Source organism: Streptomyces sp. NPDC096046 (genome assembly GCF_040303285.1).
Lineage (GTDB): Bacteria > Actinomycetota > Actinomycetes > Streptomycetales > Streptomycetaceae > Streptomyces.
Genome location: NZ_JBEOSZ010000019.1, coordinates 56,790 through 114,460, shown reverse-complemented (window position 1 = coordinate 114,460; position 57,671 = coordinate 56,790). Strand labels below are relative to the sequence as shown.

47 protein-coding genes and 3 pseudogenes (1 of these 50 only partly in view) are annotated in these 57,671 nt (G+C 71.8%); 35 read left to right on the top strand and 15 right to left on the bottom strand.

The genetic code is table 11. The features are described from left to right. A protein-coding gene (locus ABTX62_RS18820) for an NADH-ubiquinone oxidoreductase-F iron-sulfur binding region domain-containing protein (RefSeq protein WP_352117203.1) crosses the window boundary here: on the bottom strand, positions 1-376 show its 5' end (the start). Its footprint begins 1,235 nt before the window's first position; 376 of the gene's 1,611 nt are visible here — the first part of the coding sequence; the start codon lies at positions 374-376; the stop codon falls past the left edge of the window. Beyond that, the gene (locus tag ABTX62_RS18815; RefSeq protein WP_352117202.1) at positions 373-1,638 is read right to left on the bottom strand and encodes a ferric reductase-like transmembrane domain-containing protein; all 1,266 of its coding nucleotides are present in this window, start codon (positions 1,636-1,638) and stop codon (positions 373-375) included. The genes ABTX62_RS18820 and ABTX62_RS18815 overlap by 4 nt, the downstream gene beginning before the upstream one ends. A gap of 469 nt (positions 1,639-2,107) precedes the next feature. Between ABTX62_RS18815 and leuS the strand changes: the two genes are divergently transcribed. From leuS to ABTX62_RS18765, 10 genes are all read left to right on the top strand, one after another. Further along, on the top strand, positions 2,108-4,987 hold the full coding sequence (gene leuS / locus ABTX62_RS18810) for a leucine--tRNA ligase (protein WP_352117201.1): 2,880 nt from the start codon (positions 2,108-2,110) through the stop codon (positions 4,985-4,987). A 136-nt stretch (positions 4,988-5,123) separates the two neighbouring features. Further along, the gene (locus tag ABTX62_RS18805; protein WP_352117200.1) at positions 5,124-5,912 is read left to right on the top strand and encodes a hypothetical protein; all 789 of its coding nucleotides are present in this window, start codon (positions 5,124-5,126) and stop codon (positions 5,910-5,912) included. Positions 5,913-5,984: 72 nt separating this feature from the next. Continuing rightward, positions 5,985-6,830: a DegV family protein gene (locus tag ABTX62_RS18800; protein ID WP_352117199.1), complete on the top strand. Its 846-nt coding sequence runs from the start codon at positions 5,985-5,987 to the stop codon at positions 6,828-6,830. 119 nt (positions 6,831-6,949) lie between these two features. Continuing rightward, positions 6,950-8,101 carry a ComEA family DNA-binding protein gene (locus ABTX62_RS18795; protein WP_352117198.1) on the top strand — a complete coding sequence of 384 codons (1,152 nt, stop codon included), beginning with the start codon at positions 6,950-6,952 and terminating at the stop codon, positions 8,099-8,101. Continuing rightward, positions 8,098-10,668, top strand: coding sequence for a ComEC/Rec2 family competence protein (locus ABTX62_RS18790; protein WP_352117197.1), 2,571 nt, complete (start codon positions 8,098-8,100; stop codon positions 10,666-10,668). The genes ABTX62_RS18795 and ABTX62_RS18790 overlap by 4 nt, the downstream gene beginning before the upstream one ends. Positions 10,669-10,672: 4 nt before the next feature. Further along, complete coding sequence (locus ABTX62_RS18785; RefSeq protein WP_352117196.1) at positions 10,673-11,503, top strand: arylamine N-acetyltransferase family protein; 831 nt, start codon at positions 10,673-10,675, stop codon at positions 11,501-11,503. Positions 11,504-11,675: 172 nt separating this feature from the next. Further along, on the top strand, positions 11,676-12,557 hold the full coding sequence (locus ABTX62_RS18780; RefSeq protein ID WP_352117195.1) for a YceI family protein: 882 nt from the start codon (positions 11,676-11,678) through the stop codon (positions 12,555-12,557). 38 nt (positions 12,558-12,595) lie between these two features. After that, positions 12,596-12,841 (top strand): hypothetical protein, encoded by a 246-nt coding sequence (locus ABTX62_RS18775; protein ID WP_352117194.1) that lies wholly within the window; start codon positions 12,596-12,598, stop codon positions 12,839-12,841. Positions 12,842-12,916: 75 nt separating this feature from the next. After that, positions 12,917-13,906: a DNA polymerase III subunit delta gene (gene holA, locus ABTX62_RS18770; RefSeq protein WP_283971261.1), complete on the top strand. Its 990-nt coding sequence runs from the start codon at positions 12,917-12,919 to the stop codon at positions 13,904-13,906. Positions 13,907-14,306: 400 nt separating this feature from the next. Further along, the gene (locus ABTX62_RS18765) at positions 14,307-14,702 is read left to right on the top strand and encodes a nuclear transport factor 2 family protein (RefSeq protein WP_352117193.1); all 396 of its coding nucleotides are present in this window, start codon (positions 14,307-14,309) and stop codon (positions 14,700-14,702) included. Between the two features lie 176 nt (positions 14,703-14,878). On the opposite strand, the gene rpsT is transcribed toward ABTX62_RS18765, so the two are convergent. Continuing rightward, the gene (rpsT, locus tag ABTX62_RS18760; RefSeq protein WP_053669127.1) at positions 14,879-15,145 is read right to left on the bottom strand and encodes a 30S ribosomal protein S20; all 267 of its coding nucleotides are present in this window, start codon (positions 15,143-15,145) and stop codon (positions 14,879-14,881) included. Between the two features lie 241 nt (positions 15,146-15,386). Here rpsT and lepA point away from each other — a divergent pair, with 241 nt between their 5' ends. Next, on the top strand, positions 15,387-17,255 hold the full coding sequence (lepA, locus tag ABTX62_RS18755) for a translation elongation factor 4 (RefSeq protein ID WP_352117192.1): 1,869 nt from the start codon (positions 15,387-15,389) through the stop codon (positions 17,253-17,255). A gap of 246 nt (positions 17,256-17,501) precedes the next feature. Then, positions 17,502-19,376: an AMP-dependent synthetase/ligase gene (locus ABTX62_RS18750; RefSeq protein WP_352117191.1), complete on the top strand. Its 1,875-nt coding sequence runs from the start codon at positions 17,502-17,504 to the stop codon at positions 19,374-19,376. A gap of 10 nt (positions 19,377-19,386) precedes the next feature. Here ABTX62_RS18750 and ABTX62_RS18745 read toward each other — a convergent pair whose 3' ends face one another. Then, entirely contained in the window at positions 19,387-19,857 is a 471-nt protein-coding gene (locus tag ABTX62_RS18745) for a response regulator (RefSeq protein WP_352117190.1), read from the bottom strand. Beyond that, positions 19,854-23,909, bottom strand: a complete 4,056-nt coding sequence (locus ABTX62_RS18740) for a HAMP domain-containing protein (protein WP_502997975.1) — start codon at positions 23,907-23,909, stop codon at positions 19,854-19,856. Before ABTX62_RS18740 ends, ABTX62_RS18745 begins: the two co-directional genes overlap by 4 nt. A gap of 192 nt (positions 23,910-24,101) precedes the next feature. Here ABTX62_RS18740 and ABTX62_RS18735 point away from each other — a divergent pair, with 192 nt between their 5' ends. Both ABTX62_RS18735 and hemW read left to right on the top strand, forming a co-directional pair. Next, complete coding sequence (locus ABTX62_RS18735; RefSeq protein ID WP_502997974.1) at positions 24,102-26,417, top strand: SpoIIE family protein phosphatase; 2,316 nt, start codon at positions 24,102-24,104, stop codon at positions 26,415-26,417. Between the two features lie 27 nt (positions 26,418-26,444). After that, a complete protein-coding gene (gene hemW, locus ABTX62_RS18730; RefSeq protein ID WP_352117187.1) occupies positions 26,445-27,677 on the top strand; it encodes a radical SAM family heme chaperone HemW in 1,233 nt (410 codons plus the stop codon). Between the two features lie 358 nt (positions 27,678-28,035). On the opposite strand, the gene ABTX62_RS18725 is transcribed toward hemW, so the two are convergent. After that, complete coding sequence (locus tag ABTX62_RS18725) at positions 28,036-28,839, bottom strand: DUF3097 domain-containing protein (protein ID WP_352117186.1); 804 nt, start codon at positions 28,837-28,839, stop codon at positions 28,036-28,038. A 31-nt stretch (positions 28,840-28,870) separates the two neighbouring features. Continuing rightward, positions 28,871-29,602: an MBL fold metallo-hydrolase gene (locus ABTX62_RS18720; RefSeq protein ID WP_352117185.1), complete on the bottom strand. Its 732-nt coding sequence runs from the start codon at positions 29,600-29,602 to the stop codon at positions 28,871-28,873. Positions 29,603-29,772: 170 nt separating this feature from the next. Between ABTX62_RS18720 and hrcA the strand changes: the two genes are divergently transcribed. Together hrcA and dnaJ are read left to right on the top strand one after the other, a co-directional pair. Next, positions 29,773-30,789 (top strand): heat-inducible transcriptional repressor HrcA, encoded by a 1,017-nt coding sequence (gene hrcA, locus ABTX62_RS18715; protein WP_031103805.1) that lies wholly within the window; start codon positions 29,773-29,775, stop codon positions 30,787-30,789. Then, a complete protein-coding gene (dnaJ, locus tag ABTX62_RS18710) occupies positions 30,789-31,922 on the top strand; it encodes a molecular chaperone DnaJ (protein ID WP_352117184.1) in 1,134 nt (377 codons plus the stop codon). Before hrcA ends, dnaJ begins: the two co-directional genes overlap by 1 nt. A 56-nt stretch (positions 31,923-31,978) precedes the next feature. Here the strand turns inward: dnaJ and ABTX62_RS18705 are convergent, their stop codons facing one another. Next, entirely contained in the window at positions 31,979-32,107 is a 129-nt protein-coding gene (locus ABTX62_RS18705; protein ID WP_352117183.1) for a hypothetical protein, read from the bottom strand. A gap of 6 nt (positions 32,108-32,113) precedes the next feature. Here ABTX62_RS18705 and ABTX62_RS18700 point away from each other — a divergent pair, with 6 nt between their 5' ends. The 8 genes from ABTX62_RS18700 to ABTX62_RS18665 all read left to right on the top strand — a co-directional run bounded on the left by ABTX62_RS18700 (position 32,114) and on the right by ABTX62_RS18665 (position 40,567). Then, the gene (locus tag ABTX62_RS18700; protein WP_352117182.1) at positions 32,114-33,187 is read left to right on the top strand and encodes a nitronate monooxygenase; all 1,074 of its coding nucleotides are present in this window, start codon (positions 32,114-32,116) and stop codon (positions 33,185-33,187) included. Continuing rightward, a complete protein-coding gene (locus ABTX62_RS18695; protein ID WP_352117181.1) occupies positions 33,184-33,924 on the top strand; it encodes a 16S rRNA (uracil(1498)-N(3))-methyltransferase in 741 nt (246 codons plus the stop codon). Before ABTX62_RS18700 ends, ABTX62_RS18695 begins: the two co-directional genes overlap by 4 nt. Before the next feature lie 15 nt (positions 33,925-33,939). Further along, positions 33,940-34,332, top strand: a complete 393-nt coding sequence (locus ABTX62_RS18690; protein WP_352117180.1) for a VOC family protein — start codon at positions 33,940-33,942, stop codon at positions 34,330-34,332. A 49-nt stretch (positions 34,333-34,381) separates the two neighbouring features. Then, on the top strand, positions 34,382-34,927 hold the full coding sequence (locus tag ABTX62_RS18685) for a hypothetical protein (protein ID WP_352117179.1): 546 nt from the start codon (positions 34,382-34,384) through the stop codon (positions 34,925-34,927). A gap of 45 nt (positions 34,928-34,972) precedes the next feature. Continuing rightward, complete coding sequence (locus ABTX62_RS18680) at positions 34,973-38,167, top strand: S41 family peptidase (protein ID WP_352117178.1); 3,195 nt, start codon at positions 34,973-34,975, stop codon at positions 38,165-38,167. 121 nt (positions 38,168-38,288) lie between these two features. Then, the gene (locus ABTX62_RS18675) at positions 38,289-38,642 is read left to right on the top strand and encodes a histidine triad nucleotide-binding protein (RefSeq protein WP_352117177.1); all 354 of its coding nucleotides are present in this window, start codon (positions 38,289-38,291) and stop codon (positions 38,640-38,642) included. 6 nt (positions 38,643-38,648) lie between these two features. Then, entirely contained in the window at positions 38,649-39,554 is a 906-nt protein-coding gene (locus ABTX62_RS18670; RefSeq protein WP_352117176.1) for a ribonuclease Z, read from the top strand. Between the two features lie 20 nt (positions 39,555-39,574). Then, positions 39,575-40,567, top strand: coding sequence for an adenosine deaminase (locus ABTX62_RS18665; protein WP_352117175.1), 993 nt, complete (start codon positions 39,575-39,577; stop codon positions 40,565-40,567). 209 nt (positions 40,568-40,776) lie between these two features. On the opposite strand, the gene ABTX62_RS18660 is transcribed toward ABTX62_RS18665, so the two are convergent. Beyond that, positions 40,777-42,090 (bottom strand): MFS transporter, encoded by a 1,314-nt coding sequence (locus ABTX62_RS18660; RefSeq protein ID WP_352117174.1) that lies wholly within the window; start codon positions 42,088-42,090, stop codon positions 40,777-40,779. A gap of 202 nt (positions 42,091-42,292) precedes the next feature. Continuing rightward, positions 42,293-42,382: pseudogene (locus ABTX62_RS37930) on the bottom strand (IclR family transcriptional regulator); the annotation flags it as partial. Between the two features lie 157 nt (positions 42,383-42,539). Here ABTX62_RS37930 and ABTX62_RS18655 point away from each other — a divergent pair. The 9 genes and pseudogenes from ABTX62_RS18655 to ABTX62_RS18615 all read left to right on the top strand — a co-directional run. Further along, positions 42,540-42,810 (top strand): annotated as a pseudogene (locus ABTX62_RS18655) (5-dehydro-4-deoxyglucarate dehydratase); the annotation flags it as partial. Next, on the top strand, positions 42,807-44,096 hold the full coding sequence (locus ABTX62_RS18650; RefSeq protein WP_352117173.1) for a glucarate dehydratase family protein: 1,290 nt from the start codon (positions 42,807-42,809) through the stop codon (positions 44,094-44,096). The pseudogene ABTX62_RS18655 and the gene ABTX62_RS18650, both read left to right, overlap by 4 nt. Positions 44,097-44,235: 139 nt before the next feature. After that, positions 44,236-45,369, top strand: coding sequence for a carbohydrate kinase family protein (locus ABTX62_RS18645; RefSeq protein WP_352117172.1), 1,134 nt, complete (start codon positions 44,236-44,238; stop codon positions 45,367-45,369). Between the two features lie 179 nt (positions 45,370-45,548). Beyond that, positions 45,549-47,696 (top strand): PhoH family protein, encoded by a 2,148-nt coding sequence (locus tag ABTX62_RS18640; protein WP_352117171.1) that lies wholly within the window; start codon positions 45,549-45,551, stop codon positions 47,694-47,696. Positions 47,697-47,710: 14 nt separating this feature from the next. Next, positions 47,711-48,208: an rRNA maturation RNase YbeY gene (gene ybeY, locus ABTX62_RS18635; protein ID WP_283971240.1), complete on the top strand. Its 498-nt coding sequence runs from the start codon at positions 47,711-47,713 to the stop codon at positions 48,206-48,208. Positions 48,209-48,216: 8 nt separating this feature from the next. Further along, positions 48,217-49,521, top strand: coding sequence for a hemolysin family protein (locus ABTX62_RS18630; RefSeq protein ID WP_352117170.1), 1,305 nt, complete (start codon positions 48,217-48,219; stop codon positions 49,519-49,521). Next, positions 49,518-49,877 (top strand): MmcQ/YjbR family DNA-binding protein, encoded by a 360-nt coding sequence (locus ABTX62_RS18625; protein ID WP_352117169.1) that lies wholly within the window; start codon positions 49,518-49,520, stop codon positions 49,875-49,877. Before ABTX62_RS18630 ends, ABTX62_RS18625 begins: the two co-directional genes overlap by 4 nt. Before the next feature lie 20 nt (positions 49,878-49,897). Further along, positions 49,898-50,251, top strand: coding sequence for a cytidine deaminase-like protein (locus tag ABTX62_RS18620; RefSeq protein WP_352117168.1), 354 nt, complete (start codon positions 49,898-49,900; stop codon positions 50,249-50,251). Positions 50,252-50,532: 281 nt separating this feature from the next. Continuing rightward, complete coding sequence (locus tag ABTX62_RS18615; RefSeq protein WP_352117167.1) at positions 50,533-51,009, top strand: hypothetical protein; 477 nt, start codon at positions 50,533-50,535, stop codon at positions 51,007-51,009. 23 nt (positions 51,010-51,032) lie between these two features. Here the strand turns inward: ABTX62_RS18615 and ABTX62_RS18610 are convergent, their stop codons facing one another. Both ABTX62_RS18610 and ABTX62_RS37925 read right to left on the bottom strand, forming a co-directional pair. Next, positions 51,033-51,371 (bottom strand): P-II family nitrogen regulator, encoded by a 339-nt coding sequence (locus tag ABTX62_RS18610; RefSeq protein ID WP_352117166.1) that lies wholly within the window; start codon positions 51,369-51,371, stop codon positions 51,033-51,035. Beyond that, positions 51,368-51,791: pseudogene (locus tag ABTX62_RS37925) on the bottom strand (ammonium transporter); the annotation flags it as partial. The pseudogene ABTX62_RS37925 and the gene ABTX62_RS18610, both read right to left, overlap by 4 nt. A 44-nt stretch (positions 51,792-51,835) precedes the next feature. Between ABTX62_RS37925 and era the strand changes: the two are divergent. Further along, entirely contained in the window at positions 51,836-52,798 is a 963-nt protein-coding gene (era, locus tag ABTX62_RS18605) for a GTPase Era (protein WP_352117165.1), read from the top strand. 62 nt (positions 52,799-52,860) lie between these two features. On the opposite strand, the gene ABTX62_RS18600 is transcribed toward era, so the two are convergent. The 3 genes from ABTX62_RS18600 to ABTX62_RS18590 are packed head-to-tail and all read right to left on the bottom strand — an operon-like array spanning position 52,861 to position 55,590. Beyond that, positions 52,861-54,183: a GH1 family beta-glucosidase gene (locus tag ABTX62_RS18600; RefSeq protein ID WP_352117164.1), complete on the bottom strand. Its 1,323-nt coding sequence runs from the start codon at positions 54,181-54,183 to the stop codon at positions 52,861-52,863. 58 nt (positions 54,184-54,241) lie between these two features. After that, entirely contained in the window at positions 54,242-54,508 is a 267-nt protein-coding gene (locus ABTX62_RS18595; protein WP_352117163.1) for a protealysin inhibitor emfourin, read from the bottom strand. Positions 54,509-54,528: 20 nt separating this feature from the next. Further along, a complete protein-coding gene (locus ABTX62_RS18590; protein ID WP_352117162.1) occupies positions 54,529-55,590 on the bottom strand; it encodes a M4 family metallopeptidase in 1,062 nt (353 codons plus the stop codon). Between the two features lie 320 nt (positions 55,591-55,910). On the opposite strand from ABTX62_RS18590, the gene leuA reads away from it, so the two are divergent. Then, positions 55,911-57,632: a 2-isopropylmalate synthase gene (gene leuA, locus ABTX62_RS18585; RefSeq protein ID WP_352117161.1), complete on the top strand. Its 1,722-nt coding sequence runs from the start codon at positions 55,911-55,913 to the stop codon at positions 57,630-57,632. Positions 57,633-57,671: the final 39 nt, after the last annotated feature.

Here is a 57,671-nt window from a genome sequence, read left to right as displayed (position 1 = left end):
CACCCAGGGCCTCGGCGCACAGCAGCGCGCCGTCCAGGATCAGATGCGGGGCACGGTTGATCAGCACCGTGTCCTTGCGGCAGGCCGGTTCGTCCTCGCTTCCGTTCACGACGACGACCGGCCGGACGCCGCGTTTGATCGCCGCTTCGGCGACCGAGCGCAGCTTCTTGTGGAAGGGGAACCCCGCGCCGCCGCGGCCCCTCAGGTTGATGCGTTCGGCGAGTTGCGCGAGCTGCTCGCCGCCCATCGGCTCGAGCGGCCCGTGCACCTTGAGGTGCATGGGCAGATCGAGCCGATCGACAAGGTCGAAGCCCGACGTGAGCTGGGGAAGGCCGACCACGCGGACTTCGGGTACGTCGGGCAGGGCCTCGTTCACTTAAAGCCTCCGGAAGGCGTGTTCCAAGGTTCGCCCGATCCCGGTGCGTCGAAGTCATAGGACGCACCGGGCGTTGTTTCAGTGGCGGGACCGCTGTTGTACGTGTCGTTCGGGTAGTACGTGTCATAGACGGCGTTCGTCTCACCCGTGTCGTACACGTCACTCGATCCATAGCCGGCGGCGCCTGGATTGCCATAGGCCGGGATGTTTTGTCCGGTGTCCTGCAGAGGGTCGTAGGGCGGAATGTTGAAGCCCGTGTCCTGCAGGGGGTCATAGGCCGAGGGCGGGGCCTCGCCGACCGGCGGCGGCGACGGGATGGGCCAGTTGCCCGAGGTGCTGGAGGGGCCGTCCACGGTCGGGAAGGTCTCGGTGGGCTGCAGGTCCAGCGGCAGCTGCATGCCGGTGGCCGGCCCGGGCGCGAAGGGCTGCTGGCCCTGGGGAGGGCCCGAGACGGCCCGGTAGGCGGCGGCGAAGCCGTTCGCGGGTTCCTTGGCCGCGAGGCGTTCCGCCTTCTCGTACAGGGGCCCCCGCGCGGAGGCCGATGTCCTCGCGGGTGCCTCTCGGCCGTCGTAGCCGGGCAGCGCGGAGCCGCCGGCCGCCCGGGCCCGGCTCTCCTCCAGATCCCTGCGGCCCTGGCTCTCACCGGGCCCGATCAGTGAGGCGATCCTGTCGGCGACCTTGCGCTTGACCTGGCGCGGAGCCGCGCGCAGGGCGAGGGCTCCGGCCACTCCCGCCAGGGAGAGGCAGTACAGGACGACGAAGATCGGCTTGGCCGAGCGACCCGCGTAGAGGCCGTGGACCAGTGCGGCGCACCAGGCCGGGTAGGCCAGCATGTGCATGGCCCGCCAGCGGGCCGCGACGGGTGCGGGGGACGCGAAGCGGTTGCGCAGCGCGCCGGTGATGCCCACGAAGATCATGAGCATGCTGGCCAGGGTGCCGAGGCCGATGAGGAACGACCGTCCGGTGACGACCTCGTCGTCGCTGAGGAGGAGCCCGAAGGGGATGAAGACCGCGATCCACGAGGTGTGGTCCAGCGCCAGCTTGACCCCGATGTGCACCAGCAGGAAGACGATCGAGGCGACGGCCGTGGTCCGGTGCACGGCCTGCGCCAGGATGCGCCTGCGGGTGTCCAGCAGGACCCGGTCCTGGGCGACCAGCCCCCAGATCACCGAGCAGGTGAGGCACACGAGGGACAGCACGCCCGCACCGAAGTTGAGGAACTCGGCGAACGAGTCGTCGGCCGTGGAGTCGTGGGGGTTCACGACGCGCCTCCCCACGCCCCGGCGGCCGGGAATGGCGAGCTGATACTGCGATGAGGGTTCATGGGGGCAACTCCGAGCGGTTCGGGAAAGCAGCGGTCCCGCGCCGAACTCTAAGCGCAGCCATACCGATGAGTACGAGGTTTGAGTTATTGCGTTGTTATCAAAGGACAATGTGGCTGTTGTGATGTCCCTTAGTGGCTGTTACGCGAAGTAACCATTGACCCTGGTTCAGCTTTTCGGGCGCCGAGGCGGCCCCCGGAAGCGCGTCGCGACGCGCTGGGGGCCTGCGGTACCCTAGCGCCATGCGTGCCGTACGCCTTCTGCTTAGCGGGCCGCGCTGATCAATCCCGGCCACCGGGCGAGTCGAGTGGCCGGAATCGGCGCGGCGTCCCCTCCTGTGCGAGGGGATTTTTCGTTTCTCGAACCACACAGGCCGCAGGCAGAGACGATCGATGGAGCTTTGAGGATCATGAGCGAGACGAACCCCGCTGCCGCCGCAGCGGATGCCGCGCCGCACCGCTACACGGCCGCCGTGGCTGCCGAGATCGAGGCACGCTGGCAGGACTTCTGGGACGCCGACGGCACCTACGCCGCGCCCAACCCCAAGGGTGACCTGGCCGGGGAGCCGGAGACCGCGGCCAAGCCCGAGAAGTTCATCATGGACATGTTCCCCTACCCCTCCGGTGCGGGCCTGCACGTCGGACACCCGCTGGGCTACATCGCCACGGACGTCTTCGCGCGCTTCCAGCGGATGACCGGCCACAACGTCCTGCACACCCTGGGCTTCGACGCCTTCGGCCTGCCCGCCGAGCAGTACGCGGTGCAGACCGGCACGCACCCGCGCGTGTCCACCGAAGCCAACATGGAGAACATGAGGGCCCAGCTGCGCCGGCTGGGCCTGGGCCACGACAAGCGCCGTTCGTTCGCCACGATCGACCCGGACTACTACAAGTGGACCCAGTGGATCTTCCTGCAGATCTTCAACTCCTGGTACGACCACGACGCCCGGCGGGCCCGCCCGATCGCCGAGCTGGTCGCCGCGTTCGAGTCGGGTGAGCGGCCCGTACCGGGGCACACGCGCGCGTGGAGCGAGCTGAGCGCCGCCGAGAAGGCCGACGTCCTGGGCGAGTTCCGGCTGGCCTACGCCTCCGACGCGCCGGTCAACTGGTGCCCCGGGCTGGGCACCGTGCTGGCCAACGAGGAGGTCACCGCCGACGGCCGCTCCGAGCGCGGCAACTTCCCGGTCTTCAAGGCCAAGCTGCGCCAGTGGAACATGCGCATCACCGCCTACGCGGACCGTCTGCTGGACGACCTGAACGAGCTGGACTGGCCCGAGGCCATCAAGCTGCAGCAGCGCAACTGGATCGGCCGCTCCGAGGGCGCCCGCGTCGACTTCCCCGTGGACGGCGAGCGCATCACCGTCTTCACCACCCGCCCGGACACCCTGTTCGGCGCCACCTACATGGTGCTGGCGCCCGAGCACCCGCTGGTCGAGAAGTTCACCCCGGCCGCCTGGCCGGAGGGCACCCACGAGGTGTGGACCGGCGGCCACGCCACCCCCGGTGAGGCCGTCGCCGCCTACCGCGCCCAGGCAGCCTCCAAGTCCGACGTGGAGCGGCAGGCCGAGGCCAAGGACAAGACCGGCGTCTTCATCGGCGCGTACGCGACCAACCCGGCCAGCGGCGAGCAGGTCCCGGTCTTCATCGCCGACTACGTCCTGATGGGCTACGGCACCGGCGCGATCATGGCCGTCCCGGCCGGCGACCAGCGCGACTTCGAGTTCGCACGCGCCTTCGAGCTGCCGATCACCTGCATCGTCGAGCCGACCGACGGCCGCGGCACGGACACCGCGACCTGGGAGAACGCCTTCTCCTCGTACGACGCCAGGATCATCAACTCCTCCAACGACGAGGTCAGCCTGGACGGCCTGGGCGTCGCCGAGGCCAAGGAGCGCATCACCGAGTGGCTGGAGCGGTCCGGCGTCGGCGAGGGCACCGTGAACTTCCGCCTGCGCGACTGGCTGTTCAGCCGCCAGCGCTACTGGGGCGAGCCCTTCCCGATCGTCTACGACGAGGACGGCATCGCCCACCCGCTGCCCGAGTCGATGCTGCCCCTGGAACTGCCCGAGGTCGACGACTACTCGCCGCGCACCTTCGACCCGGACGACGCCGACACCCAGCCCGAGACCCCGCTGTCGCGCAACGAGGACTGGGTGAACGTCACGCTGGACCTGGGCGACGGACGTGGCCCGCGCCGGTACCGGCGCGAGACCAACACCATGCCCAACTGGGCCGGTTCCTGCTGGTACGAGCTGCGCTACCTGGACCCGCACAACTCCGAGAAGCTGGTCGACCCCGAGATCGAGCGCTACTGGATGGGCCCGCGTGAGGGCCGGCCGCACGGCGGTGTCGACCTGTACGTCGGGGGCGCCGAGCACGCCGTCCTGCACCTGCTGTACGCCCGCTTCTGGTCCAAGGTCCTGTACGACCTGGGGCACGTCTCGTCCGCCGAGCCGTTCCACAAGCTGTTCAACCAGGGCATGATCCAGGCCTACGTCTACCGCGACAGCCGTGGCATCGCGGTGCCGGCCGCCGAGGTGGAGGAGCGCGACGGCGCGTACTACTACCAGGGCGAGAAGGTCTCCCGGCTGCTGGGCAAGATGGGCAAGTCCCTGAAGAACGCGGTCACTCCGGACGAGATCTGCGCCGAGTACGGGGCCGACACCCTGCGCCTGTACGAGATGGCCATGGGCCCGCTGGACGTCTCCCGGCCGTGGGACACGCGCGCGGTGGTCGGCCAGTTCCGGCTGCTGCAGCGGCTGTGGCGCAACATCGTCGACGAGGCGACCGGCGAGGTGACCGTCGTCGACGCCGAGCCCGAGGAAGAGACGCTGCGCGCCCTGCACAAGGCGATCGACGGGGTCCGCGGTGACCTGGAGGGCCTGCGGTTCAACACGGCCATCGCCAAGGTCACCGAGCTGAACAACCACCTGACCAAGGTCGGCGCGGCCGTGTCCCGTCCCGTCGCCGAGGCCCTGGTGCTGATGGTCGCGCCGCTGGCCCCGCACATCGCCGAGGAGCTGTGGCGCAGGCTGGGGCACACGGACTCGGTGGTGCACCAGGACTTCCCGGTGGCCGACCCGGCATATGTCGTCGACGAGACCGTGACCTGTGTGGTGCAGGTCAAGGGCAAGGTCAAGGCGCGGCTGGAGGTCTCGCCGTCGATCTCCGACGACGAGCTGGAGAAGGTCGCGCTGGCGGACGAGAAGGTCGCCGCCGCGCTGGGCGGTGCCGGGATCCGGAAGGTGATCGTGCGCGCGCCCAAGCTGGTCAACATCGTTCCGGCGTAGCCGCGAGGGCGTGCGGATCCCTCTCGGGGTGGTCCCCTACGGGCAGGTTCGGGGTTCTTCTGGAACTCCGGACCTGCCTGTTGCGTTTACCGTTGAAGAGCGACGAGGCGCCGTGACGTCCTGAGGAGGAGCCCTTGTGGAAGCAGTGATCGCAGTCTTCGCCCTGCTCTTCGTGCTCCTTGTGGGGCTCGGGGTGTACGCCACGGTGAAGGCGCTGGGCGCCGCCAAGCGCGGTGTGGACCGTGGCATCACCCAGGCCCGACGCACGGTCGAGGACCACACGCTGCGCGCCAGGTCCTTCGTCCAGCCCGGCGCCGCGGGCGAAGTCGCCCAGCTCCGGCTGAAGCTGCGCACCTCGATGCGCGCCACCCAGGAAGTGCTGCACGCGGCGGTCGCCGAGGACGAGTCCCTGAAGGAGTCCGTCGGCCTCTTCGAACGGCTGAGTGCGCACGGGCACGAGCTGGACGACGAGCTGAAGCGCCTGGAGTCCGAGCCGGACCGTACCGCGCTCGCCGAGCGGCTCCCCGAGCTGCGCGAGCGCACCGAACGCGTCACGCACTCGGCGGACTCGCTGCGCTGGGCGGCACGCGATCGCGCCGGCCGCTTCGCGGAGGACGACCTCGACTCGCTCAGCGCGCAGATCGACCTGGAGTCCGGGGCACTGCGGCACTGGACGGCGCCCGAGCCGCAGTCCGCGTCGTCGCCGCCGTCCGGGTCGTCCCGGCAACCGGCCTCGCCGCCGAGGCCCGCGACGCCGCCGTGGCCCGAGGCATCGGCCGCCGACGCCGCCACGGCCGGGCAGACCTGGCCGGACAGTGCGCAGTCGAGCCCGGCGCAGGAGCCGGTGAGACCCGCCATCACGCCGCCGGGACCCCGCCCGACCTACCCCTGGCAGAAGAAGCCCCGCCCCGAGAGCACCACTTGATCCCGCGCCCCGCTCCGCGGGGCGCGGGGGCCGGGCTGCCGCAGCGGCGCTACGGCAGGTAACCTCCAGCTCATGTCCCGCCATGTCGCGATCGTCACCGATTCAACGGCCTACCTGCCGACCCGGACGATGGAGCGTCACGGCATCACGGCGGTTCCCCTGACCGTGGTCCTCGGTGACCGCGCGCTGGAGGAGGGCACCGAGATCTCCACCCGGGCCCTCGCCCAGGCTTTGCAGAAGCGGCGCCCCGTGACGACCTCGCGGCCCGGTCCCGCGGTCTTCGCGGAGACGTACCGCAAGGTCGCCGAGGCGGGCGCCACCGGCATCGTCTCCCTCCACCTCTCCGCCGAACTCTCCGGTACGCACGACGCGGCCGTCGTCGCCGCGCGGCAGGCGCCGGTGCCCGTGCGGGTGGTGGACACCGGCATGATCGCGATGGCGCTCGGGTTCTGCGCGCTCGCCGCGGCGGAGGCCGCGGAGTCGGGCGGGACGATCGACGAGGCCGTCGCGGCCGCGGAGAAGAGAGCCGCGGGCACCTCTGCCTACTTCTACGTCGACACCCTCGACTACCTGCGGCGCGGCGGCCGCATCGGAGCCGCACAGGCCCTGCTCGGCTCGGCGCTCGCGGTGAAACCGCTGCTGCAACTGACCGACGGCCGTATCGAGCCTCTGGAGAAGGTGCGGACCGCGTCCAAGGCGATCGCCCGACTGGAGGAGATCGCGGCCGACCGTGCGGGCGCCGCCCAGGTGGATGTCGCCGTTCACCATCTCGCCGCCCCGGACCGGGCGTCGGCCCTCGCCGACCGGTTGCGGACGCGGGTGCCCGGACTGACCGATCTGCACGTCAGCGAGGTCGGGGCGGTGATCGGGGCGCACACGGGGCCCGGTCTGCTGGCAGTTGTCGTTTCGCCCCGGTGAACGTTGCTGGAGGGCTCGGGTCACCCGTGTGAGTGACGGAGTTGTCCCCAACCGGGGGGCCGTCCCCGGAAATTGAGCAAGATCATCGCGGATGGGGCGAGGTGGCCGATCCTCGTCGCATGGCACTTCGATCACGTTCACGCACAGCGACCGCGACCAGTGGGCCGGGCCGCGGGCCGGCGTCCGACGGGCGTGTCCGGCACCGCCGGTCCGTTCCGCGCGGGCGGGCCCGCCGACGTCACGCCTCGGCGGAGGAACTCCGGCGACGCGCCGGAACGTTGTTCGGCGGGCATCGAACAGGAGCCGAGCCGGACGAGCGGACCGGGTCGCCCGGACCTGCCGAACGGGCCGGAGAGCGGCGGGAGTCGGGGCAGGGTCCGCCTGGGTGGTCGGCTTCCGTCGCTGTCGAAGAGCCCCGGCCCGGGCGTGACGGCCGTCCGGCGTCCATGGCTCACAGGGGCGCTTTCGCCGAGGTGGATCAGGAGGGGGACCTCGGGGACCAGCGTGCGGCGGAGGGAGCCTGGCGCGAGCGGGTGGGGCCGGCGCTGCGGGAGCGGATGCCGCTGTGGCTGCAGACGAGGTGTGGCCTGGAGCGGCGGAACGTGCTCGCTCTGACCGTCGTGCTCGTCGTCGCCGCGGCCTTCGCCGTGCAGCACTTCTGGACCGGCCGCACCCAGACCGTGCGGCCGCCGGAGGTGGTGCGGGCGGCGGTGCCGTTCGGGGAGGGGCAGGTCAGCGGGGAGGCGGTGGAGAAGCGAGGCCCTGGCGGTGCCGGGGTGCCCGCCGGGATCTCCGCCGGTGCTTCCGCCGGGGGCCGTACGGCGGGGGCGGCCGAGATCGTGGTGGACGTCAGCGGCAAGGTCCGTGAGCCCGGGATCCACCGGCTGCCGCCCGGCTCGCGCGTGGCGGACGCCCTGAGCGCGGCGGGCGGGGTGAAGCCGGGCACGGACACCGACGGGCTCAACCGGGCCCGGTTCCTCGTGGACGGCGAGCAGGTCGTCGTCGGGGAACCGGCGCCCGCCCAGGGGCCCGGGGCGGAAGCCGGTTCGGCTGCCGGTGGTGCTCCGGCCGGGCCGGCGGCCCCCGTCTCCCTCAACACGGCCACCGCCGACCAGCTCGACACCTTGCCGGGCGTCGGCCCGGTCCTGGCGCAGCACATCATCGACTACCGCACCCAGCACGGCGGCTTCCGCACGGTGGACGAGTTGCGCGAAGTGAACGGCATCGGCGATCGCCGCTTCGCCGACCTGCGCGATCTCGTACGGCCATGAGGGGCGCCCCCGGCCCGCCGGTGCGGCGTGACGAGGCCGCGTCCGGGCTCCGCCCCGACCGGTCCGCCGTGCACGCCTCCTCCGGCGCGCGTCTCGGTGCCGCCCGGCCACGCCAGGAGGGCCCGACGGACCTGCGGCTCGTTCCACCCGCCCTGGCGGCCTGGGCGACGGCGGCGCTGGTGCTGGGCGCGTCCCCGACGTGGGCGCTCGGCCTCGTGATCGGCTGCCTGGTGGCCGTCGCGCTGCTGCCGTCGGCCCGGCGGCGCGGGGCGGCGCCCCGGCCGCGGGCCTCGGCAGCCGCCCTGCTGTTGTGTGTGGCGGCGGCCGCCGCCACGGCCGGGCTGCACGGGGCGGATCTGCGCCGGGGGCCCGTGCCCGGCCTGGCGCGGGAATACGCCACGGTGACCGCCGACGTCGAGCTCACGTCCGACCCGCGGCTCACCCGGCCGAAGGTCCGGGGCGATCACGTGGCTCCGACGGCCGTGCTGATCGACGCCGACGTGCGGCGCGTCCAGGAGAGGGGCGGCGCGGCGGTGACGGTCCGGACGCCGGTGCTGATGATCGTGGACGTGGACTCGTCCCTTCCGCACCGGGTCGCGGGTGGGCCGGCGCGGTCCCCGTGGCTCGGCCTGCTGCCGTCGACGCGACTGCGGGTCAGTGCCCGGCTGGCTCCCGCGATGACGGGCGGTGACCGGGTCGCGGCCGTGCTGCGCGTGCGGGGTTGTGGCGGACCGGACGTGATCGGCGAGCCCTCCGGACCGCAGCGGCTCGCCGGGCGGTTGCGCGCCGGGCTGCGGGAGGCCACCGACGGGCTGCCGACGGATGCCCGGGCGCTCCTGCCGGGCCTCGTGGTGGGAGACACCTCACGGATCACCCCGGAGCTGGAGGAGGCCTTCAAGGAGACCGATCTCACCCACACACTGGCCGTGTCCGGCGCCAACTTCACGATCCTCCTCGCGCTGCTGCTCGGACCGCCGGGCCTGGCACAGCGCGTGGAGCGGCGGGGGCTCGCACCCCGGCTCGGTATCTCCCTGCGGGGGACGGCGGTACTCGGGGGCGCCCTCTCGCTCGGGTTCGTGGTCGTGTGCAGACCCGACCCGAGCGTGGTGCGGGCCGCGGCCTGCGGGGCGGTCGCGCTGCTGGCCCTGGCGACCGGACGCCGGAGGTCGATGATCCCGGCATTGGCGACGGCGGTCCTGCTGCTGGTGCTCTACGACCCGTGGCTGGCGCGCAGTTACGGTTTCCTGCTGTCCGTGGTGGCGACCGGTGCCCTGCTCACCCTCGCGCCCCGCTGGAGTGCCGGGCTGCGGCGACGCGGGGTCCCGGCGAGGTTGGCCGAGGCGCTGGGCGCCGCCGCTGCCGCGCAGGCCCTGTGCGCCCCCGTCGTGGCCGTGCTGTCCGCGCGGGTGAGCCTGGTGGCGGTGCCGTGCAATCTGCTCGCGGAGTTCGCGATCGCGCCGGCGACCGTGCTGGGGTTCGCGGCGCTGGCCACGGCGCCGATGGCGATGCCGGTGGCCAAGGCCCTGGCGTGGTGCGCGCAGTGGCCCGCCGGGTGGATCGCGCGAATCGCCCGGACCGGGGCGGCGCTGCCCGGCGGGGGGATCGACTGGCCGGGCAGTTGGACGGGTGCGGCGCTGCTCCTGGCCGTGACCCTGGTCGTGGTGCTCGTCGGACGGCGGCTGCTCGGGCACCCCTGGTGGTGCGGGATCTGCGGCCTGCTGCTGGCGCTGGCGGTGGTGCAGCCGCCGCCGCTGACCCGCATGGTCACGGGCTGGCCCCCGCCGGGCTGGCGGCTGGTGATGTGTGACGTGGGGCAGGGCGATGCGATGGTGCTCGCCGCGGGCGAGGGAGCCGGTGTGGTGGTCGACGCGGGGCCCGACCCGCAGCTCGTGGACCACTGTCTGCGGTCCCTGGGCATCACCAGGATCCCGCTGGTCGTGCTCACCCACTTCCACGCCGATCACGTGGCCGGTCTGCCCGGGGTGCTGCGCGCCCGGGCGGTGGGCGCGATCGAGACGACGGGTTTCCAAGAGCCCGCGGACCAGGCGGCGTTCGTGGGGAGGCTGGCGGCGGCGCGGCACATTCCCGTGACCCGGGCGGCGGCCGGGGAGCAGCGGCGTACGGGGGAGCTGTCCTGGCAGGTGGTGTGGCCGCCGCCGGAGCCGGCACCGGGGGTGCCCGCGGCCCACCCGGTGCCGGAGGGACCGAACGACGCCAGCGTGGCCCTGCTGGTCCGTGCCGCCGGACTGCGCCTGCTGCTCCTGGGGGACCTGGAGCCCCCGGCGCAGCGGGCACTGGCGCGTTCCCCGGCGGCCGGGGCGCTGGAGGGTGTGGACGTGCTGAAGGTCGCCCACCACGGATCGGCCTACCAGGACCCCGGCCTCCTGCGCCGGGCGGCACCGCGGCTGGCCCTCATCTCCTGCGGCGAGGACAACTCCTACGGTCACCCGGCGCCCGGCACCGTCGCCGCTCTGCGCGCCGGGGGAGCCGCGGTGCTGCGGACGGACCGGGACGGCGCGCTCGCGGTCGTGGGAGGGGGCGGGGAGCTGAGCGTGGCGCGAGACTGAGGGCATGAACTCAGCACAGGTTGATGCCTATCTCCGCCGGATCGGGGTCGAGCCCCCGGCGTGGCCCACCGTCGACGCGTTGCGCGAGCTGCACCTGCGACACCTGCAGACCGTGCCGTTCGAGAACCTCTCGATCCATCTGGGCGAGGAGATCGTGCTGGAGGAGAAGCGGCTGCTGGACAAGGTGGTGGGCGCTCGGCGGGGCGGGTTCTGTTACGAACTCAACGGCGCCTTCGGGGCGTTGCTCGCCGCGCTGGGGTTCGACGTGGCGCTGCTGGCGGCGCGGGTGTACGGGGACGGGGAGCGGCTCGGGATCCCCTACGACCATCTCGCGCTGCGGGTGCGGACGGTGGACGGGGGCGACTGGCTGGCCGACGTCGGCTTCGGGGCGCACAGCCATCTGCCGCTGGCGTTCGGGGACCGGGGCGAACAGGAGGATCCGGGGGGCACGTTCCGGATCGTCGAGGCGGGACCGGACGCGGCCGGGGTGCGCGGGGGGCGCGGCACGGCGCAGGCGGCGGACCTGGACGTCTCCCGGGGCGGCAGACCGCAGTACCGCCTGGAGGTGCGGCCGCGGGTGCTCGGCGACTTCGTGGCCGGGGCGTGGTGGCACAGCACCTCGCCGGTCTCGCATTTCACGCGGTCACCGGTCTGTTCGCGGGTGACGGAGGACGGAGGCAGGATCACGCTCAGCGGGCGCAGGCTCACGGTGACGGCGGCCGACGGCACACGCGACGAGCGTGAGCTGGGGACGGACGAGGAGGTACTCGGGGTGTACCGGGAGCGGTTCGGCATCGGACTGGACGAGGTGCCGGTGGCACGAAATCCCGTGTAAGCGGCAATTCAGGTCACATGGGGCTACTCGTGCGTAGTACCAGCACATCTGCTGGTTTCCCGTGATGTGGTCCCGTGTTGCCTCGAAAGCCTCACCGGTGGTCGAATGCGTCTTCGCACCGTGTGATCAACAGTGATCAACAGGCGATTTCGAGTCATTCAGGGGAGTCGTGATGATCGGCCGCTGGCGGGGAAGCCGCACCGACCGGGTGCAACGGACGAGCCCCCTGGCGGGGGTGCCGACACCGCCGAGCGCCGGGGTGCTGGCCTGCCGGGTGCTGGACCCGGTCAACGAGCCGGTCACCCACGCCGAGTTCGCGGTCACGGACGCCGTGGGGCGGCCGGTGGTCAGCGGGGGAGCGGATCCGTACGGGTCGTTCATGACGACGCTGCCCGCGGGGGAGTACCGGCTCGCGGTGTCGGCGGAGGGATACACGCCGTACCGGGCGACCACGCAGGTCGCGGAGAACGCCCTCGCGTCGCTCGGGGACGTGACGCTGCATCTGGCCCGGCCGCCGGAGCTTCCCGATGCCGGTGACTGGGAGATCGAGCCCGCGCACTCCTCGGTGGGCTTCACCGCGCGGCACATCGGACTGGCCCGGATCCACGGGCGGTTCACGTCGTTCGCGGGCGTCATACGGGTCGCCGATTCGATGGAGCGGTCGGCGATGCACGTGGTGATCGACGCGGCGTCCATCGACACCAACATGAGGATGCGCGACGACCACCTCCGGTCGGCGGACTTCCTGGACGTCGAGAGGTTCCCGACCCTGGAGTTCTACAGCGAGCGGTTCGTGCACAAGGGCGGGAACCGGTGGGCCGTGACCGGGGCGCTGTCGCTGCACGGCGTGACGCGGACGGTCACGCTGGACACGGAGTACCTCGGGCTGGGCAACGGCATGGAGGGCGAGGTGCGGGCGGCCTGCCGGGCCACGACCGAGCTGCACCGGGACGACTTCACCATGAGCTGGCAGACGATGCTGGCGCGGGGCATCGCGGTGGTGGGGCCGAGTATCGGGGTCGAACTCGATGTGCAGGTCGTGCGCAAGGCCTGAGCGGCCGGGCCGCCGTGCCGTGTCGGACAATGTCCGGCGTGAGTGACGTGCGACATGTGCTGGTACTGCCCGACCGTGATGCCGCGGAAGAGGTGGTGGACGCGCTGCGGGAGAGGTTCGGGGTCGCCGAGGAGCCGCAGCTGGTGCGGGACGCGCTGGCCGGTGAGGACGATGCCGAGGACGCGCAGTGGCTGGTCGTCCTGCGGGACGAGGACGGACGGCTGGACCCCGGGGAGCTGGACCGGCTGGCCGGCGAATGGGAGGGCTGGCGGGAGGAACCGTAGGCGCCCGGGTCGTGCGCGGGGGGCCTCCGGGTCCGCCGGGGCCCGATGTCAGTGGCGCGTGGGATGCTTGTCGCGATGGCCAGGAAGACTGCGAACGACGACCCCCTCGCCCCGCTGACGCTCGCCGTGGGCCAGGAAGACCTGCTCCTCGACCGTGCCGTGCGGGAGGTGGTGGCCGCGGCGAAGGCCGCCGACGCCGACACGGACGTGCGGGACCTGACCCCGGACCAGCTGCAGCCCGGCACGCTCGCCGAGCTGACGAGCCCGTCGCTCTTCGCGGAGCGCAAGGTCGTGGTCGTACGCAACGCGCAGGATCTGTCGGCCGACACGATCAAGGACGTGAAGGCGTATCTCGGGTCCCCCGCCGAGGAGATCACCCTGGTGCTGCTGCACGCCGGCGGGGCCAAGGGCAAAGGGCTGCTCGACGCGGCGCGCAAGGCGGGGGCGCGTGAGGTGGCCTGCCCGAAGATGACGAAGCCGGCGGACCGGCTGGCGTTCGTGCGGGGCGAGTTCAGGGTGACGGGGAGGTCCGCCACGCCGGAGGCCTGCCAGGCACTCGTCGACGCGATCGGCAGCGATCTGCGGGAGCTGGCCTCCGCGGTGTCCCAGCTGGTCGCCGACGTCGAGGGGACGATCGACGAGGCGGTCGTCGGGCGGTACTACACCGGGCGGGCCGAGGCGTCGAGCTTCACGGTCGCCGACCGTGCGGTCGAGGGGCGGGCCGCGGAGGCCCTGGAGGCGTTGCGCTGGTCGCTGGCGACCGGGGTGGCGCCGGTGATGATCACCAGCGCGCTCGCGCAGGGAGTCCGGGCGATCGGGAAGCTGTCGTCCGCGCGCGGCGGCCGGCCGGCCGATCTCGCGCGGGAGCTGGGGATGCCGCCCTGGAAGATCGACCGCGTGCGGCAGCAGATGCGGGGCTGGACCCCGGACGGGGTGTCGGTCGCGCTGCGGGCCGTGGCCGAGGCGGACGCCGGGGTGAAGGGCGGCGGCGACGACCCCGAGTACGCGCTGGAGAAGGCAGTGGTCACCATCGCCCGGGCGGCCCGCTCCAGGGGCCGGGGCTGACCCGCCATCTGTGAAGGTGCCGGACGAGGCCCTCGTCATCGGAAGAGGGCGGACTCCGTGCCGCCGCGCCGTAGGGCAGCCGGCCGGGGGTGTTCGTCGACGGGATCCAGACCGTGCTTCTTGTCGGAAGAGGGCGGACTCCGTGCCGCCGCGCCGTAGGGCAGCCGGCCGGGGGTGTTCGTCGACGGGATCCAGACCGCGTTTCTCGGAGGAGAAACGCCGTGCCCGCTCCAGGTCCCGGGCGGGGAGCCCGGTCGCCGCGCGGACCAGGACCGGTGCGCTCGTGCCGTCCGCGTCCATGTCTCCCCTGTGCCGTGATCGAGTCGCCCTCCTCCTGCCGAAGAGGAGAATCGGGTGTATCAGCCGTACGTCGCCAAGTGACGGAAAGGTGGCGAGGGTCATGGCTGAACACCCGCACGCAGCACTGGTCCGCAAGGGATTCGAGGCCTTCTCGCGCGGTGACATGGACACCCTGCGCGGACTGATGGCCTCGGACGCCTCACACCACGTCCCGGGAGATCACCCGTTGTCGGGCGACTTCAAGGGAGTGGACTCGATCATCGAGATGTACGAGCGGCTCGGCGCGGAGACGAACGGGACGATGCGCGCCGACCTCATCAATATCTGTGTCGACGGCCGCGGTCACGCGGTCGGCGTGAGCCGCTTCACGGCCGAGCGCAACGGCAAGCGCCTCGACGACACCGGCTGCATCATCTTCCGGATCGTCGACGACAAGGTCACCGACCTCGACGAATGCGTCGAGGACATCGACAGGAGCAACGAATTCTGGTCCTGAACAGGCCGAAGGCCGGGTTGCCGTCCCATGGGGAACAGGAGGGCACCCGGCCTTCGATTCAAGCTGCTGGATCCGCGCCCGCGTGGCGAACGCAGGCCGCGCGCGGATCCGAGGGGTGCCGGACGGGAGCGGATGAGAGAGGGCCCGCTCGATTCCCTCCGGCGTCACATCAGATGTCAGCCCTTGAGCGCGTCGACCTTCGAAGCCAGCGCCGACTTCTTGTTGGCGGCCTGGTTCTTGTGGATGACGCCCTTGGAGACGGCCTTGTCGAGCTGACGCGCGGCGACGCGCTGGTACTCGGTGGCCTTCTCGACGTCACCCGCGGCAGCAGCCTCACGGGCCTTGCGGATCGCGGTCTTCAGGGAGGACTTGACGGCCTTGTTGCGCAGCCGCGCCTTCTCGTTGGTCTTGATCCGCTTGATCTGGGACTTGATGTTCGCCACGAATGAGCCTTCTCAGGTTCTGGCACGAGACCGCACGGATACCGCACGACGACCGCACCGGGTGATTTCTTGAGGTCGTGCCTCGTGCGAGAGGGCATGAGGCACAGCCACCCAGGCTACCAGTGGCCCCATCCACGGCCCAAACCCGTCCGTGGTCGCCACCCGTGGGACGATGGAGGCTACGTATCGATCCGACCCGAGACCGCAGACACTGCGGACGCCTCAAGAATCAGGACCCTGCGTGCCCGCGATCCCCAGCCACGTGCCCGAGCCGAGCCGTACCGACCCGGCTCTGATCCGCAACTTCTGCATCATCGCGCACATCGACCACGGCAAGTCCACGCTCGCCGACCGGATGCTCCAGCTGACCGGAGTGGTCGAGCACCGGCAGATGCGCGCCCAGTACCTCGACCGCATGGACATCGAGCGCGAGCGCGGCATCACGATCAAGTCACAGGCGGTGCGTCTGCCCTGGGCTCCGACCCATGACAAGAGCAACACGCACATCCTCAACATGATCGACACCCCCGGGCACGTCGACTTCACCTACGAGGTCTCGCGGTCGCTCGCGGCCTGCGAGGGCACCGTGCTCCTCGTCGACGCGGCCCAGGGCATCGAGGCGCAGACCCTCGCCAACCTGTACCTGGCGATGGAGAACGACCTCAAGATCATCCCTGTGCTGAACAAGATCGACCTGCCGGCCGCCCAACCGGAGAAGTTCTCCGAGGAGCTCGCCAACCTCATCGGCTGCGACCCCGACGACGTGCTGAAGGTCTCCGCCAAGACCGGTCTGGGCGTCGAGGCGCTGCTCGACAAGGTCGTCGCCGAGGTCCCGGCCCCGGTCGGCGTCAAGGACGCCCCTGCCCGCGCCATGATCTTCGACTCGGTCTACGACTCCTACCGCGGTGTCGTGACGTACGTCCGCGTCATCGACGGGCAGCTCAACAGGCGCGAGCGCATCCGGATGATGTCCACCAACGCCACCCACGAGCTGCTGGAGATCGGGACGAACTCGCCCGAGATGCTCGCCGCGGACGGGCTCGGCGTCGGCGAGGTGGGTTACCTCATCACCGGTGTGAAGGACGTGCGCCAGTCCAAGGTCGGTGACACCGTCACCAGCCAGTCCAAGGGGGCCGAGGAGGCGCTCGGCGGCTACAAGGACCCCAAGCCCATGGTCTTCTCGGGCCTGTATCCGCTGGACGGCTCCGACTACCCGGAGCTGCGCGAGGCCCTGGACAAGCTCCAGCTCAACGACGCCGCGCTGGTGTACGAGCCGGAGACCTCCGCGGCCCTCGGCTTCGGTTTCCGCGTCGGTTTCCTCGGCCTGCTGCACCTGGACGTGATCCGCGAGCGGCTGGAGCGCGAGTTCGGCCTCGACCTGATCGCCACCGCGCCGAACGTGGTCTACCGCGTCCTCATGGAGGACGGCACCGAGCACACCGTCACCAACCCGAGCGAGTTCCCCGAGGGCAAGATCTCGGAGGTCTACGAGCCGGTCGTGCGGGCCACCATCCTGGCGCCCAGCGAGTTCATCGGCTCGATCATGGAACTGTGCCAGACCCGGCGCGGTGTCCTGCTCGGCATGGACTACCTCTCCGAGGACCGGGTCGAAATCCGCTACACCCTGCCGCTCGCCGAGATCGTCTTCGACTTCTTCGACCAGCTGAAGTCCAAGACCCGCGGCTACGCCTCGCTCGACTACGAGCCCACCGGCGAGCAGACCTCCAGCCTGGTCAAGGTCGACATCCTGCTGCACGGCGACAAGGTCGACGCCTTCTCGGCGATCACCCACAAGGACCAGGCGTACGCGTACGGCGTGCGGCTCGTCGCCAAGCTCAAGGAGCTCATCCCGCGGCAGGCGTTCGAGGTGCCGGTCCAGGCGGCCATCGGCTCGCGGGTCATCGCCCGCGAAACCATCCGTGCCATCCGCAAGGACGTCCTCGCCAAGTGCTACGGCGGTGACATCTCCCGTAAGCGGAAGCTGCTGGAGAAGCAGAAGGAGGGCAAGAAGCGGATGAAGATGGTGGGTTCCGTAGAGGTTCCGCAGGAGGCCTTCATCGCCGTCCTGTCGAGTGATGACAGCGCGGGGTCGGGCAAGGGCAAGAAGTAGTCGCGGATACCGTGGGTTACACCGCAATCCGGGTTGAACAGGGGCTCGTCGCGTGAAATGCGGCGGGTCCCTGGGCGTATCGGGGTAGCTCTCTGGGTGAAGTGACAGGCCGCTGACCCTTACGCAAGGGCCGGTCGCCCTTTACTCTGTCCCTGCTCGATAGTTACTCACGAGTTAAACAAGGGCTCGTGAGTGAACCCAGCCGCACCTGAGCCAGCCGCACCGTCGCGGGCCCCGGAGGATGTCGTGAGCGACACACAGACCCTGATCGAGAACCGTCCGCCCTCCGTGGCGGGCCTCTTCCTGGAGCGCGTGGCGGCCACGCCGGACGCCGAGGCCTATCGGTATCCGGTCCCGTCACCGGCGGGCCAGGGGCCCGACGAGTGGAAATCGCTGAGCTGGGGGCAGGCCGCCGTGCGGGTCTACGCCATCGCGGCGGGGCTCATCGAGCTGGGCGTGCAGCCCGAGCAGCGCGTCGCCCTGGCCTCCAGTACCCGGATCGAGTGGATCCTGGCCGACCTCGGCATCATGTGCGCCGGCGCCGCCACGACCACGGTGTACCCGCAGACCAACGCCGACGAGTCCGCATACATCCTGTCGGACTCCGAGAGCCGGGTGCTGATCGCGGAGAACGCCGAGCAGCTGGCCAAGGTGAAGGAGAAGCGCGCCGAGCTGCCCGAGCTGACGCATGTCGTGGTCGTGGACCCGGCCGGTGTCGAGACCGCCGACTGGATCCTCACCCTGGACGAACTGGAGAAGCGCGGCGCGGCCCGGCTGGAGAAGGACCCGGACCTGGTCAAGGACCGGGTCGGCGCGCTCACCAAGGACCAGCTGGCCACGCTCATCTACACCTCCGGCACCACGGGCCGCCCCAAGGGGGTGCGCCTGCCGCACGACAACTGGTCGTACATGGCGAAGGCGATCGCCGCGACCGGACTGGTCAGCACCGAGGACGTGCAGTACCTGTGGCTGCCCCTCGCGCACGTCTTCGGCAAGGTGCTCACCTCCGGGCAGATCGAGGTCGGGCACGTCACCGCCGTGGACGGCCGGGTCGACAAGATCATCGAGAATCTGCCGGTGGTGCAGCCGACGTACATGGCGGCCGTCCCGCGCATCTTCGAGAAGGTCTACAACGGCGTGGCCGCGAAGGCCCGCGCCGCCGGCGGCGCCAAGTACAAGATCTTCCAGTGGGCGGCCGAGGTGGCCCGCGAGTACGCCAAGGTCTCCCAGGACAACTTCCGCCGGACGGGGACCGCGTCCGTGCCGTTCGGGCTGGGCGCGAAGCACAAGGTGGCCGACGCGCTGGTGTTCGCCAAGATCCGTGACGCCTTCGGCGGGAACCTGCGGGCCTGCGTCTCCGGTTCCGCCGCGCTGTCGCCGGAGATCGGCTACTTCTTCGCGGGTGCCGGCATCCACATCCTGGAGGGCTACGGACTGACCGAGTCCTCGGCGGCGTCCTTCGTGAACCCGGGCGAGGCCTACCGCACCGGCACCGTCGGCAAGCCGCTGCCCGGCACGGAGGTGCGGATCGCCGACGACGGGGAGATCCTGCTGCGCGGCCCGGGCATCATGGAGGGCTACCACAAGCTGCCCGAGAAGACCGCCGAGGTGCTGGAGCCGGACGGCTGGTTCCACACCGGGGACATCGGGGAGCTGTCGCCCGACGGGTACCTGCGGATCACCGACCGCAAGAAGGACCTCATCAAGACCTCGGGCGGCAAGTACATCGCCCCGGCGGAGGTCGAGGGACAGTTCAAGGCGGTGTGTCCGTACGTGTCCAACATCCTGGTGCACGGGGCCGACCGGAACTTCTGCACGGCGCTCATCGCGCTGGACGAGCTCTCGATCACCGAGTGGGCCAAGGAAAACGGGCTCGCGGGGAAGTCGTACGCGGAGATCGTCGCCGCGCCGGTGACCATCGAGATGGTCGACGGGTATGTGAAGCAGCTCAACGAGGGGCTTCAGCGGTGGCAGACCATCAAGAAGTTCCGGCTCCTGCCCCGGGACCTCGATGTGGAGCACGGTGAGATCACGCCGAGCCTGAAGCTGAAGCGGCCGGTGGTGGAGCGGGAGTACAAGCATCTGATCGAGGAGATGTACGACGGCTCTCGCGAGCGGTAGGAGGGGCCGCTCAGGCCCCCGGATCGACCCGGCGCCGCAACTCCTGGATCTCCGCCCTGAGGCGTTCCACCTCCCGGCCCGTGCGGTAGAGGTCCAGGAAGACGCTGACCTTGGCCCTGAGGACCCACGGGTCGAAGGGCTTGGTCACGTAGTCGGCGGCGCCGGTCGCGTAACCGCGGAAGGCGTAGCCCGAGTCGTCGTCCGCGCCGGTGAGGAAGACGATCGGCACCTTCCGGGTCTGGTCGAGGCGTCTGATGTGGGCGGCCGTCTCGAAGCCGTCCATGCCGGGCATGCGGATGTCGAGCAGGACCAGGGCGATCGGCCGCCGCGGCAGGGCCTTCATCGCCTCCTCGCCCGAACGGGCCCGCACCAGCGGCTCGTTCAGGCAGGCCAGGACGGCCTCCAGGGCCGTCAGGTTGTCCTCCATGTCGTCGACGAGGAGGATTCCGGCGCGTTCGGGGTGAGGGGCCGTGCCGCTCATGCCTCTTCTTCCGCGCCCTCGGTGTCCAGCAGTGCGCACACGACCGTCAGCAGGCCGTCGATGTCCACCGGCTTGGGCACGTAGTCGTTGGCGCCGCGGGCGATGGACTTCTCCCGGTCGCCGGGCATGGCCTTGGCGGTCAGCGCCACGATGGGAAGGCCCGCCCAGCGGGGTGTGCGGCGGATCGCGGAGATGGTCTCGTAACCGTCCATCTCCGGCATCATGATGTCCATCAGGACCAGTTCGACGTCCGGGCTGCGCTCCAGTGTCTCGATGCCCTCGCGGCCGTTCTCCGCGTACAGCACGGTCATGCCGACCCGGCCCAGGACATGGGTGAGGGCGAAGACGTTGCGGATGTCGTCGTCCACGATCAGCACCCGCCGCCCGGCCAGGATCCGGCCCGGCCTGCCGGACGTCCACGCCTCCAGCCTGGTCGGCGTGGGCCACGCCTCGTCCGTGTCGTGCGCCACGGGAAGGGGCCCGGCGTCCGACCGGAGCGGCGGGGGCGGGTCGGTGCGCTCCTCGGGCAGCGGCACGGGAGCCGGGTGACCCGGGCAGACGACGGGGACATAGAGGGTGAACGTGGAGCCCCTGCCGGGTTCGCTCTCGGCGACGATCCGGCCGCCGAGCAGGCCCGCGATCTCCCGGCTGATGGACAGGCCGAGGCCGGTCCCGCCGTACTTGCGGTTGGTGGTGCCGTCGGCCTGCTGGAACGCCTCGAAGATCACCGGGAGCTTCTCCGGCGCGATGCCGATGCCCGTGTCGGAGACGGCGAACGCGACGACGTCGTCGGTGTCCCGGGCTCCCCCACTCCCGGCTTCTCCGCCCCTCTCGGCTTCCCTCGACCGGGGGGACCCCCGTCGGTGCTCGGCGTCCCGCACCCGCTCCACCCGCAGCTCGACCTTGCCGTTCGCGGTGAACTTGATCGCGTTGGACAGCAGGTTGCGCAGGATCTGCTGGAGCCGCTGTTCGTCCGAGTACATCTCACGCGGTACGTCCTCACCCACCGCCAGCTCGAAGGCGAGCCCGCGGTCGATCGTGAGGGGGCGGAACGTCGCGTGCACGTAGTCGAGCAGCTTGATCAGCGGCAGCCGTTTGGGGCGTACGTCCATGCGGCCGGCCTCGATCTTCGACAGGTCCAGGATGTCGTTGATCAGCTGCAGGAGGTCCGAGCCCGAGCGGTGGATCGTCGCCGCGAACTGCACCTCCTGGTCGGAGAGATGGCCGTCCGGGTTGTCGGAGAGCAGCCGGGCCAGGATCAGCAGGGAGTTCAGCGGCGTGCGCAGCTCGTGCGACATGTTCGCCAGGAACTCCGACTTGTACTGCGAGGACGTGGCCAGCAGGGCGGCCTTCTCCTCCAGTTCGGCGTTGGAGCGCTGGAGTTCGCCCTGCTGCTTCTGGAGTTCGTCCGAACGCTCCTGGAGCTGCGTGGCGAGGCGCTGGGACTCGCCGAGCAGGGACTCCGTCCGGGAGTTGGCGATGATGGTGTTGATGGCGACGCCGATGGTGTTGACGAACTGGTCGAAGAACGCCAGGTGCACATCGGAGAAGCGCGAGAACGAGGCGAGTTCGATGACACCGAGGAGCTTGTCCTCGAAGAGGATCGGGATGATGACGATCGTGGTCGGAGCCGCCTCGCCCAGCCCGCTGTTGATCTTGATGTAGTCGGGCGGGGCGCCCTCGACCAGGATCCGCTTCTTCTCCCGGGCCGCCTGCGCGACCAGACCGTGTACCGGCAGGCCGCCGGTCTCGACGGTCGTGTCCTGGGCGGCGCCGTAGCCGGCGATGAAGGCCAGGCCCTTGATCGGCGCGGTGGTGCGCGCGGCCGCGCCGTCCTCGTCCGGGTCGGCCAGGTAGAACGCGCCGTACTGGGCGTTCACCAGCGGGGTCAGCTCGCGGAGTATCAGGTCGGCGACCTCCATCAGGTCCCGGTGGCCCTGCATCAGGGCGGCGAGCCGGGCCAGGTTGGACTCCAGCCAGTCCTTCGCGCGGGTCGTCTCGCGGAGGTTGGCCACCATCAGGTTGATGTTGTCCTTCAGCTCCGCGACCTCGCCCTGCGTCTCCACCGTGATCGAGCGGGACATGTCGCCCTGGGCCACGGCGGAGGCGACCTCGGCGATCGCCCGGACCTGGGTGGTGAGGTTGGAGGCGAGTTCGTTGACCTTCGTCGTCAGGCGCTTCCAGGTGCCGTACACGCCCTCGACCCGGGCCTGGCCGCCGAGCCGGCCCTCGCTGCCGACCTCGCGGGCCACGCGGGTGACCTCCGAGGAGAACGAGGACAGCGTGTCGACCATGGTGTTGATGGTGGTCTTCAGCTCCAGGATCTCGCCGCGCGCGTCCACGTCGATCTTCCGGGACAGGTCGCCCTGCGCCACGGCCGTCGCCACCTGGGCGATGTTGCGCACCTGGGAGGTGAGATTGTCGGCCATGGAGTTGACGTTGTCCGTCAGGTCCCGCCAGACGCCGGAGACACCCAGGACCTGGGCCCGGCCGCCGAGCCGGCCGTCGGTGCCGACCTCGCGGGCCACCCGGGTCACCTCGTCGGCGAAGGCGCGCAACTGCTCCACCATCGTGTTGACGGTGTCCTTCAGCTCCAGGATCTCCCCGCGCGCGTCGACCGTGATCTTCTTCGACAGATCGCCGTTGGCGACGGCCGTCGTCACCTGGGCGATGTTGCGGACCTGCGAGGTCAGGTTCAGCGCCATGAAGTTGACGTTGTCGGTGAGGTCCTTCCAGACGCCGGAGGCGCCCCGGACCTGAGCCTGGCCGCCGAGGTTGCCCTCGGTGCCGACCTCGCGGGCGACGCGGGTGACCTCGTCGGCGAACGCGGACAGCTGGTCCACCATCGTGTTGATCGTGGACTTCAGCTCCAGGATCTCGCCCTTGGCCTCCACCGTGATCTTCTTGCCGAGGTCGCCCTGGGCGACGGCGGTGGAGACGAGGGCGATGTTGCGGACCTGGGAGGTGAGGTTGTCGGCCATGAAGTTGACGTTGTCGGTGAGGTCCTTCCACACGCCCGAGACGCCCCGGACCTGAGCCCGGCCGCCGAGGTTGCCCTCGGTGCCGACCTCGCGGGCGACGCGGGTGACCTCGTCGGCGAACGCGGACAGCTGGTCCACCATCGTGTTGATGGTCGACTTCAGCTCCAGGATCTCGCCCTGCGCGTCGACCGTGATCTTCTGCGACAGGTCGCCGTTGGCGACGGCCGTCGTCACCTGGGCGATGTTGCGGACCTGCGAGGTCAGGTTCGACGCCATGAAGTTGACGTTGTCGGTGAGGTCCTTCCACACGCCCGACACGCCCCGCACCTGCGCCCGGCCGCCCAGCCGGCCCTCGGTGCCGACCTCGCGGGCGACGCGGGTGACCTCGTCGGCGAACGCGGACAGCTGGTCCACCATCGTGTTGACGGTCAGCTTCAGTTCGAGCAGCTCGCCGGTCGCCTCCACCGTGACCGTGCGCGTCAGGTCGCCGCGGGCCACCGCCGTCGTCACCGCCGCGATGTCCCGGACCTGGGCCGTCAGACGGGCGGCCATCGTGTTGACGGCCTCCGTCACGTCCCGCCAACTGCCCGACAGGCCCTGCACCTTGGCCCGGCCGCCGAGCCGGCCCTCGGTGCCGACCTCCCGGGCGACCCGGGTCACCTCGCCGGTGAACAGGGAGAGCTGGTCCACCATCCTGTTCACGGCCCGGCCGAGGCGCCGCAGGTCGCCGCGCAACTCCCTTGTGCCGTCGTGCAGATCGACCCGCTGGGTCAGATCGCCGCCGGCCACCGCGTCCAGTACGCGCGTGGCGTTCGCCGCCGGGGCGACCAGGGCGTCGAGCAACTGGTTCACGTCGTCGACGCGGGAGGTCCACAGGCCCTGGCCCGGGCTGGCCGAGAGGCGCTCGTCGAGCCGGCCGTGCCGCACCAGCTCCCGTCTGACGCGTCGGGTCTCGGTGGTGAAATGGATGCTGCGGTCCATGATCTGGTTGAAGACCGCGGTGAGTTCGGCCACCATCCCATGGCCGGTTTCCGGCACCTTGGCGAAGTCGCCGTCCCGCGCGGCTGTCATGGCGGCGAGTAGAGGACGCAGATCGGATGAACGAATCTGACCGTCTTCGTGCCGGTCTTCGACCACAGGAGTAGCACTGTTCTCACTCATGGCGGCCCACTTCGGTAACTCGGCGCTTATGGGCGTGGTCAGTCTGTCACTCTGTCGGCATCGACTGTGGCGTATTCGTACGAACTGCCCGGGGAGCTGTCCATGGGGGCCATTCCGACGCAACGGGAGACCGCTTCCCGTGCCTCAGGGGCGCCTGCACACGCTGGGGAGACGCCCGTGCCGGTCCAGGAGGGGCCCGTTTCCGAGGAGCCCGCACCGCCCGCTGAGGTGATCACACCGCCCGCCGGGGCGCTCGCCCCCGATACGCGTGCGACCGCCCGCGCGACGCCCGGGTCCGCATCCGAGGCGCCCGCGCCGGAGCACGCGCGGGCGCACGCGACCCTGCCCGGCAGCCCTCTCGCGCCGGGCGCCGCCCGCGCCCTGGTGCGCGCGGCGCTCGTCGAGTGGACCGGGCTCGGCCTGCCCGGTGCCGGGCGCCTCACCGACCGCCTCACCGACCGCCTCGCCGACGACGCCGCGCTCGTCGTCAGCGAACTCGTCACCAACGCCGTCGTGCACGCCGGCACCGCCGTCGAGGTGGAGTGCCGGCTCGAAGGCGGCACCCCGGACACGGCCGCGCTCGTCGTCGAGGTCTCCGACCACCATCCCTCCCGCGCCCCGCGCGGCAGCGAGCCGGAGACACCGCACGACACCCCCGAGTACGGGCGCGGCCTGCGGCTGGTCGGCGCGCTCTGCGAGGCGTGGGGGATCACGTACCGCACGGGGCGCAAGACCGTGTGGGCGCGGCTGCCCGCCGCGGGCTGCGCGGCGGGCGAGCAGATCGAGGCGTACGCCGGGGAGCGCGCGCTGGCGCGCCACCTGCGGGTGGCGGAGATCCTGGCGCCGGAACCACGCCAGGGCGGCGAGGCGGGGGAGACCGTCCTGGCCTGGCGTGCCGGGGGAGAACTGTGGGACTCGCGGGAGGGCGGGGAGACGTGGGACTCGCGGGAGGGCGGAGAGGCGCGCGACTGGCCCGCCCTGCGTGAGTCCCGTGACCTGCGTGACTGGAACGACTTACGGGACTGGCGGGACCGGCACGAGAACGGCCACGGACGCCACGGTCCCGACGGCGCCTGGCTCGGCCGCGGCGCCCTCTCCTTCCTCGCCGAGGCCTCCGACCTGCTCGCCGGACAGCTCGACGAGGACCTGGTCGCGGCCCTCGCCGGGCAGCTGATCGTGCCCCGGCTGGCCGACTGGTGCGCGGTGTGGCTGGAGGACGAGGCCACCGGCGACGGTTGGAGGGGCGGAGCCGGTGCGGGCGGCCCGCGCCTGGCCCGGGTGTGGCACGGCAGTGAGAACCGCATCGAGGAGCTGCGCCGCGCCCTGGAGAAGGACCCGCCGCAACCGTTCGGCCCGATGGGGGCGGCCCCCTTCGAGCGCGGTCGGGAGCAGGGCGGGCCCGGGCCCGTCGCCTACCCCTGGCCCGCCGAGGCGCTCGGTGACGACGCCGGTGAGCCGGGCGCGGCCCTCGCGTACCGGCTGGTCGCCGGGGGGCGCCCGCTGGGCACCCTCGTCATCGGCCGGTCCGGGGCGGCCGGCTTCCCCGACGAGATCACCGGCCTCGTCGAGGACCTCAGCCGCCGGGTGGCCCTCGCCATCGGCGCCGCCCGGCAGTACGCCCGTCAGGCCACCATCAGCGCCGTACTCCAGCGCGGGCTGCTGCCGGGCGCCGTGGCCGAGATCCCCGGCATGCGCAGCGCCCTCGTCTACGAGCCGTGCGACAAGGGCGGGCCGAGCGGTGACTTCTACGACCTGTTCCCGGCCGGTGACGGCCGCTGGTGCTTCGCCGTCGGCGACGTCCAGGGCAAGGGGCCCGAGGCGGCCGTCGTGATCGGCCTGGCCCGGCCCTGGCTGCGGCTGCTGGCCCGCGAGGGCTACCGGGTCGCCGACGTCCTGGACCGGCTCAACCAGCTCCTGCTCGACGACGCCACGGAGGCCGCCGACGCGGCGGCCCGGGCGCTGGTCGCCGCGGGCGCGCGGCCGACCCCGCCCGGCGACGGTCCCCAGACGCGCTTCCTGTCCCTGCTGTACGGGGAACTCGTCCCCTTCGACGGCGGTGTCCGCTGCACCGTCGCCTCCGCCGGGCACCCGCTGCCCCTGCTGCTCGGGGCGGGCGGCGAGGTCCACACGGCGGCGACGCCGCAGACCCTCCTCGGCGTTGTTGAGGACGCCACCTACACCAGTGAGACCTTCGAACTGCGGTCCGGCGACACGCTGCTGTGCGTCACCGACGGCGTGACCGAGCGTCGCTCGGGCTCCCGCCAGTTCGACGACGGGGACGGTCTCGCGGCGGCGCTGGCCGGCTGCGCCGGGCTGGACGCGGATCTGATAGCCGAGCGGATCAAGCGGCTGGTGCACGACTTCGGGGCGCGGCCCCCGGCGGACGATCTCGCGCTGCTGGTGCTCCAGGCGGACTGACCGCCCGGGTGCTGGACAATGGAGGGCATGCCTTCCGCACTCCCCGACGGCGAGCCCGTCCCCGACGACGGCGCGCTGCCCGCGTCCGCCCTCGCCGGGGCCGCCGATCGTCCGCTCGGGTTCTATCTGCACGTCCCGTACTGCGCGACCCGCTGCGGCTACTGCGACTTCAACACGTACACCGCGACCGAGCTGCGCGGCACCGGCGGCGTGCTGGCGTCCCGCGACAACTACGCCGAGACGCTGGCCGACGAGGTCCGGCTGGCGCGCAAGGTGCTGGGCGACGATCCGCGGCCGGTGCGGACGGTGTTCGTGGGCGGGGGGACGCCCACGCTGCTGGACGCCGGTGACCTCGTCCGGATGCTGAAGGCCGTCCGGGACGAGTTCGGGCTGGCGGCGGACGCCGAGATCACGACCGAGGCGAACCCGGAGTCGGTGGATCCCGCGTATCTGGCCGCCCTGCGCGAGGGCGGCTTCAACCGGATCTCCTTCGGGATGCAGAGCGCGCGGCAGCACGTGCTGAAGGTGCTGGACCGCACGCATACGCCGGGGCGGCCCGAGGCGTGTGTGGCGGAGGCCCGGGCGGCCGGGTTCGAGCACGTCAACCTCGACCTGATCTACGGCACCCCCGGCGAGTCCGACGACGACTGGCGGGCCTCGCTGGACGCGGTGCTGGGCGCCGGACCGGACCATGTCAGCGCGTACGCCCTGATCGTCGAGGAGGGCACGCAGCTGGCCCGCCGGATCCGCCGGGGCGAGGTGCCGATGACCGACGACGACGTCCACGCCGACCGGTATCTGATCGCGGACGAGGTCCTCTCCGGCGCCGGCTTCGCGTGGTACGAGGTGTCGAACTGGGCGACCTCCGAGGCCGGGCGCTGCCTGCACAACGAGCTGTACTGGCGCGGGGCCGACTGGTGGGGTGCCGGGCCCGGTGCGCACAGTCATGTGGGCGGGGTGCGGTGGTGGAACGTGAAGCATCCGGGGGCGTACGCGGCCGCGCTGGCTGCGGGGAGGTCGCCGGGGGCGGGGCGTGAGGTGCTCTCGCAGGAGGACCGGCGGGTCGAGCGGATCCTGCTGGAGCTCCGGCTGCGGGACGGGGCGCCGTTGTCGCTGCTGCGGGAGGAGGGGCTCGCGGCGTCTCGGCGGGCCCTGTCCGAAGGATTGCTCCAGGAGGGGCTGTATGCGCAGGGCCGTGCTGTGCTGACCTTGCGCGGGCGGTTGCTGGCGGACGGGGTGGTGCGCGATCTCGTGGACTGAGGTGCTCGGGGCCGGTGCTGCGGCCGGGCGGGTGCGCGGCCCGGCGTAGCGGGGTGCCTCCCCGGGGTCCCGGGGTCCCCGGATTCCCCGGCTTCCCGGGGTCCCCGGATTCCCCGGATTCCCCGGCTTCCCGGGGTCCCCGGATTCCCCGGATTCCCCGGATTCCCCGGATTCCCCGGCTTCCCGGGGCCCCCGGGCTCCCCGGACTCCCCGGGCTCCCCGGGGTCCCCGGCTCCCCGGCTCCCCGGGGTCCCCGGAATCCCCAGGGTCCGGGGAATCCCCGGGCTCCCCGAGCAGGGGCGCCCTCAGCGCCCACCTGGGCCGCCGCAGCGGCACGATGGCCCGCAGTCGAGCGCGGCTACGGCGCCGTGACGAAGTCGATCAGTTCCTCGACCCTGCCCAGCAGCTCCGGCTCCAGGTCCTTGTACGAGTGCACCCCCGACAGGATCCGCTGCCAGGCCGCCCCCGTGTTCTCCGGCCAGCCCAGGGCCCTGCACACGCCCGTCTTCCAGTCCTCGCCGCGGGGGACGCGGGGCCAGGCGCCGATGCCCAGGGACGACGGCTTCACCGCCTCCCAGACGTCGATGTACGGGTGGCCCACGACCAGGGCGTGGTCACTGGTGACGGACCGGGCGATGCGCCACTCCTTCGAGCCCGGGACCAGGTGGTCGACCAGGACGCCGAGGCGGGCGTCCGGCCCGGGGGCGAACTCGGAGACGATCGAGGGAAGGTCGTCGACGCCCTCCAGGTACTCCACGACCACGCCCTCGATGCGCAGGTCGTCGCCCCACACCCTCTCGACCAGCTCGGCGTCGTGGCGGCCCTCGACGTAGATGCGGCCGGCGCGGGCCACGCGGGCGCGCGCGCCGGGGACGGCGACCGACCCGGAGGCCGTGCGGGCGGGACGCGCGGGGCCGCCCGGGGCCGGGCGGACGAGGGTCACCACCCTGCCCTCCAGCAGGAAGCCGCGCGGCTCCAGGGGAAACACCCGGTGCTTGCCGAAGCGGTCCTCCAGCGTCACCGTGCCCGCCTCGCAGCGGATCACCGCACCGCAGAAGCCGGTCCCCGGCTCCTCCACGACCAGACCCGGCTCCGCCGCGACCTCTGGCACCGGCTTGGGCTTCTTCCACGGGGGAGTCAGATCGGCGGAGTACTGGCGCATTCGAATGACGATAGGAGAAGGCGAACGGCGATCACCGCGACACGCCGAAACGCGCCGCCAGCGCGTCGCGTTGCGCCCGCACGAACGCCGCGTCCACCACCGCTCCGTGACCGGGGACGTACAGCGCGTCCTCGCCGCCCAGGCCGAGCAGCCGGTCCAGGGCGGCCGGCCAGTGCGACGGCACGGCGTCCGGGCCCGCCTGCGGCTCACCCGACTCCTCGACCAGGTCGCCGCAGAACACCACCTCCGGATCTCCCGGCACCAGCACCGCCAGGTCGTACGCGGTGTGCCCGGGGCCGACGTTCGCCAGCAGGACCTGCCGGCCGCCGCCCAGATCGAGGGTCCACTCGCCGGAGACCAGATGGCCGGGCGGGGCCAGCCGCTCCGCCGCCTCCCCGGCCGTGTCAGCCGCCAGACCGTTGCGCACCGCGTCCGCGCGCAGGTCCTCCCGGTCCCGCACCCGCGTCAGCACCGCGTCCACGCCCACCGCGCCGAACACCTCGGTGTCCGTGAAGGCCGCCGCCCCGAAGACATGGTCGAAGTGGGGATGGGTCAGCGCGAGATGCGTCACACGGTGACCCGCGGCCGCCCCCGCCTGCGCCCGCACCTTCGCGCCCTCGGCGAGGCTCGACCCCGCGTCGATCACGAGGGCGGCGCCGTCGCCGACCACCAGCCCCGCCGTGCAGTCCCACACCGGCAGCCGGCACCGCCCCACCCCGGCGGCCACGCGCTCCCACCCGAGGTCTTCCCAAGTCACCGTCATACGGCGACGCTAGCGGTGCGCCTCGCCCGGGGCACGGCGCCGCACGACCAGCCTTGCCGGGGGTGTACCCCACCGCCGTACACTGGGCCGGGGAATGCTGGCACTCGCACGCGCAGAGTGCCAGGCCGGACCGGCAGGGCAGCAGACGGAGACATCTGGAGGTGTGCGCGATGCTCAGTGAACGCAGGCTTCAGGTGCTGCGCGCCATCGTCCAGGACTACGTCGGCACCGAGGAGCCGGTGGGCTCCAAGGCCCTCACCGAGCGGCACAGCCTCGGCGTCTCCCCGGCCACCGTCCGCAACGACATGGCGGCCCTGGAGGACGAGGGATACATCGCCCAGCCGCACACCAGCGCCGGGCGCATCCCCACCGACAAGGGCTACCGGCTGTTCGTCGACAAGCTCGCCGGCGTCAAGCCGATGACCGCGCCCGAGCGGCGCGCGATCCAGAACTTCCTCGAGGGTGCCGTCGACCTCGACGACGTCGTGGCGCGCACGGTACGGCTGCTCGCGCAGCTCACGCGCCAGGTCGCCGTGGTGCAGTACCCGTCGCTGACCCGCTCGACCGTGCGGCACGTGGAGTTGCTCTCCCTGGCGCCCGCCCGGGTGATGCTCGTGCTGATCACGGACACCGGGCGGGTCGAGCAGCGGGTGGTCGACTGCCCGGCGCCCTTCGGCGACGCCTCGCTCGCGGATCTGCGCGCGCGCCTCAACAGCCGGGTGGCGAACCGCCGTTTCGCGGATGTGCCCAGTCTGGTGGAGGATCTCCCGGAGGCGTTCGAGCACGAGGACCGGGGTACGGTCTCCACGGTGCTCTCCACACTCCTGGAGACGCTCGTCGAGGAGAACGAGGAGCGGCTGATGATCGGCGGCACCGCCAATCTGACCCGCTTCGGTCATGACTTCCCCCTCACGATCCGGCCGGTGCTGGAGGCGCTGGAGGAGCAGGTCGTGCTCCTGAAGCTGCTCGGCGAGGCGCAGGATCCGGGCGTGACCGTACGGATCGGTCACGAGAACGCCCACGAAGGACTCAACTCCACGTCCGTCGTGTCGGTCGGCTACGGTTCGGGCGGCGAGGCAGTCGCCAAGCTCGGCGTGGTCGGACCGACCCGCATGGACTACCCGGGAACGATGGGAGCGGTACGCGCAGTGGCACGGTACGTCGGACAGATCCTGGCGGAGTCGTAGTGGCCACGGACTACTACGCCGTACTCGGCGTGCGCCGCGACGCGTCGCAGGAAGAGATCAAGAAGGCCTTCCGGCGGCTCGCCCGCGAGCTGCATCCGGACGTCAACCCCGATCCGAAGACCCAGGAGCGGTTCAAGGAGATCAACGCCGCTTACGAGGTGCTGTCGGACCCGCAGAAGAAGCAGGTCTACGACCTCGGCGGCGACCCGCTCTCGCAGGCCGGCGGCGGCGCGGGCGGCTTCGGAGCCGGCGGCTTCGGGAACTTCTCGGACATCATGGACGCGTTCTTCGGCACGGCGTCGCAGCGCGGACCGCGCTCGCGTACCCGCCGCGGCCAGGACGCCATGATCCGTATCGAGGTCGAGCTCGACGAGGCCGCCTTCGGCACGACGAAGGACATCCAGGTCGACACGGCCGTCGTCTGCAACACCTGCAGCGGTGAGGGCGCGGCCCCGGGCACCTCCGCCCAGACGTGTGACATGTGCCGCGGCCGAGGTGAGGTCTCGCAGGTCACCCGCTCCTTCCTGGGCCAGGTCATGACCTCGCGCCCCTGCCCGCAGTGCCAGGGCTTCGGCACGGTCGTCCCGACGCCGTGCCCCGAGTGCGCGGGCGACGGCCGCGTCCGGTCCCGCCGCACGCTCACGGTCAAGATCCCGGCCGGTGTCGACAACGGCACGCGCATCCAGCTCGCCGGCGAGGGCGAGGTCGGCCCCGGCGGTGGCCCGGCCGGTGACCTCTACGTCGAGATCCACGAACTGCCCCACGCGCAGTTCCAGCGCCGCGGCGACGACCTGCACTGCACGGTGACGCTCCCGATGACTGCGGCCGCCCTCGGCACGAAGGTGCCGCTGGAGACGCTCGACGGCCTCGAAGAGGTCGACATCCGCCCGGGCACCCAGTCCGGCCAGTCGATCCCGCTGCACGGCCGGGGCATCACCCACCTGCGCGGCGGCGGACGCGGCGACCTCATCGTCCACGTCGAGGTCACCACCCCGACCAAGCTCGACCCCGAGCAGGAACGCCTGCTGCGCGAGCTCGCCAAGCTCCGCGGCGAGGAGCGCCCCACGGGCCAGTTCCAGCCGGGTCAGCAGGGGTTGTTCTCGCGGTTGAAGGATGCCTTCAACGGGCGCTGACGCGGGTGCTCGGGGTGCTGCCGGGGGTTCGGGGGTTTGTCCCCCGGGTGGCGTGGTCAGCCGGGTCGGCAGGGGTTGTTCTCGCGGTCGAAGGACGCCCGCAGCGGGCGCTGGAACGGGTCGTGCTTCTGGTCTATGCCAGTCGGCAGGCCGGTTTCGGGGTTGTTCGGAGGACGTGACAACATGCGGTCATGTCCTCCGCACTGACCGATCTCTTCCCCCTCCCGATCGTGCAGGCCCCCATGGCGGGCGGCGTCTCCGTGCCGCAGCTCGCCGCCGCCGTGTGCGAAGCGGGAGGGCTCGGTTTCCTCGCCGCCGGGTACAAGACCGCCGACGGGATGTACCAGGAGATCAAGCAGCTTCGGAGCCTCACCGGCAGGCCCTTCGGCGTCAACGTGTTCATGCCGCAGCCGGAGTACGCCGACCCCGCCGCCGTCGACGTCTACGCCCACCAACTGGCCGGCGAGGCCACCTGGTACGAGACCGAGCTCGGCGATCCGGACAGCGGACGCGACGACGGCTTCGAGGCCAAGCTCGTGGTGCTGCGCGACAACCCCGTGCCGGTGGTGTCGTTCCACTTCGGTGTCCCCGGCCGTGAGGTCGTCGACACCCTGCACCGGGTCGGCACCTTCGTCCTGGCCGCCGCGACCACTCCCGACGAGGCCCGGGCGGTGGAGCGGGCGGGCGCGGACGCGGTCATCGCCCAGGGCGTCGAGGCGGGCGGCCACCAGGGCACCCACCGGGACATCCCCGAGACGGACGGGTCCGGCATCGGGCTGCTGTCGCTGATCGCCCAGGTCCGCGAGGCCGTGAGCATCCCGGTCATCGCCGCGGGCGGCATCATGCGCGGCGGCCAGATCGCCGGGGTCCTCGCGGCGGGCGCGAGCGCGGCCCAGCTGGGCACCGCCTTCCTCGCCACGCACGAGTCGGGCGCGAACGCCCTGCACAAGCAGGCGCTGACCAACCCCCTGTTCGTGCGTACGGAGTTGACCCGGGCGTTCTCGGGCCGTCCGGCACGCGGCCTGGTCAACCGGTTCCTGCGTGAGCACGGCCCGTACGCGCCCGCCGCCTACCCCGAGATCCACCACCTCACCTCGCCGCTGCGCAAGGCCGCCGCCAAGGCCGGCGACGCGCAGGGCATGGCGCTGTGGGCCGGGCAGGGGCACAAGATGGCGCGTGAGCTGCCCGCCGGGCAACTGGTCGAGGTGCTGGCCGGTGAACTGGCCGCCGCCCGGGCCTCGTCGACGGGCGGTGGCGTGCTGTGACCGCGCCGGTGTTCGTGGTCGGGCACTTCGACGCGGGCGGCGGCGGCCGGTACGTCCTCGACGGGCCGGAGGGGCGGCACGCCGTCTCCGTGAAGCGGCTGCGGGCCGGTGAGGACGTCGTCCTCACGGACGGGGCCGGCCGCTGGGCGGACGGTGTCGTGCTCGACACGGAAGGCAAGGACCGGCTGATCGTCCAGCTGGACTCGGTGTCCGAGGAGCCCGAGGAGCAGCCTCGGGTCACCGTCGTCCAGGCGCTGCCCAAGGGCGACCGGGGCGAGCTCGCCGTCGAGACGATGACCGAGACCGGCGTCGACGCGATCGTGCCCTGGGCGGCGGCTCGCTGCATCACGCAGTGGAAGGGCGACCGCGGGGTCAAGGCGCTGGGCAAGTGGCGGGCGACGGCCCGGGAAGCCGGCAAGCAGTCCCGCCGGGTGCGCTTCCCCGAGGTCGCGGAGGCGGCCACGACCAAGCAGGTCGCCGCCCTGCTCGCCGGGGCGGACTTCGCCGCCGTGCTGCACGAGAGCGGGGACGCGCCGCTGGCCACGGCCGCGCTGCCGGCCACCGGCGAGATCGTCCTGGTCGTGGGGCCCGAGGGGGGCGTGGCGCCGGAGGAACTGGCGCTGTTCGAGGAGGCGGGGGCGCAGGCGTACCGCCTCGGGCGCAGTGTGCTGCGCACATCGACTGCCGGGACGGCCGCCGCGGCCGTACTCCTGGCACGCACCGGACGCTGGTCCTGACCGCTTGGAGGCACCGTGGAACTCGCCCAGGTTCGTCTGCTCGTGACCGACTTCTCCGCTTGTTACCGCTTCTACGGCGAGGTCCTCGGCCTCAAACCGCAGTCGGGCGCGGCGGACGGTCCGTACGAGAAGTTCAGCCCCGCCGTGGGCTCAGCGGGAATCGCGTTGCAGGACCGGTCGGTGATGGCCGAGGTGCTCGACGAACTGGGCGACCCGGCGGCCGGTCACCGCTCCCTGGTCGTGCTGCGGGTGGACGGGCTGGACGCGTACTGCGAGGAGATCACGATGCGCGGCGCCACGGTGCTGCACGGCCCGGTGCTCCTGACGGACCGTATGCGGGTGGCGCATCTCAAGGACCCCGAGGGCAACTTGGTGGAGCTCCAGGAGTGGCTGCTGCTGCGCGGCTGACGCCTTTGCGCCCTACCGCGCGGCCCCCGTCGGTGGCAGGCTCCCCTTCATGGGGGCTTCGAGGAGGAATCGGCTGGGGCCGCGCGGTCGGCGGGTGGCGGTCGCGGCGACGTTCGCCGCGGTGGCGGTGGGCGGCGCTGTGGCCTGCGAGCCGGGCAGCATCAGCTCGGCGTCCGTCGCGTACACCACCGACGAGACGGTGACCAAGGAACTCAACCGGCAGAAGGCGGGAGTGCGTTGGCTCACCTGCACCGCCTCCTACGGGGAGAGCGGCGGGAAGTCGTCACCCTCGGCGCGTGAGCGGACCGTCGCGACCGTCGACTGCGAGGGCGAGACGAACGACGGCAAGGAGATCACCGTCGACGGCAAGGTCACCCACGCCGTGAACGGGGCCTGCGTGCGCGGAGACATCACCGCCAAGGTGGACGGCAAGGTGTGGTTCGAGGTCGACGGGCTCGGCGACTGCGACTCCACCAGCCCGCCGCCCGTCGGCGGGCCCGCGAACGGCGGGCCCGGTCCGACCGTCACCGTGACCGTCACCCAGACCATCTGGTGCGAGCGGTACCCGGACTGCCGCCCCGTCGAGGGCAAGTGATCCGAACCCTGTCCGCGCGGCGGTGTCCCTGCATAGGGTGATCAGGTGACATCGCCTGCTTACCTCCGGTTCCCCCATGTGCACGGTGACCTGGTCGCCTTCACCGCCGAGGACGACGTGTGGCTCGCTCCGCTCGACGGCGGCCGGGCCTGGCGGGTCAGCGCCGACAACATGCCGGTGACCCAGCCCCGCATCTCGCCCGACGGCACCACGGTCGCCTGGACCTCCACGAGAGACGGCGCCCCGGAGGTGTTCGTCGCCCCGGTCGACGGCGGTCCCGCCCGGCGGCTGACGTACTGGGGGAGTGCGAAGACGCAGGTGCGCGGCTGGACCCCGGACGGTGAGGTCCTGGCCATCAGCACCCAGGGCCAGGCGAGTCTGCGCCGCACCTGGGCCCGTGCCGTCCCGCTGGACGGCGGCCCGGCCGCCGTCCTGCCGTACGGGCCCGTGGGCGATGTCGCCCACGGGCCGCACACGGTGCTGCTGTCCGCGCCGATGGGCCGTGAGGCCGCCTGGTGGAAGCGGTACCGGGGCGGTACCGCGGGCAAGTTGTGGATCGACCGGCAGGACGACGGGGAGTTCGTGCGGCTGCACGAGGACCTCGACGGCAACATCGAGTACCCGCTGTGGGTCGGGGACCGCATCGCCTTCCTCTCCGACCACGAGGGCACCGGCGCGCTCTACTCCTCCCTCGCCGACGGATCCGACCTGCGCCGGCACACGGCTCTCGACGGCTTCTACGCCCGGCACGCCGCGAGCGACGGCACCCGTGTCGTCTACTCCAGCGCCGGTGAACTGTGGGTGCTGGACGACCTGGAGGGGGCCGAGCCGCGGCGGCTGGACGTGCGGCTGGGCGGACAGCGCGCCGATCTGCAGCCGTTCCCGGTGAACGCCTCCCGCTGGTTCGGGTCGGCCTGCCCGGACCACACCGCACGCGGCAGCGCGGTCGCCGTACGCGGCTGCGTGCACTGGGTCACCCACCGCTCCGGTCCGGCCCGCGCCCTGGCCGTGACGCCCGGCGTGCGGGCCCGGCTGCCGCGGACGTTCCGCGCGGACGGCGAGGAGTGGGTGGTGTGGGTGACGGACGCCGAGGGCGACGACGCCCTGGAGTTCGCGCCCGCCACCGGACTCGCCCCCGGGGCCACACCCCGCCGGATCGCCGCCGGGCAACTCGGCCGGGTCCTGGATCTCGCGATGGCGCCCGACGGCAGCCGGGCCGCGGTCGCCTGCCACGACGGCCGCCTGCTGCTCGTGGAACGCGAGACGGGCGAGGTGCGCGAGGTGGACCGCAGTGAGGACGGTGACGTGTCGGGGCCCGTCTTCTCGCCCGACTCGTCCTGGCTGGCCTGGTCCCACCCCGGCCCGCGGCCCCTGAGCCAGCTGAAGCTCGCCAACACCACCGACCTGTCGGTCACCGAGGCCACCCCGCTGCGCTTCCAGGACTACGCGCCGGCGTTCACGATGGACGGCAAGCACCTCGCGTTCCTGTCGACCCGTTCCTTCGACCCGGTGTACGACGAGCACGTCTTCGACCTGGCCTTCGTGGAGGGCGCCCGGCCGCATCTGATCACCCTCGCGGCCACCACTCCGTCCCCCTTCGGGCCGCAGCGGCACGGCCGGTCCTTCGAGACGCCCGACCGGGAGGAGACCCCCGACAGCGAGGGCACCCCCACCACCCGCATCGACCTCGAAGGCCTCGCCGACCGCATCGTGCCCTTCCCGGTGGAGGCCGCCCGCTACACCAACCTGCGCGCCGCCAAGGACGGTGTGCTGTGGCTGCGCCACCCGGTCTCCGGGGTCCTCGGCGCGTCCCGGGCCACCCCGGACGGCCCCGACCCCAAGTCCGAGCTGGAGCGCTACGACCTCGCCCAGCAGCGCGTCGAGCATCTCGCCGTCGACGCCGACCACTTCGCGGTGAGCGGCGACGGCAAGCGGGTGCTGCTGTGGACCGACGGACGGCTGAAGGTCGTTCCCAGCGACCGGCGCGCCTCCAACGACGACGACAGCGACACGAACATCACCGTCGACCTGAGCCGGGTACGCCAGATCGTCGACCCGGCGGCCGAATGGCGCCAGATGTTCGACGAGAACGGCCGCATCATGCGGGACCACTTCTGGCGGCCCGACATGAGCGGCGTCGACTGGGACGGCGTCCTCGACCGCTACCGCCCGGTGGTGGAGCGGGTCGCCACCCACGACGACCTGGTCGACCTGCTGTGGGAGGTCCAGGGCGAACTGGGCACCTCGCACGCCTACGTCACCCCGCGCGGGGGGCGCGGAGGCGGCCCCCGCCAGGGTCTGCTCGGCGCCGACCTCTCCCGGCACGAGGACGGCGGCTGGCGCGTCGACCGCATCCTGCCCTCCGAGACCTCCGACCCGGACGCCCGCAGCCCGCTGGCCGCGCCCGGTGTCGCGGTACGCCCCGGGGACGCGATCGTCGCCGTCGCGGGCCAGCCGGTCGACCCGGTTCTCGGCCCCGGCCCGCTGCTGATCGGCACGGCCGGCAAGCCGGTGGAGCTGACCATCTCCCCGTCCGGCGGCGGCGATCCCCGGCACGCCGTCGTCGTCCCGGTCGCCGACGAGGAGCCCCTGCGCTACCACGCCTGGGTCGCCGACCGGCGCGCCTACGTCCACGAGAAGTCCGGCGGCCGCCTCGGCTATCTCCACGTCCCGGACATGCAGGCCCCCGGCTGGGCCCAGATCCACCGCGACCTGCGGGTCGAGGTCGCCCGCGAGGGCCTGGTCGTCGACGTCCGCGAGAACCGCGGCGGCCACACCTCCCAACTGGTCGTGGAGAAACTCGCCCGGCGCATCGTCGGCTGGGCCGTCCCGCGCGGCATGCGCGCCTACAGCTATCCGGAGGACGCCCCGCGCGGCCCCGTCGTGGCCGTCGCCAACGAGTTCTCCGGCTCCGACGGCGACATCGTCAACGCGGCCGTCAAGGCCCTCGGTCTCGGCCCGGTCGTCGGCACCCGCACCTGGGGCGGCGTCATCGGCATCGACAGCCGCTACCGCCTGGTCGACGGCACCCTCGTGACCCAGCCCAAGTACGCCTTCTGGCTGCAGGGCTACGAGTGGGGTGTGGAGAACCACGGCGTGGATCCCGACGTGGAGGTCCTGCAACGCCCGCAGGATCACGCGGCGGGAAGGGACACCCAACTGGACGAGGCGATCAGGCTGGCACTGGAGGCACTGGAGTCCACTCCCGCCAAGACGCCCCCGGCCGTACCGACCCTTTAGGGGCGCGGGGCTGTGTCGATGTGCGGCCCCGCCGCGTGGGCGCGACCAGCCACGAACGGCCCGCACCCGACGACGATACGATGCCCGGCAAGACCGAGTTCGGCCAACCCCCGGAGGGAAAATGGCAGGGGAACCCCAGGACGACTGCCTGTTCTGCAAGATCGTCGCCGGTACCGTCCCGGCGACGATCGTCCGCCAGACGGACACCACCATCGCCTTCCGCGACATCAACCCCCAGGCCCCCACCCACGTCCTGATCATCCCCAAGGCGCACTACGAGAACGCCGCCGCCCTTGCCGCCGCCGACCCGGCCCTCACCGCGGACGTGCTCCGCGAGGCCCAGGCCGTCGCGGAGGAGGAGAAGCTCGACAGCCACCGTCTGGTCTTCAACACGGGCAGCGGCGCCGGCCAGACGGTGTGGCACGTGCACGGCCACGTGCTCGGCGGCCGCGGCCTCCAGTGGCCCCCGGGATGATCCGCCGTGTCCGTACGTGAACTCGTCGTCCTCGGCACCGCCAGCCAGGTCCCGACCCGGCACCGCAACCACAACGGCTACCTGCTGCGCTGGGACGGCGAGGGCATCCTGTTCGACCCGGGCGAGGGCACGCAGCGCCAGATGCTGCGCGCCGGGGCCGCCGCCCACGACCTGAACCGGATCTGCGTCACGCACTTCCACGGCGACCACTGCCTCGGCCTCGCCGGTGTGATCCAGCGCATCAACCTCGACCGGGTCCCGCACGCGATCACCGCCCACTACCCCCGCTCCGGGCAGCGCTTCTTCGACCGGCTCCGCTACGCCACGGCCTACCGCGAGACCGTCGGCGTCACCGAGGCCCCGGTCGACGCCGACGGGCCCCTCGCCCGCACCGGCGGCTACACACTGGAAGCCCGGAAGCTGTCGCATCCGGTGGAGTCGTACGGCTACCGGCTCGTCGAGCCCGACGGTCGCCGCATGCTGCCCGAGCGGCTCGCCGCGCACGGCATCGCGGGCCCGGACGTCGGCCGCATCCAGCGCGAGGGCTTTCTCGGCGCGGTCGGCCTCGACGCCGTCAGCGAGGTGCGGCGCGGGCAGCGGTTCGCGTTCGTCATGGACACCCGGCTGTGCGACGGCGTGTACGCGCTCGCCGAGGACTGCGACATGCTCGTCATCGAGTCGACCTTCCTCGACGAGGACGAGGAACTCGCCGTCGAGCACGGACACCTGACCGCCGGTCAGGCCGCGCGGGTGGCCCGGGACGGCGGCGTGCGCCACCTCGTGCTGACCCACTTCAGCCAGCGGTACACCGATCCCGACGAGTTCGAGCGGCAGGCGCGGGCCGCCGGGTACGACGGCGAGCTGACCGTGGCCCACGATCTCCTGCGGGTACCGGTTCCGAAGCGTCGGTGAAACGGCCGTACGATGAATTGATGTCCCTCCCCAAAGCCGAACTGCACCTTCACATCGAAGGCACCCTGGAACCGGAACTCGCCTTCGAGCTCGCCACCCGAAACGGCCTCACGCTGCCGTACGCCGACACGGAAGAGCTGCGCGAGGCCTACCGGTTCGACGACCTCCAGTCCTTCCTGAACCTGTACTACGAGCTCATGGCCGTCCTGCGCACCGAGCGGGACTTCGAGGACCTGGCGAACGAGTACCTCGCCCGGGCGGCCGCGCAGGGCGTGCGGCACGCGGAGATCTTCTTCGACCCGCAGGCCCACACCAGCCGCGGTCTGGAGCTCGGCACGGTCGTCGAGGGACTGTGGCGGGCGCTGGGGAGCAGCGAGGCGAACCACGGCGTCTCCACCCGGCTGATCCTGTGCTTCCTGCGCGACGAGTCCGCCGAGTCGGCCCTGGCCACGCTGGACGCCGCCAAGCCCTACCTGGACCGGATCACCGGGGTCGGTCTCGACTCGGCCGAGGTCGGGCACCCGCCGGTGAAGTTCCGCGAGGTCTACGAGAGGGCCGCCGCGCTCGGCCTGCGCCGGGTCGCCCACGCCGGTGAGGAGGGCCCGCCCGAGTACATCGCCGAGGCGCTGGACATCCTCGGGGTGGAGCGGGTCGACCACGGGCTGCGCTGCGTGGAGGACCCGGCGCTGGTGGAGCGGCTGGTGCGCGACCGGGTGCCGCTGACGCTGTGCCCGCTGTCCAACGTGCGGCTGCGCACCGTCGACGCCCTCGCCGACCACCCCCTGCCGGCCATGCTGGACGCCGGCCTGATGTGCACGGTCAACTCCGACGACCCGGCCTACTTCGGCGGCTACGCCGGCGACAACTTCGAGGCCGTGCGCGCCACCCTCGGCCTCACCGGGGAACGGCTGCGGGAACTCGCCCGCAACTCCTTCCTCGCCTCCTTCCTGGAGGACGACGAGGAGCTGCGGGCGCGGTATCTGGCCGAGGTGGAGGCCTACACCTTCGGCTAGTGCCGCAGCAGGCAACGTTCGCCCCGTCGCGACGTGCGGCACGCTCCCCCGTTCTCGGCTTCGCTCGAACGGGAGGGGCCCCCACCGCCGCACCGGCCGAAAGCCCAAGTGCGTCCAGGACGAGGACTTCCGGCCGGCCCGCCGAGAGCACGCACCGCGCTCCTCCATGGGCAAACGTCGCCTGGCGCGGCACTGGCTCCGGGCCGGACTCAGAGGACCTCCGAACCCGCCTTGCCGTAGGCGCGCTGGGCGGGGACGGCGGCGGCCTCCACCGGGATCTCCACCACGGGCTGCTCCGGGGCACCGATCTCGGGGACCGCGCCGGTGGGCGTGCCGGTGGCGGCGGCGAGCAGGGCGGCCGGGTGGCCGCCGCGGCGGCGGATCGCGCCGGGCAGCAGCGGACGTCCGCCGGTGTGCAGGGCGACGGCGGTCATCGGCACGGCGATCACCAGCAGCCCCCCGCCGAGCACCGCGCCCATGGCCGGGAACCCGGCCTGCGCCGCCAGCACGCTGCCGGTCAGCGGCCCGGCGGCGGTGCCCAGCGAGGACGCCGAGCCGACCAGCACTGCCCAGCGGCCACGCGGGTCGAGCGAGGCGGCGAGCCCGATGAGGTACGACAGCACCACCGGGTAGAGCGTGTTCCAGGCGATCTCGCCGGCCGCGAAGCTCCCGAAGCCGGTCGCGGAGGCGCTGAGGACGATGCAGCCCGCGATGAGGACCGTGCCCAGGCCGATCGGCACCGCGCGTCCGAGGCGTGCCCCGAGGGCACCGGCCGCCAGGACACCGGCGAGCCCGGCGCCGAGCGCCACCGCGAAGACGGCGCCCACGGCGGCCTCGCCCAGGTGCGCCTGCTCAAGACCTATCCGGCCGCTCACGCCCCACAGGGAGTTCTGCGCGAGCGACCAGCACACCATGGCGGCGGCCAGCACCAGCCCCGAACGGGCGTGCGGCGGCCGGGCCGTGGGGCGCCGGGTGGGCGGTGGGGGCGTCCCGACGGGGAGGCGGCCGGTCAGCGGCCACACGGCCAGGGCCGTGAGGGCGAGCGCGGCCAGGGGCAGACCGTGCCCGGGGCCGAGGTGCGGCACCGTCAGATACACCGCGCCCGCGAGGCCGGAGACGCTCAACAGACCGGCGGTGGAGGCTCGGTGCGGGTCCCCCAGGCCCGCGATGAGGGTGGCGGCGACGGTGGTGGCCGTGCCCGAGCCGAAGCCGCCGACGACGGCGCCCACGACGACGGCGGGAATCGAGGTGGCCAGGGCGGCGCCGCCGTAGCCGAGGAGGGCCAGGGCGAGGCCGAGACGGGCGAGTGTGCGGGCTCCGACCCGCTCGACCCGGGAGGCCAGGACGAATCCGGCGGCGGCCGAACTCAGCAGCAGGGCACTGCCGACGGCGCCGGCCTGCGTGGCGGAGAGCGGAAGTCCCGAGTCGAGCCGGCCGACGGTGGTCGGCAGCAGATACGGGGCGAGGTACCCGGCCGCGAAAAGGGCGACGAGGGGCCAGGGCGTGGTGCGAGGGGCGAACACGGGCGTTCCCAGGGCATGCGAAAGGAGCGGCAGAAAGGGGGAGGGGGCGACGACCGTCGACGGACAGGAACGCGCGGGCAATTTGTATCAAGCAAGCAGTCGGGCGCGTGAGCCGGGACGGTGTGATGTGAAGCACGTTGCGTTTGAGCCGGTGAAGCCCGGGTAGAAACGGGCCTTTCGCCTTGTGGCGCAGGCCTTTTCGCTACCGTCGGCGCACCGCTCCGGGACCACCCGGAACCGTCGCCTCGGCCTTCGCCCGGATCTCCCGCATCACGGTGACGATCCGCTCCTCGACGCCTCGTCGAGGTGCGGGGAGCCGGTGGCGGCGGTACGGACCCAGCCGCGCGACGCCCCCCTGTGTCTGACCTACGCCGAGGGCGATCAGGGTCGCCGGCGCGGTTGACGTTCTCATACCCAACCGCCATTCTCATCCATGGATGAGATCCCTCGAGATCGCCGACGCCTTCTCCACCGCCCCGCGCGACGGCGACCCACGGCATCGCCGACAAGCTGCCGCGCGACTTCCATGTGCCGTCCGCCGAACCGCGCGACCGCGTCCCCGGGTACGCCGTGCCGCCGGTGAAGGCCGCGGCCACCCGGCTGCGCGACCACCGGACGGGCCCGGTGCGCGCCCCGCTCACCGACCCCTCGCCCGCCGACCAGGCCGCCCTCACCGCCGTCCTCACCGCCGGACTCGACCTCGTGGGAGACACCCCGTGAACCTCGCCATCACCGACGTGCGGCTCACCCCGATCCTGGTCGCGGACCCGCCGCTGCTGAACACCCAGGGCGTGCACCAGCCGTACACACCCCGGCTGATCGTCGAGGTCGTCACCGCCGACGGCATCACCGGCGTGGGGGAGACCTACGGCGACGCCAAGTACCTGGACCTGGCCCGGGCCTTCGCCGAGCGGCTGAAAGGACGCCAGGTCAGCGACCTGAACGGCCTGTTCACCGTCGCGGACCGGGTCGCGGTGGACGCCTCGCGCGTGCGGAACTCCGTCGACGTCGGCGGGCTGCGCGGCGTCCAGACCGCCGAGAAGCTGCGGTTGTCCGTCGTCTCCGGCTTCGAGGTCGCCTGCCTGGACGCCCTCGGCAAAGCGCTGGGACTGCCCGTGCACACGCTGCTCGGCGGCAAGGTGCGCGACGCCGTCGAGTACAGCGCCTACCTGTTCTACAAGTGGGCCCACCACCCCGAGGGCATGCCGGCCGAGAAGGACGACTGGGGCGCCGCCGTCGACCCGGCCGGAGTGGTGGAACAGGCCCGCCGCTTCAAGGAGCGCCACGGCTTCACCTCCTTCAAGCTCAAAGGCGGCGTCTTCCCGCCGGCCGAGGAGATCGCCGCCGTACGCGCGCTCGCCGCGGCCTTCCCGGGGCACCCGCTGCGGCTCGACCCGAACGGCGCCTGGTCCGTCGAGACGTCCGTGCGGGTGGCCCGCGAGCTCGGGGACGTCCTGGAGTACCTGGAGGACCCGGCGCTCGGCACACCCGCCATGGCCGAGGTCGCCGAACGCACCGGAGTGCCGCTCGCCACCAACATGTGCGTGACGACCTTCGCCGAGATCGAGGAGGCGTTCACCCGCGGCGCGGTCCAGGTCGTGCTCTCCGACCACCACTACTGGGGCGGACTGCGCAACACCCAGCGGCTCGCCGCCGTCTGCCGAACCTTCGGCGTCGGCGTGTCGATGCACTCCAACACCCACCTCGGCATCTCCCTCGCCGCGATGACCCACGTGGCGGCCACCGTCCCGGACCTCCACCACGCCTGCGACTCCCACTACCCCTGGCAGTCGGAGGACGTCCTCACCGAGCGGCTCGCCTTCGAGGACGGCAGGATCACCGTGTCCGACGCCCCCGGCCTCGGCGTGGAACTCGACCGCGAGCGGCTGGCCGCACTGCACCGGCGGTGGCTGGACGACGACGGTGCCCTGCGGGACCGCGACGACGCGGCGGCGATGCGGGTCGCCGACCCCCAGTGGGCGACGCCCGCCGTGCCCCGCTGGTGACCCCCGCTCATGCCGGTGCGGGGGGCGCGCGAGGGCCCCACGCGAGCTGACGGGACGGGTGGGTCCGGCGTGATCGGCGTCACGTCCTCGGTGATGTGGTGCAGACTGGCCTGACCCGCACCACGTCAGGGAGCGCATCGTGACCGCGTCCACCGCCCCGGCCGGAAAGGGCCCGGGAAAGGGATCGCACCGCCAGAGCCAGGCCGATCCCCTCGCCCCGCTGCGCAGGCCGGACGACCCGCCCTGGGACGTCTATCTCACCGGGACCGTCTTCCTGGACATCATCTTCACCGGCCTCGACTCCGCCCCGGTGCGGGGCACGGAGTCCTGGGCGCGCGGAATGGGGTCGAGCCCCGGCGGCGTCGCCAACATGGCGACCGCCCTGGCCCGCCTCGGCCTGCGGACGTCCCTCGCGGCGGCCTTCGGCGACGACCACTACGGCGACTACTGCTGGGACGCCCTGGAGCACGGCGAGGGCATCGACCTCTCCCCGTCGCGCACGGTGCCCGGCTGGCACTCCCCGGTGACCGTCTCCATGGCCTACGAGGGGGAGCGCACCATGGTCTCGCACGGCCACGAGCCACCCCCCGAGGAACCCGCCCCCGAGTGCCCGCCCCGCGCCCGAGCCGCCGTCGCCTCCCTCGCCCCCGGCGTCAGCGCGCCCTGGATCGCCCAGGCCGCGAGCACCGGCACCCGCGTGTTCGGCGACGTCGGCTGGGACGACACCGGCGCCTGGGATCTGGCGGGCCTGCCCGACCTGCCGCACTGCGAGGCGTTCCTGCCGAACGCGGAGGAGGCCATGCGGTACACCGGCGCGGACTGCCCCCGGGCCGCCGCGCACGCCCTGACCGAGTACGTGCCGCTCGCGGTGGTCACCCGCGGCGCGGACGGTGCGTACGCCGTGGACCGGCGGACGGGGGAGACGGCGGAGGTACCGGCGATCGAGGTCGAGGCGCTCGACCCGACGGGAGCCGGCGACGTGTTCGTCGCCGGGTTCGTGGCCGGGACCCTGGCGGACTGGCCATTGGCGGACCGGCTGGCCTTCGCCGGACTGACGGCGGCGCTGTCGGTGCAGGAGTTCGGGGGGTCGCTGTCGGCGCCGGGGTGGTCGGAGATCGCGGCGTGGTGGCGGAAGGTGCAGTCGGTCGCGGAGCAGTCGCCGGCGGCACTGGAGAGGTACGGGTTCCTGGCGGGGCTCGTGTCGGAGGAACTGGTGAGGCCCTGGCCGCTGCGGCGCGCCGTGCCCACGATCGGCTTCCGCCGCTCCGCCTGACCCCCCGGCCCTTCGGGCGGCTCCCCCCGGACCCCGGCCAGCGCCGCCGCCCCCTTTCCGACCCCGTCCCCAAAACCTCTACGGCGATGTCACTCCCCCGTCGTACCCTGGGAATCGCGAGGCCGCCCTCAGCTACGCGGCCGTGACGAGGAGGAACCGCAGGCCTTCAGCGCCGGCCCATGACTCAGACACCCACAGCTCACACCCCCGCGCAGGAGCAGGCGAGAGCGCAGCTCACCGTCCCCGCCCAGCACCCCATGGTGACCGTTCTGGGATCCGGCGACTCCCTTCTGCGCGTGATCGAGAAGGCCTTCCCGGCGGCCGACATCCACGTCCGGGGCAACGAGATCAGCGCGGTCGGCGACTCCAAGGACGTCGCCCTCATTGCGCGCGTTTTCGACGAGATGATGCTGGTGCTCCGCACCGGGCAACCGATGACGGAGGACGCAGTGGAACGCTCGATCGCCATGCTCAAGGCGAGCGACAACGGCGAGAGCGACGGCCAGGAGACCCCGGCCGAGGTGCTCACGCAGAACATCCTGTCCTCGCGCGGCCGCACGATCCGCCCCAAGACGCTCAACCAGAAGCGCTACGTGGACGCGATCGACAAGCACACGATCGTCTTCGGCATCGGCCCCGCCGGCACCGGAAAGACCTACCTGGCGATGGCCAAGGCGGTGCAGGCCCTGCAGTCCAAGCAGGTCAACCGCATCATCCTGACCCGCCCCGCGGTCGAGGCCGGAGAGCGGCTGGGGTTCCTCCCGGGCACGCTCTACGAGAAGATCGACCCCTACCTGCGCCCCCTCTACGACGCCCTGCACGACATGCTCGACCCGGACTCGATCCCGAAGCTGATGGCTTCCGGGACTATTGAGGTGGCGCCGCTCGCGTATATGCGTGGCAGGAGCCAGCCGATCTTCACAAACGTCCTCACACCGGACGGCTGGCGCCCCATCGGCGACCTCCAGGTCGGTGACCTGGTCATCGGCTCGAACGGTGAGCCGACCCCTGTTCTCGGTGTTTTTCCCCAAGGTGACAGGGACATCTACCGCGTCAGTGCTCAGGACGGCTCCTGGACTCTGTGCTGCGGGGAGCACTTGTGGACCGTCAGGACGCGTGACGACAAGCGCCGCGACAAGCCATGGCGGGTCCTTGAGACCCAGGAGATGATCGGCGACCTGCGAGCCGCGCATGCGCGCCGGTACGAGCTGCCACTCCTCACCGCGCCGGTGCAGATGCCCGAGCGTGAGGTCCCGATGGACCCGTATGCGCTGGGACTGCTGCTGGGTGACGGATGCCTGACCGGTTCCACCGCGCCCTCCTTCGCTTCGGAGGACCGCGAGCTGGCCGAGGCTCTGGAGTCCGCTCTCCCGGGCATCGCGGTACGGCATCGCGGTGGCCCGAACTACGTGCTCAACAGGGTCAAGTCACCGGGCGACGTGGTCACGCTGGAGAACCCGGTCACCCGTGCCCTGCGCGAGCTGGATCTCCTGCGCACGCGCTCCCACACCAAGCTCGTCCCGGACGACTACCTGCACAACTCCGCCGAGGTGCGGCTGGCTCTGTTGCAGGGCCTCCTCGACTCCGACGGAGGACCGGTCACGCAGCAGGACCGCACCTGCCGGATCCAGTACACGACGACATCGATCCTGCTCCGTGACGATGTGATCGCTCTCGTCCAGTCGCTGGGCGGCGTCGCGTACACCCGCCGCAGGGCTGCCGAGGGCCGCGAGCCCGGCCTTGCGAACGGCCGGGAGGTCGCACACCGCCACGACGCCCACATCATCGACATCCGCCTCCCTGAAGGCATCGAGCCCTTCCGCCTCGCCCGCAAGCGCGACAAGTACCACGCGGCGGGAGGCGGCGGACGCCCGATGCGCTTCATCGACAGCATCGAGCCCGCGGGCAGGGAGGAGACCGTCTGCATCCAGGTGGCCGCCGAGGACTCCCTCTACGTCACGCAGGACTACCTGCTCACTCACAACACCCTCAATGACGCCTTCATCATCCTGGACGAGGCCCAGAACACGAGCCCCGAACAGATGAAGATGTTCCTCACCCGCCTCGGCTTCGAGTCGAAGATCGTGATCACGGGTGACGTGACGCAGGTCGACCTGCCCGACGGGACGAAGAGCGGTCTGCGCCAGGTGCAGGACATCCTGGAAGGGGTCGACGACGTGCATTTCTCCCGGCTGTCGTCCCAGGACGTCGTCCGGCACAAGCTGGTGGGCCGTATCGTCGACGCGTACGAGAAGTACGACACCACGCACGGCACCCGGAACGGCGCGCACCAGAGCCGCGGCAAGTCCGGGCACAAGGGGAAGTAGACACACACAGCACCATGTCGATCGACGTCAACAACGAGTCCGGCACCGAGGTCGACGAGCAGGCGATCCTCGACATCGCCCGCTACGCGCTCGCTCGGATGCGCATCCACCCGCTCTCCGAGCTCTCGGTGATCGTCGTGGACGCCGACGCCATGGAGCAGCTCCACCTCCAGTGGATGGACCTCCCGGGTCCCACGGATGTCATGTCCTTCCCGATGGACGAGCTGCGTCCGCCCTCCAAGGACGACGACGAGCCGCCGCAGGGGCTGCTCGGTGACATCGTGCTGTGCCCCGAAGTCGCTCAGAAGCAGGGCAAGGAAGCCGACACGCAGCACTCCATGGACGAGGAGCTCCAGTTGCTCACCGTCCACGGAGTGCTGCACCTGCTGGGCTACGACCACGAGGAACCGGACGAGAAGGCCGAGATGTTCGGCCTCCAGGCGGCCATCGTGGACGGCTGGCGCGCGGAGCGGGGCCTGACCGGCCCGTCCCCGGCGCCGACGGTCTCGTAGCGCCGCCGATGAGTCCGCAACTCGCCCTGGGCGCCATCGCCCTGGTCGTCGTGGCCTGGCTCGCCGCCTGCGCGGAGGCGGGCCTCGCGCGCGTTTCCAGCTTCCGCGCCGAGGAGGCCGTGCGCTCCGGCCGCCGCGGCAGCGCCAAGCTCTCCCAGGTCGCCGCCGACCCGACCCGCTACCTGAACGTCGCGCTGCTGGTCCGCGTCGCCTGCGAGATGGCCGCCGCCGCGCTGATCACCTACGGCTGCCTGCAAGAGTTCGACGGCACCACCGAGGCCCTCCTGGTCGCCATCACGGTCATGGTCCTGGTGTCGTACGTCGCCGTCGGCGTCTCCCCGCGCACCATCGGCCGCCAGCACCCCCTGAACACCGCGACGGTCTCGGCGTACGTCCTGGTGCCGCTGGCCCGGATCATGGGCCCGATCCCGTCGCTGCTCATCCTCATCGGCAACGCGCTCACGCCCGGCAAGGGCTTCAGGCGCGGCCCCTTCGCGTCCGAGGCGGAGCTGCGCGCCCTGGTCGACCTGGCCGAGAAGGAGTCCCTCATCGAGGACGAGGAGCGCCGCATGGTGCACTCGGTCTTCGAGCTGGGCGACACCCTCGTGCGCGAGGTCATGGTGCCGCGCACGGACCTCGTGGTCATCGAGCGTTTCAAGACCATCCGCCAGGCCCTCACGCTCGCCCTGCGCTCCGGCTTCTCGCGCATCCCGGTGACCGGCGAGAGCGAGGACGACATCGTCGGGATCGTCTATCTGAAGGACCTCGTCCGCAGGACGCACATCAGCCGTGACGCCGAGTCCGAGCAGGTGTCCACGGCCATGCGCCCCGCCTTCTTCGTGCCCGACACCAAGAACGCCGGTGACCTGCTGCGCGAGATGCAGAAGGAACGCAACCACGTCGCCGTGGTCATCGACGAGTACGGCGGCACGGCCGGCATCGTCACCATCGAGGACATCCTGGAGGAGATCGTCGGCGAGATCACCGACGAGTACGACCGTGAACTGCCGCCGGTGGAGGACCTCGGCAAGGACCGCTTCCGGGTCACCGCCCGCCTCGACATCGGGGACCTGGGTGAGCTGTACGGTCTGGAGGCCTTCGACGACGAGGACGTCGAGACGGTCGGCGGCCTGCTGGCCAAGGCGCTGGGCCGCGTCCCCATCGCGGGCGCCTCCTCCGTCGTGGACCTGCCCGACGGCCGCGAGCTGCGGCTGACGGCGGAGGCCGCCGCCGGCCGCCGGAACAAGATCGTGACGGTGCTGGCGGAGCCGGTGGACCCGGCGGACCCGCCCGAGGAGGAGAAGCCGGAATGACTCCCCAGGAGCTGCGCGCGTTCTGCCTGTCCTTCGACGCGGCCGTGGAGGACTTCCCGTTCAGCCCGGAGCTCTCGGTCTTCAAGGTGCAGGGCAAGCTCTTCGCCCTGTCGCACCTCGACGCGCGGCCGCTGAAGGCCAACCTCAAGTGCGACCCGGAGGAGGCGATCCGCCTGCGCCGCGAGCACGAGGGGCTGATCGTCCCGGGCTGGCACATGAACAAGCGCCACTGGAACACGGTCACCGTCGACGGCGCCCTCCCGGACGAGCTGGTCCGGGAGCTCATCGAGGACTCCTATGACCTGGTCGTCGCGGGTCTGCCGCGGGCGGACCGCCTCCGCCTCGACCGCCCCTGACGCTTCCGTATGCTCGGATCATGACCGACAGCAGCGCGCTCGACCCCGAGGACCGCAAGATCGTCACCCTGGCCCGTTCCGCGCGGGCCCGCAACGGCGTGCCCGAGGGCGCGGCCGTGCGGGACGAGACCGGACGCACCTATGTCGCGGGCACCGTGGCCCTCGAATCCCTGAAGCTCAGTGCCCTGCAGACGGCGGTGGCGATGGCGGTCGCCTCGGGCGCGACGTCCCTGGAGGCGGCGGCGGTCGTGACCGAGGCAGAGACCGCGTCCGCGGAGGACCGGGCGGCGGTACGCGACCTCGGTGGTGCGCAGACGCCCGTGCTGGTGGCGGGGTTCGACGGGGTCGTCCGGCTGACGGTCCGGGCGGGCTGAGGCCCTCGGGCTCTGACCCCGGACCCCCATCGGCCTGAACGGCCTCGTCCTCAAGCGCCGGACGGGCTGGTTGGCGCCGACCGGCCCCGTCCACCCTCACCGCTGGCCGAACTTCGCCGTAACCGCCGGTAATTAGGCCAGTTTTCAACCTTGCCGCCCTCTGCCCCACGCGCATCAATGGAACCGTAAGTTCCGACGGACCGTCAGGTTCGACTCTCGCGCAGCGTGCCCGCACCCACCTGCCGAGCGGTCCCCCCACACGGAAAGGGAGCCGGAATCCCATGAGATGCAAGCGAATCGGAGCAGGTGCGGCACTGGCGGCCGGGGCCCTCGCGGTCACCGGGCTCGCCTTCGCCCCCGCAGCCCTCGCCGTCACCCCGCAGACGGCGACGATCAACGCCGACTGCGGCGGCTTCGGCAGCGGCGAGGCCACGCTCACGGCCACGCAGGACGGCACCGCCGCCACCGTCACGGTCACGTCCTCCGCGATCACGGCGCCCATCGCGCTGGGAGAGGACTCGATCTCCTCCGCCCTCACCCTGGTGAAGAGCGGCGGCGGAACCGTCGACTTCACCGGCACGGAGAACCCGGCGATGGCCGCCGGCGCCCCCGTCGAGGTCGGCCCCCTCAGCGGCACCGTGGCCTCCGGCGACAGCCTGGAGGCCTTCGGCGGCTCGCTGCGGATGACCGTCTTCGGCATCACCATCACCTGCACGGCGACCGGGCCGCAGTCACCGGGCCCGTTCGTCTTCGACTGAGACCGCGGCAGCGCGGCCCGGCGTCAGAGCGCGTCGGGGCCGCGCTCGCCCGTCCGCACCCGCACGACCGTGTCGACGGGCAGCGCCCACACCTTGCCGTCGCCGATCTTGCCGGTGCGCGCGGCCTTCACGACCGCGTCGATGACGTCCTCGGCGACCGCGTCCTCGACGACGACCTCGATGCGGACCTTGGGCACCAGGTCGACCTGGTACTCGGCGCCGCGGTACACCTCGGTGTGGCCGCGCTGCCGGCCGTAGCCGCTGGCCTCGCTCACCGTCAGGCCGTGCACGCCGAGTGCCTGCAGGGCGTTCTTGACCTCGTCGAGGCGGTACGGCTTGACGATCGCGGTGATGAGCTTCATGCCTGGGGGGTGACCTTCTGGGCGGGGGGACGACGGAGGAGGAGACCGGGGCGCCGCGGCCCAGGACCCCGTGATCGTAGGCCGTCCCGGCGTGCGCCGTAAGATCCAGGCCGGTCCGTTCCCGCTCCTCGTCGGCACGGAAGCCCCTCGCGGTGTCGATCAGCCCGGCGATGCCGTACATCATGCCGACCGCGTACACCACCACGACGACCACGGCATTGGACTTCCGGCTCGCGGCGGACGAGCAGACGGCGGATGGCGGCCAGGCCCCGACCGCGCCGGACGGGTGTCCAGGGTCGTGGCGTGGCCGTCGCGCTTCTGCCGCACGAGGAGCCGGCCCTGCGGTCCGGTGCGGCCCGCGGCGAGGGTGTCGGGGGACGCGGTGGCCGCGAGGCCGTCGGCGGCGAGGGCGGAGGAGCTCACGAGAGGCGTCCGGTACAGGGCGGCTTCGTGGATCAGGGACAATGGGCGCCATGAGCGTTCGTACCCAGTCATCCGAAGAGCCGGCCGGAGCTGTCCACAGGGCCGGCTTCGCCTGCTTCGTGGGCCGTCCCAACGCGGGCAAGTCCACCCTCACGAATGCTCTGGTCGGCCAGAAGGTGGCGATCACGGCGAACCAGCCGCAGACGACGCGGCACACCGTGCGGGGCATCGTGCATCGCCCGGACGCCCAGCTGATCCTGGTCGACACCCCCGGGCTGCACAAGCCGCGCACACTGCTGGGCGAGCGGCTCAACGACGTCGTGCGCACCACGTGGGCCGAGGTCGACGTGATCGGCTTCTGTCTGCCGGCGAACGAGAGGCTCGGGCCCGGCGACCGCTTCATCGCGAAGGAACTGGCGTCCATCAAGAAGACGCCGAAGATCGCCATCGTCACCAAGACCGACCTGGTGGACAGCAAGGTGCTCGCCGAGCAGCTGATCGCCGTCGACCAGCTCGGCAAGGAGCTCGGCTTCGAGTGGGCCGAGATCGTGCCGGTCTCGGCCGTCGCCGACCAGCAGGTGGGTCTGCTGGCCGATCTGCTCGTCCCCCTGCTGCCCGAGGGCCCCGCGCTCTACCCCGAGGGCGACCTGACCGACGAGCCCGAGCAGGTCATGATCGCGGAGCTGATCCGCGAGGCCGCGCTGGAGGGCGTCCGCGACGAGCTGCCGCACTCCATCGCGGTCGTCGTCGAGGAGATGCTCCCGCGCGAGGACCGCCCCGCCGACAAGCCCCTCCTCGACATCCACGCCTTCGTCTACATCGAGCGCCCCAGCCAGAAGGGCATCATCATCGGCCCCAAGGGCAAGCGCCTGAAGGAGGTCGGCATCAAGTCCCGCAAGCAGATCGAGGCGCTGCTGGGCACGCCGGTCTTCCTCGACCTGCACGTGAAGGTGGCCAAGGACTGGCAGCGGGATCCCCGGCAGTTGCGCAAGCTGGGGTTCTGAGAGCCCGCGGCCCGCTCCCAGGCCGTCCGCAGGCTCGCGCGCATCTCCAGGAGCGGGGCCGGTCAAGCCGTGGGCCCCTGCGCCCGCAGCAGCTCCCGGTACCAGTGGTACGACGCCTTGGGGGTCCGCTCCATGGTGTCGAAGTCGACGTGGACCAGGCCGAAACGGCGTGCGTAGCCCTCCGCCCACTCGAAGTTGTCGAGCAGGGACCACACGAAGTAGCCGCGCACGTCGACGCCCGCCTCCACCGCCCGGTGCAGGGCCCGCACATGGCCGTCCAGATAGGCGATGCGGTCCTGGTCGTCCACGCCCGGGTACGCGCAGCCGTTCTCGGTGATGACGACGGGCGGGAGCCGGTCGCCGTAGCGGTCGCGGAACGTGGTGAGCAGTTCGGTGAGGCCCTCGGGGACGACCGGCCAGCCGAAGTCCGTCACCGGGTGTCCCTCGATCTCCCGGACGGAGAAGGGCAGTTCGGCGGGCATCGTGACCCCGCCGAACTCGATCTGCGCGCCCTGCGGGGCACCCACCCGGGTCGGCGCGTAGTAGTTGACGCCGTACCAGTCGAGCGGCTCGGCGATCACCTTCAGGTCGGCCTCCACGTCCCCGGGCATCAGCTCGCCGATGCCGTCCGGGTACCGGCCCAGCAGCAGTGGGTCCGCGAACAGGCGGTTCAGCAGCAGGTCGTAGAAGTCGGCCGCCTCCACGTCCGCCGCCTCGGTCGAGGCCGCCCAGGTCGGGCCGTGCGAGTTGGCGATGCCGATGTCCCCGGCACCCGAGGCGCGCAGGGCCCGGACGGCCAGGCCGTGGGCGAGCAGCTGGTGGTGGGCGGCCGGCAGCGCGTCGAACATCAGCCGCTTCCCCGGCGCGTGCACGCCCAGGGCGTGACCCAGCAGGGTGTGCTCGGCGGGCTCGTTCAGGGTGATCCACTTCGTCACACGGTCGCCCAGCCGGCCCGCGACCAGCGACACGTGCTCGGCGAAACGCGCGGCCGTGTCCCGCTCCAGCCAGTCCAGGTCCGTCGGCAGGTCCCAGTGGAACAGCGTCGGCACCGGGCGGACGCCGGCCGCGCACAGGTCGTCCACCAGCCGGTCGTAGAAGTCCAGGCCCTTCTCGGAGCGCACGCGCGGCCAGGAGAGCGAGAAGCGGTAGGCGTTCACGCCGAGGCCGGCCAGGAGTGCCACGTCCTCGCGGTGGCGGTGGACGTGGTCGCAGGCCACCGCCGCCGTGGAGCCGTCCTTCACCCGTCCCGGCTCCGCCGTGAACGTGTCCCACACGGACGGTTCGCGCTCGTCCGCGGCGCCCTCGATCTGGTGTGCCGAGGTCGACACGCCCCAGAGGAAGCCGTCGGGGAAACGGGGGATCGCGGTGCCTGCGTCAGTCGCCATGCGCTGGATCATCCGTACCGACGGTAACGGAAGTCAACGCCCGGGCGGGAAGGAGCCGTCAGGCCCCTTCCTTCAGCACCCGCGAGATCAGCTTGCGCTGCTCCTCCGTCAGCCGGGGATCCGCGCAGTACACGGTCTTCCCGTCCACCGTGAGCTGGTAGCTGAAGCCGTCCGGCACCCCGACCGGCGGCGTGCTCCGCCCGTCGGCGACCGCCTGCCCGGCCAGGGCGTGCCACTCGGCGGCATCGGGCCGGCTCGAGGTGTCCACCTCCGCGTGCCGCTCGATGCCCGCGAACCCGCCCGTGCGCCTCACCTGAATCCGCATGGGACCTGTCTAGTACGGAATTACAGGGTCCGCACCCCGACCCGCTCCCAGGCCTTCGACACGGCGTCGAGTTCCTCCCCGTCGCCGAAGCGCTCCCGGGCGGCCTTGACGGTGAGCGTGGCGAAGTCGGCGAACAGGGCGTCCTGCCTCAGCTCGCCGCCGGTCAGCACGTCGTACCAGACCTGCCCGGCTCGCTCCCAGGCGTGGCCGCCGAGGGCGGTGGCCGCGAGGTAGAAGGCGTGGTTCGGGATGCCCGAGTTGATGTGCACACCGCCGTTGTCGCGGCCGGTGCGCACGAAGTCGTCCATCGTGGCCGGCTGCGGGTCCTTGCCGAGGACGTCGTCGTCGTACGCCGTGCCCGGCTCCTTCATGGAGCGCAGGGCCGTGCCGGTCACGCGCGGGGCGAGCAGGCCCGCGCCGATCAGCCAGTCGGCCTCGGTGGCGGTCTGCCCGAGCGTGTACTGCTTGATCAGGGCGCCGAAGACGTCCGACAGGGACTCGTTGAGCGCGCCCGGCTGGCCGAAGTAGGTGAGGTTGGCCGTGTACTGCGTGACGCCGTGCGCGAGTTCGTGGCCGATGACGTCGATCGGGAGGGTGAAGTCGAGGAAGATCTCCCCGTCCCCGTCGCCGAAGACCATCTGCTCGCCGTTCCAGAACGCGTTGTTGTAGTCGCGGTCGTAGTGGACCGTCGCGTTCAGCGGGAGGCCGCTGCCGTCGATCGAGTCGCGCCGGTAGGCCTGGAGGAACAGCTCGAAGGTGGCGCCGAGGCCCGCGTAGGCGCGGTTGACGGTGGCGTCCTTGCCGGGCTTGTCGCCCTCGCCGCGGACCTCGTGGCCGGGCAGGTCGGTGCCGTGCCGGGCGTCGTGGACGGTGCGCCGCGGCTTGCCTTCGGGGACCGCGGCGACGGCGGTGGCGCCGATGACCGTGGTCAGGCGGCGCTGGGTGCGCTCGAAGGCGTCGCGTTGCAGGGTGCGGCGGGCGGGACCGGCGAGCGCGGGGTCCTCGGCGCGGGCGAGCCGGTCGAGGACATGGGGCGGGACGATGGTGCAGAAGACGGGCTCGAAGCCCCCGTGAGTCGTCATACCCGGCACCTTTGCACTGCGTGACGATGCTGTCACTGGTCGCCACCATGATTGGTGAAATACCGTGACAACGCCCTTCACCCTCCGTGGCGGAGTGGTATAGCGCACTTTTTGTCCCGTATGTACTTCGGGTCCCGCATACTGGAACGACCCCACGCGCCGGGAGGGGCTCGGCTAGCATGCTGCGCATCATGCGTTTCGGGCTGCTTCTCCTTAGCTGCCGCGGCGAGGGCCTGTAGTCGAGGCCGACTCCCTCCCCGCGGAGCTTGGTGCTGCGTCGTCGGCCGTCCTTCCCGGACCCCTTGAGGAGCCCCCGCATCATGGCGAACCGCCAGCAGCCCAGTTCCATGCCGATTCACAAGTACGGCCGCTACGAGCAGGTCGACCTCCCGGACCGCACCTGGCCTGAGCAGCGCATCACCACCGCCCCCCGCTGGCTCTCCACCGACCTGCGCGACGGCAACCAGGCCCTGATCGACCCCATGTCGCCGGCCCGCAAGCGCGCCATGTTCGACCTGCTGGTCACGATGGGCTACAAGGAGATCGAGGTCGGCTTCCCGGCCTCCGGCCAGACCGACTTCGACTTCGTGCGCTCCATCATCGAGGAGCCCGGGGCCATCCCCGACGACGTCACCATCTCCGTACTGACCCAGGCCCGCGAGGACCTGATCGAGCGCACGGTGGAGTCCCTGAAGGGCGCCAAGCGCGCCACGGTCCACCTGTACAACGCCACGGCCCCGGTCTTCCGCCGGGTCGTCTTCCGCGGCTCCAAGGACGACATCAAGCAGATCGCCGTCGACGGCACGCGTCTGGTCATGGAGTACGCGGAGAAGCTGCTGGGTCCCGAGACCGAGTTCGGCTACCAGTACAGCCCCGAGATCTTCACCGACACCGAACTGGACTTCGCGCTGGAGGTCTGCGAGGCGGTCATGGACGTCTGGCAGCCCGGCCCGGGCCGCGAGATCATCCTGAACCTGCCGGCCACCGTGGAGCGGTCCACGCCGTCCACGCACGCCGACCGCTTCGAGTGGATGGGCCGCCACCTCTCCCGCCGCGAGCACGTCTGCCTGTCGATCCACCCGCACAACGACCGCGGCACCGCCGTCGCCGCCGCCGAGCTGGCCCTGATGGCCGGCGCCGACCGCGTCGAGGGCTGCCTGTTCGGGCAGGGCGAGCGCACCGGCAACGTCGACCTGGTCACCCTGGGCATGAACCTGTTCTCCCAGGGCGTCGACCCGCAGATCGACTTCTCCGACATCGACGAGATCCGCCGCACGTGGGAGTACTGCAACCAGATGGAGGTCCACCCGCGCCACCCGTACGTGGGCGACCTGGTCTACACGTCCTTCTCCGGCTCCCACCAGGACGCCATCAAGAAGGGCTTCGACGCCATGGAGGCCGACGCCGCGGCCCGGGGCGTCACCGTCGACGACATCGAGTGGGCCGTCCCCTACCTGCCGATCGACCCCAAGGACGTCGGCCGCTCCTACGAGGCGGTCATCCGGGTCAACTCGCAGTCCGGCAAGGGCGGTATCGCCTACGTCCTCAAGAACGACCACAAGCTGGACCTGCCGCGCCGGATGCAGATCGAGTTCTCCAAGCTCATCCAGGCGAAGACGGACGCCGAGGGCGGCGAGGTCACGCCCAAGGCCATCTGGTCGGTCTTCCAGGACGAGTACCTGCCCAACCCCGAGAACCCGTGGGGCCGGATCCAGGTCAAGAACAACCAGTCGACCACCGACACCGACGGCGTGGACACGCTGAAGGTGGAGGCCACGCTCGACGGTCAGGACACCGTCCTGACCGGTTCCGGCAACGGTCCGATCTCGGCCTTCTTCGACGCCCTGCAGTCCGTCGGCATCGACGTGCGCCTGCTGGACTACCAGGAGCACACGATGAGCGAGGGCGCCTCCGCGCAGGCCGCCTCGTACATCGAGTGCGCCATCGGCGACAAGGTCCTGTGGGGCATCGGAATCGACGCCAACACCACGCGGGCCTCGCTGAAGGCGGTCGTCTCGGCCGTCAACCGCGCGGCCCGCTGACCAGCCGTACGGGTCTGCGTCCGAAGGCCGCTCAGGGAC

Coding starts and splice junctions, on each gene's coding strand:
- leuS (WP_352117201.1), top strand. CDS start 2,108: ATGAGCGAGACGAACCCCGCTGCCGCCGCAGCGGATGCCGCGCCGCAC.
- ABTX62_RS18800 (WP_352117199.1), top strand. CDS start 5,985: ATGTCCCGCCATGTCGCGATCGTCACCGATTCAACGGCCTACCTGCCG.
- ABTX62_RS18795 (WP_352117198.1), top strand. CDS start 6,950: ATGGCACTTCGATCACGTTCACGCACAGCGACCGCGACCAGTGGGCCG.
- ABTX62_RS18790 (WP_352117197.1), top strand. CDS start 8,098: ATGAGGGGCGCCCCCGGCCCGCCGGTGCGGCGTGACGAGGCCGCGTCC.
- ABTX62_RS18785 (WP_352117196.1), top strand. CDS start 10,673: ATGAACTCAGCACAGGTTGATGCCTATCTCCGCCGGATCGGGGTCGAG.
- ABTX62_RS18780 (WP_352117195.1), top strand. CDS start 11,676: ATGATCGGCCGCTGGCGGGGAAGCCGCACCGACCGGGTGCAACGGACG.
- holA (WP_283971261.1), top strand. CDS start 12,917: ATGGCCAGGAAGACTGCGAACGACGACCCCCTCGCCCCGCTGACGCTC.
- ABTX62_RS18765 (WP_352117193.1), top strand. CDS start 14,307: ATGGCTGAACACCCGCACGCAGCACTGGTCCGCAAGGGATTCGAGGCC.
- ABTX62_RS18745 (WP_352117190.1), bottom strand. CDS start 19,857: ATGAGCGGCACGGCCCCTCACCCCGAACGCGCCGGAATCCTCCTCGTC.
- ABTX62_RS18740 (WP_502997975.1), bottom strand. CDS start 23,909: ATGACAGCCGCGCGGGACGGCGACTTCGCCAAGGTGCCGGAAACCGGC.
- ABTX62_RS18735 (WP_502997974.1), top strand. CDS start 24,102: ATGGGGGCCATTCCGACGCAACGGGAGACCGCTTCCCGTGCCTCAGGG.
- hemW (WP_352117187.1), top strand. CDS start 26,445: ATGCCTTCCGCACTCCCCGACGGCGAGCCCGTCCCCGACGACGGCGCG.
- ABTX62_RS18725 (WP_352117186.1), bottom strand. CDS start 28,839: ATGCGCCAGTACTCCGCCGATCTGACTCCCCCGTGGAAGAAGCCCAAG.
- ABTX62_RS18720 (WP_352117185.1), bottom strand. CDS start 29,602: ATGACGGTGACTTGGGAAGACCTCGGGTGGGAGCGCGTGGCCGCCGGG.
- hrcA (WP_031103805.1), top strand. CDS start 29,773: ATGCTCAGTGAACGCAGGCTTCAGGTGCTGCGCGCCATCGTCCAGGAC.
- ABTX62_RS18705 (WP_352117183.1), bottom strand. CDS start 32,107: ATGTTGTCACGTCCTCCGAACAACCCCGAAACCGGCCTGCCGACTGGC.
- ABTX62_RS18700 (WP_352117182.1), top strand. CDS start 32,114: ATGTCCTCCGCACTGACCGATCTCTTCCCCCTCCCGATCGTGCAGGCC.
- ABTX62_RS18685 (WP_352117179.1), top strand. CDS start 34,382: ATGGGGGCTTCGAGGAGGAATCGGCTGGGGCCGCGCGGTCGGCGGGTG.
- ABTX62_RS18675 (WP_352117177.1), top strand. CDS start 38,289: ATGGCAGGGGAACCCCAGGACGACTGCCTGTTCTGCAAGATCGTCGCC.
- ABTX62_RS18665 (WP_352117175.1), top strand. CDS start 39,575: ATGTCCCTCCCCAAAGCCGAACTGCACCTTCACATCGAAGGCACCCTG.
- ABTX62_RS18640 (WP_352117171.1), top strand. CDS start 45,549: ATGACTCAGACACCCACAGCTCACACCCCCGCGCAGGAGCAGGCGAGA.
- ybeY (WP_283971240.1), top strand. CDS start 47,711: ATGTCGATCGACGTCAACAACGAGTCCGGCACCGAGGTCGACGAGCAG.
- ABTX62_RS18630 (WP_352117170.1), top strand. CDS start 48,217: ATGAGTCCGCAACTCGCCCTGGGCGCCATCGCCCTGGTCGTCGTGGCC.
- ABTX62_RS18625 (WP_352117169.1), top strand. CDS start 49,518: ATGACTCCCCAGGAGCTGCGCGCGTTCTGCCTGTCCTTCGACGCGGCC.
- ABTX62_RS18620 (WP_352117168.1), top strand. CDS start 49,898: ATGACCGACAGCAGCGCGCTCGACCCCGAGGACCGCAAGATCGTCACC.
- ABTX62_RS18615 (WP_352117167.1), top strand. CDS start 50,533: ATGAGATGCAAGCGAATCGGAGCAGGTGCGGCACTGGCGGCCGGGGCC.
- ABTX62_RS18610 (WP_352117166.1), bottom strand. CDS start 51,371: ATGAAGCTCATCACCGCGATCGTCAAGCCGTACCGCCTCGACGAGGTC.
- era (WP_352117165.1), top strand. CDS start 51,836: ATGGGCGCCATGAGCGTTCGTACCCAGTCATCCGAAGAGCCGGCCGGA.
- ABTX62_RS18600 (WP_352117164.1), bottom strand. CDS start 54,183: ATGGCGACTGACGCAGGCACCGCGATCCCCCGTTTCCCCGACGGCTTC.
- ABTX62_RS18595 (WP_352117163.1), bottom strand. CDS start 54,508: ATGCGGATTCAGGTGAGGCGCACGGGCGGGTTCGCGGGCATCGAGCGG.
- ABTX62_RS18590 (WP_352117162.1), bottom strand. CDS start 55,590: ATGACGACTCACGGGGGCTTCGAGCCCGTCTTCTGCACCATCGTCCCG.
- leuA (WP_352117161.1), top strand. CDS start 55,911: ATGGCGAACCGCCAGCAGCCCAGTTCCATGCCGATTCACAAGTACGGC.